65 protein-coding genes (1 of these 65 cut by a window edge) are annotated in these 55,270 nt (G+C 58.2%); 35 read left to right on the top strand and 30 right to left on the bottom strand.

What is annotated here, in order from left to right:
- Positions 1-917 precede the first annotated feature (917 nt).
- The 5 genes from Q1A71_RS22600 to ubiG all read left to right on the top strand — a co-directional run bounded on the left by Q1A71_RS22600 (position 918) and on the right by ubiG (position 3,885).
- The gene (locus Q1A71_RS22600; protein WP_299682287.1) at positions 918-1,142 is read left to right on the top strand and encodes a hypothetical protein; all 225 of its coding nucleotides are present in this window, start codon (positions 918-920) and stop codon (positions 1,140-1,142) included.
- 228 nt (positions 1,143-1,370) lie between these two features.
- Positions 1,371-2,009, top strand: a complete 639-nt coding sequence (locus Q1A71_RS22605) for an NAD(P)-binding oxidoreductase (protein ID WP_299682290.1) — start codon at positions 1,371-1,373, stop codon at positions 2,007-2,009.
- 76 nt (positions 2,010-2,085) lie between these two features.
- On the top strand, positions 2,086-2,352 hold the full coding sequence (locus tag Q1A71_RS22610) for a hypothetical protein (protein WP_366140336.1): 267 nt from the start codon (positions 2,086-2,088) through the stop codon (positions 2,350-2,352).
- 26 nt (positions 2,353-2,378) lie between these two features.
- Complete coding sequence (locus Q1A71_RS22615; RefSeq protein ID WP_299682477.1) at positions 2,379-3,176, top strand: isoprenylcysteine carboxylmethyltransferase family protein; 798 nt, start codon at positions 2,379-2,381, stop codon at positions 3,174-3,176.
- Entirely contained in the window at positions 3,154-3,885 is a 732-nt protein-coding gene (gene ubiG / locus Q1A71_RS22620; protein WP_299682293.1) for a bifunctional 2-polyprenyl-6-hydroxyphenol methylase/3-demethylubiquinol 3-O-methyltransferase UbiG, read from the top strand. Before Q1A71_RS22615 ends, ubiG begins: the two co-directional genes overlap by 23 nt.
- 430 nt (positions 3,886-4,315) lie before the next feature.
- Here ubiG and Q1A71_RS22625 read toward each other — a convergent pair whose 3' ends face one another.
- The 9 genes from Q1A71_RS22625 to Q1A71_RS22665 all read right to left on the bottom strand — a co-directional run bounded on the left by Q1A71_RS22625 (position 4,316) and on the right by Q1A71_RS22665 (position 11,067).
- Positions 4,316-4,927 (bottom strand): DnaJ domain-containing protein, encoded by a 612-nt coding sequence (locus Q1A71_RS22625; protein ID WP_299682296.1) that lies wholly within the window; start codon positions 4,925-4,927, stop codon positions 4,316-4,318.
- A 77-nt stretch (positions 4,928-5,004) separates the two neighbouring features.
- Complete coding sequence (locus tag Q1A71_RS22630; RefSeq protein WP_299682299.1) at positions 5,005-5,724, bottom strand: VWA domain-containing protein; 720 nt, start codon at positions 5,722-5,724, stop codon at positions 5,005-5,007.
- Between the two features lie 817 nt (positions 5,725-6,541).
- Positions 6,542-6,733, bottom strand: coding sequence for a hypothetical protein (locus tag Q1A71_RS22635; protein ID WP_299682302.1), 192 nt, complete (start codon positions 6,731-6,733; stop codon positions 6,542-6,544).
- Positions 6,734-6,876: 143 nt separating this feature from the next.
- Positions 6,877-7,110, bottom strand: coding sequence for a hypothetical protein (locus Q1A71_RS22640; RefSeq protein ID WP_299682305.1), 234 nt, complete (start codon positions 7,108-7,110; stop codon positions 6,877-6,879).
- Between the two features lie 49 nt (positions 7,111-7,159).
- Entirely contained in the window at positions 7,160-8,281 is a 1,122-nt protein-coding gene (locus Q1A71_RS22645) for an alanine/ornithine racemase family PLP-dependent enzyme (protein WP_299682308.1), read from the bottom strand.
- The gene (locus Q1A71_RS22650) at positions 8,278-9,477 is read right to left on the bottom strand and encodes a DUF1611 domain-containing protein (protein ID WP_299682311.1); all 1,200 of its coding nucleotides are present in this window, start codon (positions 9,475-9,477) and stop codon (positions 8,278-8,280) included. Before Q1A71_RS22650 ends, Q1A71_RS22645 begins: the two co-directional genes overlap by 4 nt.
- A 95-nt stretch (positions 9,478-9,572) precedes the next feature.
- Positions 9,573-10,355, bottom strand: a complete 783-nt coding sequence (locus tag Q1A71_RS22655) for a hypothetical protein (protein ID WP_299682313.1) — start codon at positions 10,353-10,355, stop codon at positions 9,573-9,575.
- Between the two features lie 46 nt (positions 10,356-10,401).
- Entirely contained in the window at positions 10,402-10,755 is a 354-nt protein-coding gene (locus tag Q1A71_RS22660) for a hypothetical protein (RefSeq protein WP_299682316.1), read from the bottom strand.
- 30 nt (positions 10,756-10,785) lie between these two features.
- On the bottom strand, positions 10,786-11,067 hold the full coding sequence (locus Q1A71_RS22665) for a hypothetical protein (protein WP_299682319.1): 282 nt from the start codon (positions 11,065-11,067) through the stop codon (positions 10,786-10,788).
- A gap of 417 nt (positions 11,068-11,484) precedes the next feature.
- Here Q1A71_RS22665 and Q1A71_RS22670 point away from each other — a divergent pair, with 417 nt between their 5' ends.
- Positions 11,485-12,117 (top strand): tyrosine-type recombinase/integrase, encoded by a 633-nt coding sequence (locus Q1A71_RS22670; RefSeq protein ID WP_299682322.1) that lies wholly within the window; start codon positions 11,485-11,487, stop codon positions 12,115-12,117.
- Between the two features lie 160 nt (positions 12,118-12,277).
- Here the strand turns inward: Q1A71_RS22670 and Q1A71_RS22675 are convergent, their stop codons facing one another.
- Both Q1A71_RS22675 and Q1A71_RS22680 read right to left on the bottom strand, forming a co-directional pair.
- Positions 12,278-13,102 carry a prephenate dehydrogenase gene (locus tag Q1A71_RS22675; protein ID WP_299682325.1) on the bottom strand — a complete coding sequence of 275 codons (825 nt, stop codon included), beginning with the start codon at positions 13,100-13,102 and terminating at the stop codon, positions 12,278-12,280.
- A gap of 417 nt (positions 13,103-13,519) precedes the next feature.
- Entirely contained in the window at positions 13,520-14,665 is a 1,146-nt protein-coding gene (locus Q1A71_RS22680) for an FAD-dependent monooxygenase (RefSeq protein WP_299682328.1), read from the bottom strand.
- Positions 14,666-14,757: 92 nt separating this feature from the next.
- Between Q1A71_RS22680 and Q1A71_RS22685 the strand changes: the two genes are divergently transcribed.
- Complete coding sequence (locus Q1A71_RS22685; protein WP_299682331.1) at positions 14,758-15,165, top strand: helix-turn-helix domain-containing protein; 408 nt, start codon at positions 14,758-14,760, stop codon at positions 15,163-15,165.
- A 519-nt stretch (positions 15,166-15,684) separates the two neighbouring features.
- Here Q1A71_RS22685 and Q1A71_RS22690 read toward each other — a convergent pair.
- From Q1A71_RS22690 to Q1A71_RS22720, 7 genes are read right to left on the bottom strand one after another with little or no spacing between them, the layout of a single operon-like run.
- On the bottom strand, positions 15,685-17,160 hold the full coding sequence (locus tag Q1A71_RS22690; RefSeq protein ID WP_299682334.1) for a M81 family metallopeptidase: 1,476 nt from the start codon (positions 17,158-17,160) through the stop codon (positions 15,685-15,687).
- A 7-nt stretch (positions 17,161-17,167) separates the two neighbouring features.
- Positions 17,168-18,151, bottom strand: a complete 984-nt coding sequence (locus Q1A71_RS22695; RefSeq protein ID WP_366140337.1) for an oligopeptide/dipeptide ABC transporter ATP-binding protein — start codon at positions 18,149-18,151, stop codon at positions 17,168-17,170.
- 2 nt (positions 18,152-18,153) lie between these two features.
- Complete coding sequence (locus tag Q1A71_RS22700; protein WP_299682336.1) at positions 18,154-19,104, bottom strand: ABC transporter ATP-binding protein; 951 nt, start codon at positions 19,102-19,104, stop codon at positions 18,154-18,156.
- A 1-nt stretch (position 19,105) separates the two neighbouring features.
- Positions 19,106-19,951, bottom strand: coding sequence for an ABC transporter permease (locus Q1A71_RS22705; RefSeq protein ID WP_299682339.1), 846 nt, complete (start codon positions 19,949-19,951; stop codon positions 19,106-19,108).
- Positions 19,951-20,877, bottom strand: coding sequence for an ABC transporter permease (locus Q1A71_RS22710; protein WP_299682342.1), 927 nt, complete (start codon positions 20,875-20,877; stop codon positions 19,951-19,953). Before Q1A71_RS22710 ends, Q1A71_RS22705 begins: the two co-directional genes overlap by 1 nt.
- 39 nt (positions 20,878-20,916) lie before the next feature.
- Positions 20,917-22,500, bottom strand: coding sequence for an ABC transporter substrate-binding protein (locus Q1A71_RS22715; protein WP_299682346.1), 1,584 nt, complete (start codon positions 22,498-22,500; stop codon positions 20,917-20,919).
- Positions 22,501-22,542: 42 nt separating this feature from the next.
- Complete coding sequence (locus Q1A71_RS22720; RefSeq protein ID WP_299682349.1) at positions 22,543-23,442, bottom strand: MurR/RpiR family transcriptional regulator; 900 nt, start codon at positions 23,440-23,442, stop codon at positions 22,543-22,545.
- A 216-nt stretch (positions 23,443-23,658) separates the two neighbouring features.
- Between Q1A71_RS22720 and Q1A71_RS22725 the strand changes: the two genes are divergently transcribed.
- Both Q1A71_RS22725 and Q1A71_RS22730 read left to right on the top strand, forming a co-directional pair.
- Positions 23,659-24,813 carry an FAD-binding oxidoreductase gene (locus Q1A71_RS22725; RefSeq protein ID WP_299682352.1) on the top strand — a complete coding sequence of 385 codons (1,155 nt, stop codon included), beginning with the start codon at positions 23,659-23,661 and terminating at the stop codon, positions 24,811-24,813.
- A complete protein-coding gene (locus Q1A71_RS22730; RefSeq protein ID WP_299682355.1) occupies positions 24,806-25,105 on the top strand; it encodes a hypothetical protein in 300 nt (99 codons plus the stop codon). Before Q1A71_RS22725 ends, Q1A71_RS22730 begins: the two co-directional genes overlap by 8 nt.
- Positions 25,106-25,277: 172 nt before the next feature.
- Here the strand turns inward: Q1A71_RS22730 and Q1A71_RS22735 are convergent, their stop codons facing one another.
- Positions 25,278-26,126, bottom strand: coding sequence for a LysR family transcriptional regulator (locus tag Q1A71_RS22735; RefSeq protein WP_299682358.1), 849 nt, complete (start codon positions 26,124-26,126; stop codon positions 25,278-25,280).
- Between the two features lie 122 nt (positions 26,127-26,248).
- Between Q1A71_RS22735 and Q1A71_RS22740 the strand changes: the two genes are divergently transcribed.
- The 7 genes from Q1A71_RS22740 (at position 26,249) to Q1A71_RS22770 (ending at position 30,765) form a co-directional block, all read left to right on the top strand.
- A complete protein-coding gene (locus tag Q1A71_RS22740) occupies positions 26,249-27,583 on the top strand; it encodes a hypothetical protein (RefSeq protein ID WP_299682361.1) in 1,335 nt (444 codons plus the stop codon).
- A 56-nt stretch (positions 27,584-27,639) separates the two neighbouring features.
- A complete protein-coding gene (locus tag Q1A71_RS22745) occupies positions 27,640-28,119 on the top strand; it encodes a hypothetical protein (protein ID WP_299682364.1) in 480 nt (159 codons plus the stop codon).
- Positions 28,107-28,541 carry a hypothetical protein gene (locus tag Q1A71_RS22750; RefSeq protein WP_299682367.1) on the top strand — a complete coding sequence of 145 codons (435 nt, stop codon included), beginning with the start codon at positions 28,107-28,109 and terminating at the stop codon, positions 28,539-28,541. Before Q1A71_RS22745 ends, Q1A71_RS22750 begins: the two co-directional genes overlap by 13 nt.
- A 464-nt stretch (positions 28,542-29,005) precedes the next feature.
- Positions 29,006-29,140: a helix-turn-helix transcriptional regulator gene (locus tag Q1A71_RS22755; protein ID WP_299682370.1), complete on the top strand. Its 135-nt coding sequence runs from the start codon at positions 29,006-29,008 to the stop codon at positions 29,138-29,140.
- 24 nt (positions 29,141-29,164) lie between these two features.
- Complete coding sequence (locus tag Q1A71_RS22760; RefSeq protein ID WP_299682373.1) at positions 29,165-29,545, top strand: hypothetical protein; 381 nt, start codon at positions 29,165-29,167, stop codon at positions 29,543-29,545.
- Between the two features lie 57 nt (positions 29,546-29,602).
- Entirely contained in the window at positions 29,603-29,788 is a 186-nt protein-coding gene (locus Q1A71_RS22765; protein WP_299682375.1) for a hypothetical protein, read from the top strand.
- Positions 29,785-30,765 (top strand): MFS transporter, encoded by a 981-nt coding sequence (locus tag Q1A71_RS22770; protein ID WP_299682378.1) that lies wholly within the window; start codon positions 29,785-29,787, stop codon positions 30,763-30,765. The genes Q1A71_RS22765 and Q1A71_RS22770 overlap by 4 nt, the downstream gene beginning before the upstream one ends.
- 336 nt (positions 30,766-31,101) lie before the next feature.
- Here Q1A71_RS22770 and Q1A71_RS22775 read toward each other — a convergent pair whose 3' ends face one another.
- A complete protein-coding gene (locus tag Q1A71_RS22775) occupies positions 31,102-31,731 on the bottom strand; it encodes a LysE family transporter (protein WP_299682381.1) in 630 nt (209 codons plus the stop codon).
- Positions 31,728-32,633, bottom strand: a complete 906-nt coding sequence (locus Q1A71_RS22780) for a DMT family transporter (protein ID WP_299682384.1) — start codon at positions 32,631-32,633, stop codon at positions 31,728-31,730. Before Q1A71_RS22780 ends, Q1A71_RS22775 begins: the two co-directional genes overlap by 4 nt.
- A gap of 112 nt (positions 32,634-32,745) precedes the next feature.
- Between Q1A71_RS22780 and gcvA the strand changes: the two genes are divergently transcribed.
- Positions 32,746-33,687 (top strand): transcriptional regulator GcvA, encoded by a 942-nt coding sequence (gene gcvA, locus Q1A71_RS22785; protein ID WP_299682387.1) that lies wholly within the window; start codon positions 32,746-32,748, stop codon positions 33,685-33,687.
- A gap of 314 nt (positions 33,688-34,001) precedes the next feature.
- On the opposite strand, the gene Q1A71_RS22790 is transcribed toward gcvA, so the two are convergent.
- Positions 34,002-34,925, bottom strand: coding sequence for a helix-turn-helix domain-containing protein (locus Q1A71_RS22790; protein ID WP_299682390.1), 924 nt, complete (start codon positions 34,923-34,925; stop codon positions 34,002-34,004).
- Here Q1A71_RS22790 and Q1A71_RS22795 point away from each other — a divergent pair.
- Both Q1A71_RS22795 and Q1A71_RS22800 read left to right on the top strand, forming a co-directional pair.
- Complete coding sequence (locus Q1A71_RS22795; protein WP_299682393.1) at positions 34,902-35,450, top strand: RidA family protein; 549 nt, start codon at positions 34,902-34,904, stop codon at positions 35,448-35,450. The genes Q1A71_RS22790 and Q1A71_RS22795 overlap by 24 nt on opposite strands.
- A complete protein-coding gene (locus Q1A71_RS22800; RefSeq protein ID WP_299682396.1) occupies positions 35,447-36,049 on the top strand; it encodes a TIGR00730 family Rossman fold protein in 603 nt (200 codons plus the stop codon). Before Q1A71_RS22795 ends, Q1A71_RS22800 begins: the two co-directional genes overlap by 4 nt.
- A 173-nt stretch (positions 36,050-36,222) precedes the next feature.
- On the opposite strand, the gene Q1A71_RS22805 is transcribed toward Q1A71_RS22800, so the two are convergent.
- Positions 36,223-36,720: a DUF2938 domain-containing protein gene (locus Q1A71_RS22805; RefSeq protein ID WP_299682399.1), complete on the bottom strand. Its 498-nt coding sequence runs from the start codon at positions 36,718-36,720 to the stop codon at positions 36,223-36,225.
- Positions 36,721-36,793: 73 nt separating this feature from the next.
- Here Q1A71_RS22805 and Q1A71_RS22810 point away from each other — a divergent pair, with 73 nt between their 5' ends.
- Both Q1A71_RS22810 and Q1A71_RS22815 read left to right on the top strand, forming a co-directional pair.
- Entirely contained in the window at positions 36,794-37,207 is a 414-nt protein-coding gene (locus tag Q1A71_RS22810; protein ID WP_299682402.1) for a helix-turn-helix domain-containing protein, read from the top strand.
- A 151-nt stretch (positions 37,208-37,358) separates the two neighbouring features.
- Positions 37,359-38,255: an NAD-dependent epimerase/dehydratase family protein gene (locus tag Q1A71_RS22815; protein WP_299682405.1), complete on the top strand. Its 897-nt coding sequence runs from the start codon at positions 37,359-37,361 to the stop codon at positions 38,253-38,255.
- A 104-nt stretch (positions 38,256-38,359) separates the two neighbouring features.
- Here Q1A71_RS22815 and Q1A71_RS22820 read toward each other — a convergent pair whose 3' ends face one another.
- Entirely contained in the window at positions 38,360-39,247 is an 888-nt protein-coding gene (locus Q1A71_RS22820; protein WP_299682408.1) for a LysR family transcriptional regulator, read from the bottom strand.
- Between the two features lie 84 nt (positions 39,248-39,331).
- Between Q1A71_RS22820 and Q1A71_RS22825 the strand changes: the two genes are divergently transcribed.
- Positions 39,332-40,372, top strand: coding sequence for a four-carbon acid sugar kinase family protein (locus Q1A71_RS22825; RefSeq protein ID WP_299682411.1), 1,041 nt, complete (start codon positions 39,332-39,334; stop codon positions 40,370-40,372).
- 26 nt (positions 40,373-40,398) lie between these two features.
- Positions 40,399-40,902, top strand: coding sequence for a 4-hydroxythreonine-4-phosphate dehydrogenase PdxA (locus Q1A71_RS22830; RefSeq protein WP_299682414.1), 504 nt, complete (start codon positions 40,399-40,401; stop codon positions 40,900-40,902).
- On the opposite strand, the gene Q1A71_RS22835 is transcribed toward Q1A71_RS22830, so the two are convergent.
- The 4 genes from Q1A71_RS22835 to Q1A71_RS22850 form a co-directional block, all read right to left on the bottom strand.
- Positions 40,894-41,739, bottom strand: a complete 846-nt coding sequence (locus Q1A71_RS22835) for a TniQ family protein (RefSeq protein WP_299682417.1) — start codon at positions 41,737-41,739, stop codon at positions 40,894-40,896. The genes Q1A71_RS22830 and Q1A71_RS22835 overlap by 9 nt on opposite strands.
- Before the next feature lie 140 nt (positions 41,740-41,879).
- Positions 41,880-42,449, bottom strand: a complete 570-nt coding sequence (locus tag Q1A71_RS22840; RefSeq protein WP_366140339.1) for a TniB family NTP-binding protein — start codon at positions 42,447-42,449, stop codon at positions 41,880-41,882.
- 379 nt (positions 42,450-42,828) lie between these two features.
- The gene (locus Q1A71_RS22845) at positions 42,829-43,323 is read right to left on the bottom strand and encodes a Mu transposase C-terminal domain-containing protein (RefSeq protein WP_299682422.1); all 495 of its coding nucleotides are present in this window, start codon (positions 43,321-43,323) and stop codon (positions 42,829-42,831) included.
- Positions 43,324-43,413: 90 nt separating this feature from the next.
- Complete coding sequence (locus Q1A71_RS22850) at positions 43,414-44,238, bottom strand: helix-turn-helix domain-containing protein (protein ID WP_299682426.1); 825 nt, start codon at positions 44,236-44,238, stop codon at positions 43,414-43,416.
- Between the two features lie 178 nt (positions 44,239-44,416).
- Between Q1A71_RS22850 and Q1A71_RS22855 the strand changes: the two genes are divergently transcribed.
- A complete protein-coding gene (locus Q1A71_RS22855; RefSeq protein WP_299682482.1) occupies positions 44,417-45,145 on the top strand; it encodes an SDR family oxidoreductase in 729 nt (242 codons plus the stop codon).
- A 249-nt stretch (positions 45,146-45,394) separates the two neighbouring features.
- On the opposite strand, the gene Q1A71_RS22860 is transcribed toward Q1A71_RS22855, so the two are convergent.
- The gene (locus tag Q1A71_RS22860; RefSeq protein ID WP_299682429.1) at positions 45,395-46,267 is read right to left on the bottom strand and encodes a LysR family transcriptional regulator; all 873 of its coding nucleotides are present in this window, start codon (positions 46,265-46,267) and stop codon (positions 45,395-45,397) included.
- 119 nt (positions 46,268-46,386) lie between these two features.
- Between Q1A71_RS22860 and Q1A71_RS22865 the strand changes: the two genes are divergently transcribed.
- From Q1A71_RS22865 to Q1A71_RS22915, 11 genes are all read left to right on the top strand, one after another.
- A complete protein-coding gene (locus Q1A71_RS22865) occupies positions 46,387-47,520 on the top strand; it encodes an ABC transporter ATP-binding protein (protein WP_299682432.1) in 1,134 nt (377 codons plus the stop codon).
- The gene (locus tag Q1A71_RS22870; RefSeq protein WP_299682435.1) at positions 47,520-48,440 is read left to right on the top strand and encodes a sugar ABC transporter permease; all 921 of its coding nucleotides are present in this window, start codon (positions 47,520-47,522) and stop codon (positions 48,438-48,440) included. Before Q1A71_RS22865 ends, Q1A71_RS22870 begins: the two co-directional genes overlap by 1 nt.
- 98 nt (positions 48,441-48,538) lie before the next feature.
- Positions 48,539-49,444 (top strand): carbohydrate ABC transporter permease, encoded by a 906-nt coding sequence (locus Q1A71_RS22875; protein WP_299682486.1) that lies wholly within the window; start codon positions 48,539-48,541, stop codon positions 49,442-49,444.
- 99 nt (positions 49,445-49,543) lie between these two features.
- A complete protein-coding gene (locus tag Q1A71_RS22880) occupies positions 49,544-50,803 on the top strand; it encodes an extracellular solute-binding protein (protein WP_299682438.1) in 1,260 nt (419 codons plus the stop codon).
- 68 nt (positions 50,804-50,871) lie between these two features.
- Positions 50,872-51,696, top strand: coding sequence for a phosphodiesterase (locus Q1A71_RS22885; protein ID WP_299682441.1), 825 nt, complete (start codon positions 50,872-50,874; stop codon positions 51,694-51,696).
- A gap of 482 nt (positions 51,697-52,178) precedes the next feature.
- A complete protein-coding gene (locus Q1A71_RS22890) occupies positions 52,179-52,790 on the top strand; it encodes a cyclase family protein (RefSeq protein WP_299682444.1) in 612 nt (203 codons plus the stop codon).
- An 11-nt stretch (positions 52,791-52,801) separates the two neighbouring features.
- Complete coding sequence (locus Q1A71_RS22895; protein WP_299682447.1) at positions 52,802-53,362, top strand: antibiotic biosynthesis monooxygenase; 561 nt, start codon at positions 52,802-52,804, stop codon at positions 53,360-53,362.
- A gap of 15 nt (positions 53,363-53,377) precedes the next feature.
- Positions 53,378-53,857 (top strand): alcohol dehydrogenase catalytic domain-containing protein, encoded by a 480-nt coding sequence (locus Q1A71_RS22900; protein ID WP_299682450.1) that lies wholly within the window; start codon positions 53,378-53,380, stop codon positions 53,855-53,857.
- 9 nt (positions 53,858-53,866) lie between these two features.
- A complete protein-coding gene (locus Q1A71_RS22905) occupies positions 53,867-54,130 on the top strand; it encodes a zinc-binding dehydrogenase (protein WP_299682489.1) in 264 nt (87 codons plus the stop codon).
- Positions 54,131-54,253: 123 nt separating this feature from the next.
- Positions 54,254-54,484: a hypothetical protein gene (locus tag Q1A71_RS22910; RefSeq protein ID WP_299682453.1), complete on the top strand. Its 231-nt coding sequence runs from the start codon at positions 54,254-54,256 to the stop codon at positions 54,482-54,484.
- Positions 54,485-54,513: 29 nt separating this feature from the next.
- Positions 54,514-54,951, top strand: coding sequence for a nuclear transport factor 2 family protein (locus Q1A71_RS22915; RefSeq protein ID WP_299682456.1), 438 nt, complete (start codon positions 54,514-54,516; stop codon positions 54,949-54,951).
- Between the two features lie 105 nt (positions 54,952-55,056).
- On the opposite strand, the gene Q1A71_RS22920 is transcribed toward Q1A71_RS22915, so the two are convergent.
- Positions 55,057-55,270, bottom strand: partial view of a hypothetical protein gene (locus Q1A71_RS22920; RefSeq protein WP_299682459.1) — the end only. It continues 257 nt past the right edge of the window; only the last 214 of its 471 coding nucleotides appear in the window; the start codon falls outside the window, past its right edge; it ends in the stop codon at positions 55,057-55,059.

Consider the following 55,270-nt stretch of genomic DNA (forward strand, 5'->3'; position numbering starts at 1 on the left):
TGATCGTCCATTGCAGATAGAATGGATCTTGCGAGGTCGTTCCCTCAGATACCGTCGACCCAGACACCGAAACCGTGCTAGCCATCTCAAATCACCTCAACAAAATTCAAAAAAGTGTGAATCGGACGTTAACTTGTGTTTTTGATGATTCAATATGAATTAAAAAAAATCTGGACGACGAAACGTTGAAAAGTGGTTTGCCTGAAATTTGAGCCCAATAGCGGCTCTCAGTGCCGTGGCTAGACTTAAGCTTGCTCAGCGGAAAAACCTTAAATCTATACATGGTCGCCAATCGTGAAACGTCCGAGGCGCTCAGTTCAATGCGAAAGGAGTTCATTCGCGAGAAGCGAACAGAAAGTCGGAAGAAAACGTCCTCGCAAACGTCGCGCGCGATCTTCAACCAACCGGAGACGCTCAAACTACCAAACGGCTGCTTTGGTGAAAATGGAAAATGAACCCCAGAACTGATGTCGCACGTGCGAGCTGATGCTGCGTAAGCGAAACGCTAAAATCCAATGTCGGCCGGGTCTGCGCCTCAAAGGTCCGTGCCATAAGCAGTGAAAGCACAATTTGGGTTCGGGGGTTGATCGGCGCTGGTAAACGGCTGCTTCGGCGAAGTGCGCTGAATCGCGACTGAAAGTGCGCTGCGGCTGCGTGGCCATGCTGCGTCAGCGAAGGTCGAAAACCTAAAGTCGGGTTTGTCCCGCCGATTGTGAGTTTGGTCACCTACGGATTTCGCATCCGCAGCGAACGGCAGGTATGCGGGCTGCGACCGCAGGATCGTAAAGGTAGAATGAAGGGCAGCTCTGGGCCGTTGATCAGAATGCTGAGGTATTTATGGCTTCGATTTAGCCCTCATAGACATCCGACACACTCAATAATCAAATTACGCTTCTGCCCTGGCTTCCGGATCATCCATGCGACGAACCGCCGCCACCGGTTTCTTTGCGGTGCAACGCGCTACCTTTCTCGCCAAGGAGTATTTCATGCTTTGTAACGTTGGAAGGAAAATCAACCCGCTGACAGCCGTCTGTGCCGCGCTTTTGCTGCTGCTCGGATATGGACAGCGGCTGAAAGCGACGCAGCCAGTATTCGGGCAGGAGGTACGCAACGGCGCCTCGCGCGTTTCCTCCAAGCTGTGACTGTCCGCAGCAATCAATCAAAAATTGAACAATGGATAGTGACGCAATGACCGGAAAAACCGATAACAGCCAGCCCGAATTGTATCGGGCGGGCCGCCCCAGCGTATCTGTCCCGAGCTTTGATCGCCCGAGGGAAGACCCGTCCGAACGGAAGTCTCGGCACGCCGTCACGAAGCGCGACCAGTCTCCGCATCGACTGTACCGTAGTCTCTATGAGGATATGCTCAATTGACCGCACCGATCCTCATTCTCGGCGCTACCTCCGGTATCGGTGCGTCCGCAGCGAAAGAAGCCACGTCACGCAGTTTGCCGGTACGCGCCTTCGCTCGTGGAGCGCACAAGCTCGACGCAGCCGATCTGGTCGAACCGTTTCCGGGCGACGCGCTTGACCACGGCAGTGTCGAAGCCGCCCTTTCCGGCGTGCGCGCTGTTATCTATGCCCTCGGCATCAAGGAACGCCTTTCGATGCTGTGGGAGGAAGAGACTCTCTTCTCCGAGACCACCCGCGTCCTCATTCCGGCAATGAACAATGCCAACGTCAAGCGGCTCGTTGTTGTGACGGGTTTTGGTGCCGGCCGTTCCAAATCTGCGATGAGCCGCATCGAACGCTTGGGTCATCGCGCCATTCTGGGTCGCCCCTACGCGGACAAGGACCGTCAGGAGGCCTTGGTCATGGAAAGCGATCTCGACTGGACAATCGCACGACCTGTCATCCTCACCAACGGCTCGGCAGCCGCACCAAAAGTGTTGCGCGAGCCGCATGAATGGCGAAACGGTCTGATCTCGCGGGCGGCGGTCGCGACATACCTGCTTGATGCGATCGAAAATGATCTCGACATCCGGTCCGACGTTGTCCTCGCCCGCTGATATCGACGAGATGTCGCGCCTCGCACACTCACCAAAGCCGCAAGATCATCACGCGGTAGTGCAGGAATACCTGCACTTGACCCGCGTCGTGTTGCCGGAGCTCGCGTGCCGCCCCGAAACCAACTGGCCGGTGGTGAACGATCATTGCTTCCAGCGTATCGTTCTCGACGCGATCAGCGGCGGCGTTTGGTATGATCACATCGCGCGCCCAGCCTACAAACATCTCACGACCGCGCAGGCGGCAGAGGCCGTCGCTATCTGCAAAGCCATCATCGCAGGTGATGCGGATCTGCACGCACTCAATCGCCGATCCCTGAAATGGCGCGGCAAGGGGGGCCGGTGACTACAGAAACCCACATCCAACGGATCATGACGCTTTTGCGCGGCGTATTCGATCCCGAGCCGGGTCCAGGCCGGATCGCGCTTGCCCTCGCATTCGGGCTGACGGTTCATCTGGTCTTCGCGGCGGGCGTTCTGGCGATGGTGCTGGCGATGTATTTCGGCATGAGCGAAAGTCTCGGGACAGTCCCCTGGCCATCTGCGGCCGGTGTCAATGCCCTGCTCATTCTGCAATTCCCTATTGCCCATTCATTCTTCCTGACTGGACCCGGCATGAAGATCCTTGCATATCTCGTCCGCGGCCCGCACGGCGGTACCCTTGGCACAACAACTTACGCAATTATCGCGTCCCTCCAGCTTTTTATCCTGTTCGCATTCTGGACGCCGAGCGGCATTATCTGGTGGCAGGCTGAGGGCTGGGCGCTCTATGTCATCACGACGCTCTACGCCATGTCCTGGCTGCTTCTTCTGAAAGCCAGTTGGGACGCCGGAGCCGAGGTTCAGGCCGGTGCGCTTGGCTGGATGTCGTTGATGAAGAACGCCAAGCCGCGCTTTCCGGACATGCCGACGACCGGCCTCTTCCGGATCATACGGCAACCGATCTACGTGGCCTTCGCCTTTACCCTCTGGACAGTACCTGTCTGGACCCCTGACCAGTTGGCCTTAGCAATGGTCTTCACCGCCTACTGCCTGTTGGCGCCCAAGCTGAAAGAGCGGCGGTTCGAGAAGCGATACGGAGATAGGTTTCGGGACTACCGGAAGGACGTGCCCTATGTCTTGCCCGACCTCAAAAGGATAACCACCAATGTCGAACACAGCCCGAAATAATCTCGACATCTATGACGATGTGGCGGCGAACTGGTGGTCGGACGACATTCGTTGGCTGCGCACGCTGAAGAACCTCGTGCCCGGACGGCTGAAATGGTTCGATCGGCATATCGACTGGAAGGGGAAATCGGTGCTCGACCTTGGGTGTGCCGGTGGCTTCATGGCCGAGGCACTGGCAGAGAAGGGCGCCAGCGTCACGGGCATCGACCCGGCGGCGCGGGCGATTGAAGCGGCCAAGGTGCATGCAACACAATCCGGCCTGCAAATCAGATACGATGTTGGTGTCGGCGAGGCCTTGCCCTACGACGACGCTGCCTTCGACGCGGTCGTCTGTGTTGACGTGCTGGAGCACGTCAGCGATCTGCCCAAGGTCATCTCTGAAATAGCCCGGGTCCTGAGACCAGAAGGCACATTCCTCTACGACACGATCAACCGGAACCTTGTGGCCCGCTTCGCCGCGATCACCGTCGCCGAAGATATCCTGAGGCTCCTGCCGAAAGGCACCCACGATCCAGAGATGTTCATCCGACCGGCAGAACTGGCCAGCGTCATGAAGCAAGCTGGGCTCGTCGTCGGACCCACCACAGGTCTCGGCCCACGCGGCATCAACCGCCGAGGAGACTTTGTCTTCGGTCCGCTACCATCCCGCGCTATCATCTACATGGGCATGGCCACAAAGCCGAGATCAGATGAAAGGTCCAATCGGTAAAAGATACCTTTGTTACCCAACAGACATCATCTCTTGGGCCAAAGACACTATCTTTCAAGGATCGGCACTCGCGATGCGGACGAATTGCGAGTGAAATAATGAAACGCTGGCATCCGTCATTCTTTCGGATATCCGAAGGACCAGCGCGCGACATATTAGGTGACATCCACGTTCCAGAAGCTGATGCAGACACTGGCGCACCCTAAACACGCGCCTTCTTGTCCTCGATGTTTGAATTAGGCACTCAGGAGTTTGCGTGCGCAGCGAAAGTCCGGTCTGACGTGCCGCACCGCAGCAAGTGAGGTGGTCGATAGATGGCCTCTGTGGGTGATTACAGCGCTGCGCGCAACCAAAGACTACTAACGCGATACTAATCTGGTTGGCCCAGGCACCCTTCGATCCCGACCTGTCATGCATGCCGCCGCGGGACCTACTTGTCTTCAATGAGGCGGTTTCTTGCTGCGGTGATCTGGGCTGTCAAAACGGCCGAGCCACCGCTGTCTGGATGCAGCCTCTTGATAAGACGGCGGTAGGCCTCGCGGATCTCGCCCTCGGTTGATCCTGGTTCGAGTCCCAATATGCGGTAGGCGTCTTCCCGGCTCATTTCGTTCAAGTCAGGCGGCCGGGTCTCATGTGCGTCAGCACTCTGATCCGCATGATCGCGCCACTCGGGATGGGCCTGATTGAGATAGGTTTCTAACAGCTTCAACGATTGCTCATCGGTCTGGATTTCGGCAAGGAGACGAAGTAGTTCGGACAACGATAGATCGGAAAGAAGCTGCCCGTGACGTGGTCCGCAGAGAATTCGTCCATCGATATAGCCGCTTTCATGATCGAGTGTCATTTCCAGATTTGTAGAGCGCACCCGCGATTTTGGAGGGGGCGCTTTCCGGGGATTGGCTGGATTTCCCGGCACCAGTGCGACCGCCCCAAGGACAAAAAGGAAAAGGGACAGGCCGAAAAGGCGAAAGAGCAACAGCCAGATCGCGACCGAGATCAGCCCCGCACCAAGCAGATTAGACGAAGCTGCCGGAAAGACCAAGCGCACGACCCGTGCAACGATCCAGACGGTCGTGGCAAAAGCAGCGGCGCCCGAGAAAATCGCCAGAAGAGGTTGCATCAACGCATATCGGCCAGAAGCTTTCTCGCCGTGTCGCTGTCCATGGCTTCGAGGGCCTTGCGGCCGCCGGTCGCATAGGCGGCAACGGCCGCGAGCAACGCCTTGAGTTGCGCCGCCGAATTCCTGTCGAACGGCAGATAGGCGCCACCTGTCAGTTGTGCAATCTGGCGAAATGCGGACTCGGCCACCGGGTCGCGGCCATCGTGGAAGACAAACGCCTTGACGCCAAGCAAGCCCAATTCGCCGGCCAGTCCGAGCACTTCGTCGATGTTCTCTTCCATTGAGTCGCCCACGTAGACCAAAGCCGCCAAGTCTTTTTTCTCGGCTTCCTTCTTGGCATGTGAAAGAACCCGCACGATTTGCGTCAGACCCCCTCGGCAATCAATACCTTCCATCACCGCGCGCAAGCTTTCGGCGCTGTCGACCCATCGGGAGGCACGGGATTCGCGCTGCCCGCGAAAATACACCAGTTGGACCGAAAGATTGCCAGTGGCCGCCGCGGACGAGAACATTTCGCCCTGCAATGCACATGCCATGTCCCAGGTGGGCTGTCGGCTCATCGTGGCATCAAGAGCGAACATTAGCCGTCCTGATGCCGCACCGGTCGGGCGTGCTAGATGTTTGGCGGTCTGCAAGAATGCGTCGATCTCTCCCCGGCTTGATTGCGCCCGGGCCCTAAGGCCGGACTTGCCGTGTCGCGAAACTTCGTTCTTCTTCATAGCGTTGCAATTCTGTCTGGCTTCGGATCCGCTGACTTGATGAGGAGCGGCCCGCTCGCATCCCTCTCTGTTCTTGTATCATTTATAGTTCAAAGCGCGTGCGACCAGCAATCGGAGACGAAGTCCGTGTCATGCCAGTTCAGCCAGGTTCTGCTGGTGTGCTTGCAGCGAACGATCATTGCACCAGGTCGCGCCACGCCACGGCAGCGATGCACGGCAAGTCTGCGAAGGACAGACGTCGACGGCGCCACCCACCCCGTGATCCGTTCAACAGTCGCACCGTCGCAGGACTGGTCCGTCCGCTTCGCGCGCGTTCATTATACACTGGTTTCACGCAATTGCAGCGAATGACCGGATCCACAATCGCGTTATTGCGGAGTTCGTCCAGGTCGAATGTCCGGACTGGGCCGGTCAGGAAAGATCGTTAGCGGCCCATTGCGGACTTTGACCACGTATCGCGTTGCCGCAATGCAGCTTCCCCGAAGCAGACATTGACCCATGAGCGCAGCATTTTTGCATGCTGAATGACTGCATCGCGGGACAAAAAGCTGCCTTTCGCTGTGTCGGCTCCAATGGCCGCTTTTTACAGTGCAAAAGGTCCAACTATGTAGACGATACCTTATCGAAGAAGTCTTTTCGACTGCTAGCAAAGAGGTGTGTTTAGTGCGACGCTGTGTTGCGTTCGAGGTGCGGTGTTATGGGTCGAGACTAGTCCAGTTAAAAGGCCTTAGAATTCATCAAATTCTGGAACATTGCCAAGCCTTACAAGGAAACTTGGTGATCTAACTTCGCCGCTGTTCGGGTCTTCGCTGACTGTTTAGGCATCGACACCCGCGCACTTTTCGGATCGGACTTCTCTTTCCGCTCTGTTTTGCGCTTCCGATGCTGTCGAATGCTCAAATTGCTTGTCAATTTTCAGGGTTACTTGACCATCGCGCCCTACTGCCTTCTCAACATATGTCTGGCAGATGTAGTGAACCTTTACTGCGCTCTTGTCTGAATCTGTCATAGATGCTTCCTCGGAAAGAGTGGGAACGGTTGCGAAGGTCGGGAGAGACGTGAGGCGGAAACGTATTTGTCTGCTTCTCGTATAACCAGATTATGAATTGCCAGGTTTGGCGGCAAACAGAAAATAGGGAATCAGTGGTGGTATCATCCCTTTTTGACGGCTTTGGATGCGTGTTTTTTCTTCGTTGCAGAGGCGGAGTCGGTAGGGGTGTTCGCTTCTCTCTCGAGCCGGGCAGTGCGAAGCCGGGCGATCTTAACTTGTCGTTGCTGTGCTTCTTCGTCGATTATTTCCCTGACGACACGCGTTGTCTTGTCCATCGCCGTTTCCGGTTGGGGATCAAGTGCTTTAAACAGGGTTGTTTTCGTCGGCTTGGGCAATGGTCAATCTCCTTAGGGGCTTCGTATTCACATGTTTGAGCCAGGTACTTCAGACCAACGCCAGGCCTTTGCTTGTACCTTGGATGTTTCGCGACCGCTTTGGGGACCGGTCCGAGAGCCGCTTTGTTTCCACGTCGGGTGCGGCCATGGCATGCATCAACGCACTATAGTTTATCTGAAATCTCATCTCGGTTCCGACCGGTAGCGGTGAGCGGTTCGTGCAAATGACAAGATGATCGCTTGTTGCGCCGACAAATGAGTGTCCGGAAGGCATCGAAAGCCCCGAAACATCCGTGTCCTGATGCCCAATGGCGAGGAGCAGACGTGTGGTGTACCCTCTCTCCGGGACAAGGCGAAGTCTTACCAAAACCGGATCGACAAAGTTGGCGCGTGGAAATACCGGCTTTGTATCGGTCTCAATAACTTCAGCGACAAGTGTGAATGCATCCTTATAGAGGCCGCCTATCTGATCTCCTGAAACCGGATCAACGCCTAGAAGTATAGCTTCCCCCAGCCTCAGATCGTTGATGCGACCGGTCGACCGCCCCCCGAGCGCCCAGGGCAAACTAGCGGAACCGCCACCAGATACCGTTTTAAGGAAAGGGCCACATACCCCTTCGGTTTCCGTCGCCAGCCCGCAGAGAGCCGCCATATTGCTAGCATTGGGGGCTATTCCCCTGAGGCAGCCAAAGTTTGATCCGATACCTTTCAACGCAACACCGGGCATATTCATGACGTGCCGTGCAATTGTGGCCAAATTCTCTGGCAGTATCCCTTCGCGCAGATCGCCCATCTCGACCATCAGGATAATCCCATGGGTCGTGTTTTCCCGGATCGCAGCAGCTGCCAAAGCTGCGATCACGGCTGGCTCTGTATTATAGCTTGCCTCGCAGAGTTGGACGACCTCATTGGTTTGGCTCAGCAGCGGTGTTCGGATCAAAGTAATCGGGATTGTCAGACCGGCTGTGCGCAACCTCTGGACGTTGCTGAGACGCGCATCTGCAAGACCCAAAGCGCCACCGTCCAGCATCGCCTGAGCGACGGCAGGATGTCCACAAACGGCTTTGGTCACGCCAGTGACACTGATGCCACGCCTCTCCAGCCGCCCGACAACTGTCTTAGTATTGTGGCGTATCTTGCTCAGATCCACTTCTATGCGAGGAGTGCTCACACCGCAGCCACAGGTATTCCTCGATGCAAACCAGGATAGGCGGCGACGACCATGGCGAGCAAATGCGCTGCCGGTCGGCTTAACGCGTCGGTCACAGGTAGTCCAAGTTTTTGAGACTGTGCTGCAATGGTGTCGGTAATTTCGGCGTCAGTCATCCCTTCATGATTGAGTGTGACGCCGATAACCTTCGTATCGGCAAACGCTTCGATAAGGGAAATCTCACTTGCAGGGGTGGGCATCGGCATATTCGGAAAATCGCAGCGATGGGCGCGTTTGGGCGCGTGCTGAAGGATGACCGCATCGGGTTGGCTGCCCCGCAATATAAAAGCGGAGGTGCAAAAGGCCGGGTGGCTTAGCGCGCCCTGACCCTCGATCAGGATCACGTCTGGCCGTTCGCCATCCGAGGCGGCAACAATCGCGCCCTCAAGCTCGCCACAGCAGAACTGCGGCGGCACGGCGTCCATTGCCAAACCATATTTTGCGCCCTGCATCAAACCGGTCTGGCCCGTGCCGACAAGCACCGTTTTGATGCCCTTTGCGTTCAGCGCACATGCCAGCACTGTCGCTGTCGTCCGCTTGCCAATGGCGCAATCGGTCCCTAGAACCGCAATACGCAGAGCTTCCACCCCTGCTACGCTGCCATCAAACAGTCGCATGTCTTTGCTTTGCTTGGGTTTTCGTATGTCGCGAATGGTGACATCTCGTTGGGAAGCGGCGGTAGCGATTTCAGGGTCATCGCTCAAGTATTCATGTAAACCACTGACGATGTTCATCCCGAGTGCTATGGCGTCCAGAACGACGCTTCGATCCGTCGGTGAGAGCCTCCCCGTCGAGGGTGCCATCCCGTAGATGAGCGTATCAGGAACCAATGCCTCATGGACGAGAGCCGCATTCAGATCATTGAAGACCGGTATGTTGTTCATCGCATTGTCAAGAACCAGCCCGCTATCCTGCCCACCGTGGCCACTGTCGATGACCGATAGGATCCGGTAGGCTTCTGAATGACGCACGAGGCCGTTTGCGGTTTTGCCATCAATTCGTGCGAAATTGCCCTCGCAATAGACAATGGCACTGGGGGGGATGATCGGCTGCGTTACGGCATTGGATTGGGTGTTATCGTTTTGACCTGATGGCGACGCTTGCGCGTCACTGACAGTCCGTTGGGTGCTATCCAACGTCTTAAGGTCGGGTTCCATGTTTTGGTCCTTTAGCATGATCGGCAAAAATGACATCGCTGCCATCGGTGTCGCGATTTGAAGTAGGAGCGGTCGCGTTCCGGCGCGGTGCGCGCTCAGTTTTCGAGCACGCACAAGCCTTTTGATTTTCGGAAGTTCTTGTTGCATGCCCAACGGTTTCCGGACCTGTCGAGATGGGCGTTCGCAGGAACCTCTATAGCTATGCACCTATCATCAGACGCGGCGTATCCCCGTTCGCATTTCCACCCCTGACCGTACGTCGCATCGTCAAAGTAGGCATGCTCGGGGACCACAACGGCTGCGCACAGATCATCCTGTTCAAAATAACCCCGTTCACATGTCCAGGGCTGGCCATAGCTTGATGTATTCAGGTAGGCGTTCGGCGGAACCGCAATGGCGGTACATGCGTCTCCGTCGGCCCGAAACCCACGCTCGCAGACCCATTCGGACCCGTAGGACGTATCCTCCAGATAGGCGTTCGCGGGCAGGACAATCTCCTGACAGGTATCGTCGAGTTTGAGAAATCCGCGCAGGCAATGCCAACGTTCGCCTGAGGGGTCGAGAAACCCGCCCTCGGGGACAATCACTTCAGCACATGCGCCTTCATCGCTCCTTCTAAAGCCGTGGAAACACTCCCACCCGGGACCATAGCTGAGGTTGGTTGCATAGGCATTTTCCGGCACACTCACTGCCGCACAGGCACCGCCATTCAATCTATACCCCTTATTGCATTGCCACCCATCCCCGTAGCTTTTTGCGCTGGCGTTCTCGGGCATCGGCTGCCCGTTGGATTGGGCCAGTGCAGGCATTGCAAAGAGAAGCGAAGCAAAGATCGAGACGACAAATAACGCCAAGGTGGTTTGAGCGGCTGTCGACATACGTGTCCCGCAAGCTGCCTGCGGCCGTCGCAGCATTAGGTCAGACCTATGATCCATCCAGCTCAAGCCCCGCGAGACAAGCTGCTGCGAGGTCCCGGTTTGGCGTGTCCGAGCCCGGTGGTGTCGCCCAGCCCGTATCCATCATAGCCGTGCGGCGGTTGAACCCAGAGGCCTCCTGAAGGACGGCCAGTTTTTCTGCGCTTTCCGGATCAGTCGCTGACATATCCAGGCAGACTGGCACCATTGCCAGCGTCACCTCTTCGCCCGCGAGTTTCTGCGCCATGTCCTGAGCGTTGCCGCTGGTTGTCCAGCCACCCCAGGTAAAGCCGAGGATAGAGACCGCAATCGCACCGGTTAAAGCACCGTAAATACCTGGTTTCGTCCATTCTGGAAAAGTCATTTCACATCCCTTGACGGAGAAAGCGCCGCCTCACTGTTTTGTTTGTTTTTGTCCAGCCCTGCTTCGCGTCAGTGCCATTTCTAAGTCTCGATGATCGTTAAAGCGCAATCGGCATCCGCCGGTGACCCGACGGATCAGCAGCTTCGTTAAGGTCTTTCGCTCCGCCAGCATCCTTAGACTTTGCGTAAATTCATCTTCCTCAAAGAACTCACAACTGCTTGGCGGCAAGTCATCGGAAGAACCGGTCACCACAAACGGAAGGACAAATGCCACAAGTGATGTGGTTTTGCTCGACAACATCGGCAAACTCATCAAGTATCAGATCCCTTTCAGAGGACGTGACAGCTGAATTATAATGATGGGCGATTGTAGTCCGCTCTGGCAGAGCGATGGGACTAGGCCACAGAAAACCACATCTCTTACAAGTGCTATGTAGTCTCTCGGCGTCGCAATTACAATGTTATCTGACCTGTCTTTGTTTCCAAGTCCACCGATACCTTTGAAAGGAATGAGAGGCCGTAAGTCTACACCCTTTGTATCGGCAAAACCTTCGCCAGTGACGTCACTCTTCTTGGTATGCTACCCAGAAACCGAGTTCCGCTGCATGCCAGAAAATCTACAAGATGGGCTCTCTCCAGACTTCGGAGGCAGCGCGCCGATCCCGTGATATGGTGCCTCGTCAACGTCGGGTTGTCGTTGTGGAGGGCATGGCGGATCGGAGGATCAGTCATGGAAACACCAAACTTACCAGCCATTCGCGCACTTCGCCCTGCATGGAACAAAGGCCGCATCGTCGGTCAGAAACGGCCGCTGAAGCCAAAGCATGTTTGGGCAATCCGTGTTCGACTTGAATTGGCAGAAAACCATCGCGACCTCGCACTGTTCAACATGGCGATCGACAGCAAGCTGCGCGGCTGTGACCTGGTGAAGATGAAAGTCGTCGACGTTATGGCATCTGGCCAAATCAAAGAACGGGCTTCCGTGTTGCAGAGCAAAACACAAAAACCCGTGCGCTTTGAGATATCCGAAGGCACCAGAGCCTCGGTCGAGAAGTGGATGGAGGATGAACTCATGGTCGGCTCTGAGTATCTTTGGCCGGGACGCTTCCATGAGCGTCTTCATATCTCGACGCGCCAGTATTCGCGGATCGTCCGCGATTGGGTCACATCGATCGGTCTAGAGGCGAGCGCATATGGCACGCATTCGATGAGGAGAACAAAGGTGACGCAGATCTATAAAAAGACCGGCAACTTGCGGGCGGTTCAACTTCTGCTTGGACACACCAAGATGGACAGCACAGTCCGGTACCTGGGCGTCGAGCTTGAGGACGCGCTGGCAATCGCCGAGGCCATTGAAATTTAGCAACTTCGGGTCGCCTTCAAGGGCGGCCCATTGCGGACTCTCAGCACCTTATCCGAATGCTGCGGTCGCGGCCGCTTTGCTGCCATTCGCTGCAAGCGCAAAAATAGGAGCTGCTAAAACGCGCTGTTCGCAGACGAAGCTCACCCTAGATTCTACTCCATCATTGTCCAGTTTTGTTGTGGGACGATGTTCTAAATGCTGTTTCCAGTTCAACACTCATACTTGTAGCCAAGTCAAAGAATCGTCGTCGCACGGCCCCGGCATAGGGATTAGCTTTCTCGATCGCTTCAAATACCTCCGGCGCATCATGCTGAACCATGGAAATCGCCTCAGACAACAAGTCAAAGCTCTTCGTTGTCATGCGCGTTGGCAACGGTCCCATTCTCAGTAGCACTTTGGCAATGAGGTGCGTGAGGCCCTGGACAACTGCTGCCTCGCGGTCGTGATCCTCCGGTGTCGTCATTATGACTGTCAGACCGAGCGCATTGCGTAAGAACGCAGCCAGCCTCACATGTTGTTTTCCATGGATGGGGCAGATCGCAATTTTCAGACCCTCAATACCCATCGTGGCACTCTGAGGGCCGAACAACGGATGAGTTGCAACGATGTCCACGTGGTTTGGTAGTAGCCGCCGCATGATTTCAGCGGGACCTACTTTGACTGAGCCAACATCGACAATCAGTGCGCCAGGTTTGCAAGCAACCGCGATCTCGCTGACAATTTGCTCAAATGAAGAAACCGGTGCGGCAATGAGGATCACATCAGTCTGCGAGACCGAGCGCAACGATGCGAGAGGCACTCCGAGTTGCTTTGCTACACTGGCAAGACCCGGGGACGGGTCATAAGCCGATACTTCGAAATGCTGGCCTAGATGACGTGCTGCAAGTTGTCCGAACGCACCGAACCCCACGATGCCAAGCGACGTGTTTTGACTTCTGCTGTTGTTATTCATTTTTCGACCTTTGAGTGTGCCGCCCCGGCACAAGGTCGATTGTATGTTGACCGCTGTCAGGGGCAGCGGAAAATAAATGAAGAATTACCCGCAGCTATCGAAGCTCAGGATAATAGTCCTGCGATGCGAAGAACGATTTCACCATGACGTCATCGATAAGGCACCCAAGAGAGCAGAGTCAACGATACTGCCATTGCTGCTGCTCCCCTGGTCAAGCTGATGCTGCGGTGCGGCCCGTCAAACCTGCTGTTAGCAGCGGGCGCAAAAAGTGCAATCTCCTGAGATTAGGATTTCGGATAAAACCGTACTTTCGGATTGGTCCTGCGAATGTCTGCTCAAGCTTCGAGTGCTTCGGATCGACACATTGGCGGAGTATCAAGCATCGGACCGGTAACGCAGTAGATCGATTATGGCGCGGCCCCCATTCGGGCAGAACATTGGTGCTCCTTGTTAGGCCCGTCCCAGACCGGAGCGTGCGGCGAGGGCGTAGCCTCGTTGTGCTGTCACCTGCAGGTCCCGGTCGCGGATCACGGCCCAACGGTCAAGGACGTCTGTCGGAAGTGCGTCCTCCGAACGCCAGTCCTTCAACGCCTCGGCCAGCAAAGTGGCATCCCCGAATGCCTTTGAGGTCCCGGCAGCCGTGTGTGGGCGGACAGTGCCCGCCGCGTCGCCAATCAGAACGGCCCGTCCATGTATGCGCGCTTGGGGCACCACATCCTGTACGGGTTGCATAAACAGACGCGATGCTTCGACAAGGTTCCGGAAAAGTGGGGGCAAGGTGCGCGCCGCCGTCTTGGCCATCTCTCGGGACACATTCATGTCCATGTCGTCCGCAGGTAGAAACGAGCGATAACGCGTTCCCGAAGCGCCGGTCAGGTACCGATCCAACGCGACCTCGGGTGTATTCACATACCAGACCCAGTTGACCCGCCGCTGTCCGGGTTCGGTTGCGCCATCCGCACCGGGTACGAGATAGCACAGCATCTGCATGCCCGGATGCATGAAGGATGTGAACCGCCCGGCCAGTGCGTTCACCAAGACGGGTGGTAAAGCTGCCTCATCCTCCAACCCGCGCCAAGCGACATAGCCGGTATATCTTGCATCTGCCTTTGCACCCAAGAGGAGATGCCGTGCGGCTGAATTCACTCCATCTGCCGCGATCAGGATGTCTGCTGACACGGAGTGCCCGTCGGCGAAGGTCGCCGTGATCCGGTGCTGGTCCTGCGATAGCGCCGTCAAACGGCTGTTCTGGTGATAGCAATCGCCACCCAGATGAGTTTTCAAGGTTCGGTAAAGCGTGTCCCACGCTGTCATTAGCTGCGGTGCCGGGCTTGCCTGCGCGCGGCCGTCCCGCGCCAATCCAACCCGCTCGCGCAATTCGACGCATACCGAACGCGTGCTCACCCCGATCCGGCTTAGCAACGCATCAACCTCGGGCTGCATCACCACACCAGCGCCGCGCGCCTGCATCTGACCCGTTGATCGCTCGTAGACGGCGACGTCGGCCTGTAGCCGATCACGCAGTTCGATGGCGGCCGCCAGGCCACCAACCGAACCGCCGACCACGGCCGCGGAGAAAGGTGCGTTCGGCCCCATGTTCAATTGCCTCGAAGCGATCCCGGTCGGGCCTATCATCAAAGTAACAAGAGCGGTAGTAGTCACTCAGAGGTAACCTGAAAGAGACAGCCATGGCCGACCATTCACACGCATCCGATCCTCAAGAAGCATTGGTAGACGAGGCTGTCTTCCATGAGCGCTATCCATCACGGCGTCTTCTGGATCTGATTGCAAATCGATGGACTCCGATTGTACTGTTCTGCCTTGCGTCGGGCACACATCACTATGGGCAAATGCAAAGGCGCATTCCCGGCATTTCGAAAAAGATGTTGTCCCAGACCCTGAGGAGGCTGGAAACGGATGGTCTGGTTCACAGAGAGGTCTATCGCGTTGTTCCTCCAAAAACCGAATACGAACTGACAGAACTGGGGTGGCGGCTTCACGAACCCGTCCGCTTCCTCTGCAGGTGGGCTACGGAGAACGCCGAGGTTTTCGACCGCATAGAGCGCAATCGAACGGCAGCCGCAGTTTCAGAGTAGAGGCGCATCGATATGCGGAAATCGCGGCGCCCGGCGCTGATGAGAAACCGGCCTTTGCCTAAATGGTCAAGCGCTGCAGCGCCGCTTCGTCAGACCGGATTCTTGTTGCGTCTGCATGATGGCGGTGATCTGTAAATCACAGTTTGGGGAACGTCCGAAACGTCGCAGCATCCTTGCAGCGAGCCTATTCTATTCGGTCATCGACGGCCCTTAGCCGACCTTGGCTGGGCTTCTCAAATGCGGAATCCGCGTTCGATTTGCTGCCATTCGCTGCAAGCGCAAAATCGGTTGATGGGCGAATTCACAGATCGCAGGGCAAAGCACCAGCTTGGTGCGCGTTTTCCAGCGGCTACTTTCTGCAATTCGCAATGTCAGAAACAAAAACAGAGGGGAAACGGACCTCGCAAGCGCGTGCAAGCCGATGCCCGCGCGACACGGGTGCGCGCACAATCAAGGCACCCAATAACTTGGGCTTGTTCCGCGCCGCTACATGGTGGTCGTGGCGTTGCGAATGCGTTACTATCGGTCGAGTGGGAAGATCGGACGCGGCACATTGCGGTAGGGCAGCCTGGCGAGGTCCGGTGTGCAGAGCGCGCCGCTATCGCAAACGATAATGCGAGATGCGATCGGCTCGAAGGCGGCGCGAAAATGCTGCATGGACTTCAGGGCGACGATAGTCTTCTCGGCGGGATCGATGCCAAACGTCCGGAATTGCGCAAGGTCAAGCATCTGGGTCGCGTTGGTGACAATCAAGATGTCGATGCCTGCCGCGCCGAGGACGGCAGTGCGTCCCCAACTTCGGTGAAGACCACCGAGGATCGGGCCTGTCCCCGTAAAGTTGCCATCGCTGAGCATCTTGAGTGTGCCCGTCACCGTGATTGGCCCGCCGCCACGGTCAGGATCCGTCTTGCCTCCAAGTTCAAGGGTGACGGCCCGCCCCACGGTTTGCGTTTCCAAGTACTCGATTGCTTCTGGATCGACCAACGGTCCAAAGCATGCATTGTCGGCGCTTGCGGCAAGTAGCGCGGCAAGCAGCGATGTGGCATCGCCATACGCTCCTCCACCGGGATTGTCGGCATAATCGGCAACGACGATCGGGCCGTTTTCGGCTTCGTGGCCCGCGCATTGTGCGGCGGCGGCTTCGACACTGAGATAGTCGTTGAGACCCTCGAACCGCCTGTCCCAGATGTCATCTGCAAGTTCGTTGGCAAGCAGTTCATGTGGCGTAGGGTCGCCCTGATAGGTAACAAGGACTGTCGGCCCGACCTCCGCAATATCGGCATTGCCAAAGCCTGCATTGATACTGACGGCAAAGGCATCTGGGTGCTGCTGGTGTTCAAGAGCCCGCGCGTTGCGTTCGATCATCGGGCCGGCATCGGTGCGTCCACCATTGACCTCCTCAAGCATCGGGCGATGAACCCGCAGCGTCTTCGGTGCGATTTCATCCGACATGGTCCGATGAAGTATCTCTCCTGCCAGCACGGCACAGTCGCGCATGTCGACATGTGGATAGGTCTTGTAGGAGACGATGATGTCGGCGAGGTCGGCCATCTCTTGGCTTACATTGGCGTGGGGGTCGAGCGTGATTGCGATAGGAACGTCGCGGCCTGTCACCTCCCTGAGCCGCGCGAGGAAAGTCCCCTCACCGTCCTCGGCGCCGTCAATCACCATGGCGCCATGCAGCGACAGCAAGATGCCGTCAAAACTCTGAGCGAGAGCAAGCGCGATAACCGGCGCGGCCAGCGCCATGAATGTGCCCGGTGTGACAAGACCTCCGGGTGGCGCAGACGTGCTGACCGCATGGGTCAGAACCCATCCCTTATCGCGTGCGACATCGAGGAACCCGGCAAGATCGGTGTTTGCCTGCCCTCGTTCGCGGATCGCGTCCTCTCCCAGCAGGAAGTACCGGTTCTTGAACGCTGCAAGATTTGTCGGGCGGATCGAGAAGGTATTTGTCTCGTGACTGATCTCGGCAGTCAGAACGCGGAAGCTCATCGGATGTTTAATCCATCGGGTTGTGGCAGGCAACCATCTGGCCGTCGCCCAGGTTTGAAAGGGGCGGGCGTTCGCGTTTGCACATATCGCTGGCCGCAGGACAGCGCGCCGCAAAGGCACACCCGGGAATCTTCGCAAATGGGCTTGGAATTTCACCGCCCAGCATCGTGACGATTTTGCGCCGGGTCGGGTCGGGCTCGAAGTTGCTTTCGAGAAGCGCATGGGCATAGTGATGACGCGGCTGCGTCTCGGCGCCCGACAAAATCTCCACGACGCGCCCCAGATACATCACAACAACACGGTCGCAGAAGTAACGAACCAGGCTGAGATCATGGCTGATGAACAGATAGGTCAGCCCAAGCTCTTCCTTCAGGGCTTCCAGCAGGTCGATGATTTGCGCCTGGATGGAGACATCCAAAGACGCGGTCGGCTCGTCGAGCACGAGAAACGACGGGCGCAGTGCCAGTGCTCGCGCGATCCCCACCCGCTGCTTTTGACCGCCAGACAGCTGATGGGGGAAACTATCCATCATGCGCGTGCTGAGGCCGACCATGGAGATCAACTCCTCCACCGTCGTTTTCGCCTCGGCCGCCGTCTTGGCTTCGCCTTGCACCTGAAAGGGTTCGAGCAAGGCGCGGCGGATCGTGTAACGCGGGTCGATGGCAGAATACGGGTCCTGGAACACCATCTGCATCTGGCGGCGTAGTTTGCGCATCTCGGCCTGCGACTGGGTCGCGAGATTCTTGCCGTCGAAAAACACAGTCCCTTCAGTGGCCTCTAGCAGGCGCAGAACGAGCCGCGCCAAGGTGGACTTGCCGCATCCGCTTTCTCCCACGACACCGGTTACATTGCCGCGCGGCACATCAAGCGAGACGTTATTGACCGCGCGCATGGTGCGGCGCGGCTTCATTAAACTGCCTCCGGATGAAAACTCGCGGGTCAGATCCGTCATCGTCACAAGACTGTCGTCGCGTGGGACAGAAGCATCCATTATCAAACCTCGCTGAAATGACAGGCCGCCAGACCCGAAGATTTGGGCTCAAGCGCGGGCGCCTCGTCGCGACATAGCGCCTGTGCGTTGCTGCAGCGCGGGTTGAAGCGGCAGCCATCGGGATAATCGACGATGCTTGGCACGACGCCGGGAATACCCTTCAGGCTTCCCGGCTCCTGACCCAGCCTCGGAATGCAGCGGATCAGTTCGCGCGTGTATGGGTGCTTCGGTTCCGCAAAGATCTCGCCAATCCCGTTCATTTCTGCGACCCGACCGGCATACAAAACAACGACGCGGTCGCAGGCCTGCGCCACCACGCCCATGTCATGAGTAATCAGCATGAGGGCGAGGCCGCGGTCGCGGACCAGTTCGACCATGATCTGTATGATCTGGGCCTGGATGGTGACATCGAGCGCCGTCGTGGGTTCGTCGGCGACAATCAGGTCAGGGTCTGCGGCAAGCGCCATGGCGATGATGATCCGTTGTTTCATGCCGCCCGAGAGCTGATGTGGATAGGCGCGATGAATCGCTTCAGGTTCCGGAATGCGCAACTGAGCGATCAGGTCGAGGCTGCGCGCCTTCGCCGTCGTGGCGCTCAACCCCAGATGCAGGATCGAGACCTGGTCGATCTGCGCACCGATGCGAATGATAGGGTCGAGCGATGTCATCGGGTTCTGGCTGATCAGCGCAATCCGCTTGCCGCGCAGCCGACGCAATTCGATCTCGGGAAGTCCGATCAACTCGCGCCCGTCGAACGCGATGGAGCCTTTGGTGATGGTGCCGCCGATGCGCGGCAGCAACCCCATGACGCACATCGCGGTCAGCGACTTGCCTGAGCCGGACTCACCCACAAGACCAAGGATTTCGCCCTTGTCGATGTCGAAGGTGACACCCTCCAGCGGGCACAGTGCCCCAATCGCGACCGAGATGCCCTGAACCGAAAGAAGCGCCATATCACACACTCCGCAAGCGGTTGCGAATATCCAGGGCCTCGATCAACGCGTCACCAAAGAGATTTATCGAGATGACCGTTATCGCGATGGCCAGCCCCGGAAAGATGATGATCCAGGGTGCAATAAAGATTTGTGCCGTCCCGCTCGACATCATCGCCCCCCAGCTTGGTGTTGGCGGCTGAGCGCCAAGGCCGAAAAAGCCGAGCGTGGCTTCCAGGATGATCGCGTCCCCGGTCGCCAGCATGCCGGCCACGATCACCGGAGTAAGCGCATTCGGCAGAAGATGGCGGAAAATGATGTGAAAATGTCCTGCGCCGAGATTGGTCGTCGCCTCGACGTAGGTCTCGTTCTTCAAGGCCATGATCTGCGCGCGTGTCAGCCGCGTGAATTGCGCGAGGTAGGCGATCGAGATGGCGACCATCGTGCTTTCCAGTCCGGGGCCGATAATAGCGATCAGGATCAGTGCGATCAGAATCTCGGGAAAAGACCAGGTCAGATCGACGACCGCGGTGACGGCACGGTCGAACCAGCCGCCGAAATAGCCCGCCATCGCGCCCAGCGTCAGTCCGGCCGCCACCGAGATCGAGATAGCGGTGACCGCCACGGACAGTGACGTTCGCGCGCCGTAGATTATGCGGGACATAAGGTCTCGCCCGAATTCATCGGTGCCCATCCAGTGGGCCGCGCCGGGCTCGGTGTTTGCGCCCGGCAGGTTCTGGATGTCGTAGGCATAGGGCGCGATCAGCGGGGCAAACAGCGCGCAGACCACAACAAGAAGCAGGACGGCGGCAGAGACGCCGCCGCGTGGCGACCGGATGGCCGTCTTGATGGGTGCGAACGCCGTCATCATTTTATCCTTTCGCGCACACGTGGGTCCATCGCGGCCTGAACGATGTCGCCCAGCAAGGTGCCAAGCATCACTGCGACAGCGAGCATCAGAAGGGCGCCCTGAACGACCGGGTAATCGCGCTGGTTCAGCGATGTGATCAGCAGGGACCCAAGACCGGGGCGGGCAAAAACGAACTCGACAGTGACCGCACCGCCAAGGATCCAGCCGATGCGAAGCGACAGGATCGTGACCACGGGCAGCAACGCATGACGCAGCACATGACGCAATTCAATTCGCCAGGGCGGCACGCCCTTGGCGTGCAGCATCATGACAAAGTCCTTGCGTGCCGTTTCCATCATGGCGACGCGAGTTACGCGCGCGACAAGCGCCACTCCTCCAAGTCCTATGGTCAGGACCGGAAGGACCAGCGCATCCCAGCTTCGGGCACCCGACACCGGAAACCAGCCAAGCTGCACCGCAAAAAGCATGATGAGAAGCAGGCCAAGCCAGAAACCCGGTACGGTCGACCCCAGCAGGATCAGCGTCATCGTCAACCGGTCGGTCCAGCTGTCCTTGTAGATCGCCGCCAGCGCGCCAGCGGTGATGCCGACCACCGTCGAAAACAGAAGCGCCAAGGCACCAAGCGACAGCGAATGCGGAAGGTTTTGGGCAATCAGATCCGCGACTGGGCGGCGCAGGATTATGGCGTCACCCAGATCGCCGGTCAGGGCGTTGCCGAGCCAAATTGCGTATTGCTGATAAAGCGGCTTATCGAGGCCGTACTTGGCCGCAAGCGCCGCCTTTTGCTCGGGGGAGGAATTGTTCTGGACGAGATTGTCGATCGGATCGCCCGGAACCAGGTGGACGATCATGAAGATGAGCAGTGACACGGCAAGGAAGACCGGAATGAGCAGCAAGAGCCGCTTGATAAAAAAGCTGATCATTCCGGGGCCTCGCTGGTTTGCGTTGGGTTACGACGCGGTTCAGTTGACGGTGATGTCGACCACGGTCTGGCTTTGCAGACGCGTTCCCCGAATTGCCTCAGGCACGGAAATGGCCTCCTTGTCATAAGCGTAGATCTGGACGGGCTGATAGATCGGTGCGAAGACGAATTGGCTCAGCACGTATTCATGGTAGGTCTTGAAGTTGGCGACGCGTTCCTCCCACGTGCGCGATCCGGTCATGGCGGCCACGTTCATCTTCTGCGCAGTGGGATCGTTCCACATGGACACGTTCGGATAGCCTAGCCGTTCGCCAGAGAAGAACCAGTCGATGATATCCGAATTGGCCCAGGAGTAGGACCTGACAGCCAATTGGTGTTCATCACCCTTTCGGTATTGGTCATTGATGGTGGCACTGTCAAAGACCGTGATGTCGGCACCAATGCCAACCGCCTTCAACTGGGCCTGAACCACTTCGGTCACACGTTTGAATTCGGTTCCGTTCTGGGTCCACAGCGCGACCTGCAGTTTGGTTCCGTCCTTTTCCCGAACACCATCAGAGCCCATGATCCAGCCGGCTTCGTCCAGCACGGCATTGGAGCGGTCCGGATCGTAGGAAATTTTGAGCGCCGGATCGACGTTTGCCGCCAACAGCGAGTCGATCAGAAAGGTATTGGCGACCGAACCGACGCCGCCGTAGAGATTATCCAGAATTTCCTTCTGGTTGATGGCAAAGGCCGTGGCCTCGCGCACCTTGATATCGGTGAACGGTGCGACCGTCGTATTGATCGGGATGTAGAACAATCCAGTGCCCGGCATCGTGCCGACCTGAACCGAGTCCTCGCCTTCGAGGCGCGGCAGGAAGTCGGTCGGAACACTGTACAACATATCCACGCCGCCGGTGCTCAGTTCAAGAAAGGCCGTGGAATCCTCCGAGATTTCGCGGAACGTGAGCGTCTTGATATGCGGCGCACCCTGGTTTTCCGAGAGATCCGACGCCCAGGCGTAATCCTCGTTAGCAGTCAGTACCGTTTCCTGCCCCACCGTGAAGCTTTCCAGCTTGTAGGGACCGGATCCGACCGCGGCGGTGACACCGAAATCATCACCCAGCGCATCGAACGCTTTGGGCGAGGGAATGCTCATGAAGCCCGATGACATGTTCGACAAGAGGTTTGGATCGGGGTTCGCCATCACGAACCTGACGGTCAAATCGTCGATCACCTCGACGCTTTCGATTGCGGCCGTCATGAACGCGTTTTCGGTTTCGGCGAATTGCGGGATCCACCAGACTATGGTCTCGGCATTGAACGGCTCACCGTCGTGGAAGGTTACGCCCGGCCGAAGCTTGAAAGTCCAGGACATGCCATCGGGCGTCGATTCCCATTCAGTGGCGAGTTGACCGTGAAAAGTCTGATCCGCATCCTGAATGACCATTCGGTCGAAGATCAGGGTTATGGCATCGTTCAACTGCGTGGCGTTGATGGGATTGTAGCTGGGAGTGCCGACATTCTGGGCGGAGACGACGAAGGTCGCGTCTTGGGCGTTGGCGGCGATGGCAAGCCCGAACATGCTGGCGGACACCAGCATCGAGCTTGCGAGAAGTCGTGTCTTGGAGATGAAGCGCATTGCAGAATTCCTTGTTGTTATCGTTATCAATGGTGGTCTGCGTCAGGCCGGTTTGCTCCCTGACTGAGATGTGCGATTGCTTGGTTTTCCGACGTAACCAGTGAACTGGCTATACAACTGCGCGACGGCTTCCATTCTCGCTTCGACCTTCGGGCCAAGCTCCAGAAAAACGCCGTTCACCAACAGATTGGCCAAACTTGCCATCTGGGCTGTCGACTCCCAGAATTGGTTGAATTCGGTGGGGACAACGAACATCTCGTCGACAAGATCGCGCCCCCAGTCGCAGAACGGATCGGTCACCAGTGTCACTGGAATTCCGGCCCTCTTGGCTTCGATCGCAAGGTCACGCGACAACCTCGAGTAACGACGGGCCTCGAAGATCACGATGCACGACTGGGCGGGGTCCGAAACCAGCACCTCGGCAAAACTGCCCCCGGCAAGGTCCAGCATCCGCACGCCATCGCGCAGATATTGCAACTGATTGACCAGTATCTGCGCCATACCCCGTTCGGTCTGGAACCCGACCGCATAGACATTGGGAGTGGTCGCCAATCGCTTCACGACGCGGGTCCATTCCGGCGTCCGCGCAAGTTCGTAAATCGCGACCAAGGCCGAGATTTCAAGTTCGAGCCCGGCTGCAAGCTGATCTTCACCCGCAGCGGCCCCCTTTCGCAGATACCTAAGCCTGTCGCTGACAAGCCAAGGTTGCTGGCCTATGTCCTGCTTCAGATGCTCCTTCAGGTCCTTGAAACTCTTGTAACCAACGGCCCTGCAAAATCGACCAACCGTCGGCTCGCTGACTTCGACTTTCGCCGCGAGGCTTGCCGCCGTTTCAAACGGAAGGTTGGACAATTCCGAGAGCATGAAGTTTGCCAGAATCCGGTCGGCTTTCGAGGCGGTGGCCAGACTGGTCGTCAATCGCTCGCGAACAGATGCTGTCATACCCGAGTATCTCCCTTGGCAGTATACATGAAAGTTTTCTGACATTTTGTCAAAATTTTTAATTTTTATTGCAGCCTAACTGATCTGTATCTGTTACCGGTTGACGATCGGATGGTGAGTGACGGCAAGAAGCAGCGACGTGCCCTTTCCCTTGGACATCTCTCGAACTGACCAAGGGCCGCTTGACCGGCTGAAATGGAAAGGCGGGTCAACACAATGTACGATTATGCCGTCATCGGCGCCGGGATTGCAGGTGCCTCAGTGGCCTTCGAACTGGCCCAGGTCGGAACCGTCGCAGTGATCGAAGCGGAGTCCCAGGCCGGTTATCACAGCACGGGACGGTCGGCTGCGCTCTATACACCCAACTACGGGAACGACGTTGTACGCGCGATCAGTGCCGGCAGCGGTCCGTTCTTTGTCGATCCGCCAACCGGCTTCGCTAATCATCCCCTGCTCACACCACGTGGGTTACTGACGATTGCCGGGCCGGGGCAAGAGGCTCGCCTTGACACGATGGTCGCAACTGCCGCGGATGAGGCGCCGGTTCACCACATGTCGGCGACAAAGGCTCTGGCGCTCGTGCCGCTTCTCCGTCCGGAAGTCGTCGCTGCGGCGGCTTATGAGCCGGGCGTGATGGACATCGATGTGGACGCGCTCCATCAAGCTTACTTGCGCGCCTTCAAGGCGTTGAATGGGCCACTGATATGCAATGCGCGTGTGCGAAGGATTTCTCGCCACGGGGGAAAATGGGGTATCGAAGTCGCCGACAGCACAATTCAGGCCGCCATCGTCATCAACGCCGCTGGCGCATGGGCGGATGAAATCGGGGCGATGGCCGGCGCCCGGACGCTCGGGCTGGTCCCGAAGCGTCGAAGCGCAATTGTTGTCGATGCACCTATAGGCATAAATATACAATCGCTACCCGCCGTCGACATGGCCGGCTCGGAGGCATATCTCAAACCCGAAGCAGGGCGCATAATGGCGTCGTTCGGCGACGAAACACCGACCGAACCACAAGACGCGCAGCCCGAAGAGCTCGACATTGCCCTAGCCGCCGATTGGCTCCAGCGTCACACCATCATAGACGTCCGCCGCATAGCACACAGCTGGGCAGGACTTCGGACTTTCGTGCCCGACGGCGCCCCGGTCGTGGGATTCGATGGTGCGCTAGACGACTTCTTCTGGCTCGCCGCGCAGGGTGGCTACGGAATCATGATGGGACCAGCACTGGCGAAGGCATCCAAGTCTCTTATCCAACACAACCGCTTGCCGGACGATTTCGACCAGCGCGGCGTGTCCCAAAGCGCGATCTCGCCCGCACGTCTGTCAGAGGTGCGATCTCGATCAGTTATCGAGTCATCTAATGACTGATCAACTCGAAGCCGCCGCTCCCAGCCTATTTGAAATGTCACTGCAAAATTGCAGGCTGCTTGCGAACAATCGCAGTACGGCCATCCGCCATATTGCGAAGCTTCGCCGTCGATCAGCGCCCTCCTTCGACAAGCTGCGTCGTGACGGTCGCTATCCTGGCAAGAGCCCGCAATGGGCTGCTTCCGGGCTTATCAATGACAGCTATCTGCGGATTTCAGCTGCCGGTGTGGTCCGCTTCATCGGTCAAAGTGGGCTCCTGTCGGACCATCGATGCGGTGCGGAACCAGTATGATCGATAGCACCGGTCGCGCTGAGGACGGCCCATAAAAGGCATTCGCTAGCTAATCCCTATGCTGCAATCGCAACTCGCATTGCCGACGTTCGCTGCAAACGCAAAGTCCGGTTCTTCCAAATCCACCTGTCCAATTCCGTCCGTGTCGACCGTTGGTCGGCAAAATAGCCCGCTACTCAACCGCGTTTGCGGCGGACTTAACGAGGGTTTCTATCATTGGTCGCCTATCGAGCAAGCGACGGGCGATGGAAGTATCCAGGGTCAGGCCCGTGTCAGTTGCGCTTAGGCAATGCTCTGTTTTCTCAAAGGGCGTCGGGTAGTCGGCTGTTGCCGCAAAAGGCCCGAAGCCCGCGCGTGACAGTATGATCGCGCCGAGCATGGTATCTGCTTCGGCGGCGGGATACTCTCCGTTTCCTTCGTTCGATCGCCGCGCAAGTGCACCCATAAGAACCGGGGCTTCCGCGCGCGGATATGCCACCATGGGTTTGCGCGACATGGGGTCAGGATCACCGTCGAACAGCGCCATAGGCGTAGAAAGAAGATACGTCTCGGACAAGTCTGGCGCGTGCAAAGGTGGGTGCAGGAACGCCACATCGATCATGCCCTGCTCCAAACGCTTTTCCAGACCCGCAGTCGTGCCCTCATAGAGTTTGACCCGCGCATGGGGATGGTGTTTTCGGAAGTTGACCAGAGTTGGGATAACAATCTGGTAGGCAGCGATTTGCGTCATGCCGATGCGGAGCGTTTGCCCCAGGCCTGCCTGGGCATTCCGTGCGGATTGCGCGGTTTCTTCTGCAGCGGTGATGACCCGCTCGGCACCTTCGACAAACTGCTCACCCGCCGGTGTCACGCTCACCCCGCCGCGATCACGGTCAAAAAGGCGAACGCCAAGCTCCTCTTCGATCCGCCGAAGACGTGAGGAAAGCGCTGGCTGCGTCACATTCAACCGACGCGCCGCCCGGCCGAAATGCGCCTCCTCCGCGATGGCGATCACGCTTTCGTAGTCGGTCAGGCCAAACACTTTCGATAACTCCAGTTTATCAAACTTATCGAATAGTAACATCGTAAGTTGCGATGATTGACCAATCTTATGTCGTGATCAGCGCAGATCAAGCACATGCAACACCGACAAAGGAGATCAAGGTGAAGACCCTGCTTACGACACTCACTGTATCCACGGCCCTGGTGGCCCCCGCCTTCGCGCAAGAGGCCGGATCGCGGGATGCCCGTGGCCAGCTTGACTTCGAAGGCCGCTATCTCGTTTCGGTTCAGGATGCAGACATGCTTTCGTCGGCCTATGTCAACGGCATGCTTGGTCCCCGGGAGGGCAGTGACACCCTCGCGGTCATCCCGCTAGACGGTGACCCCCGTGACTGGGTGGCGGCACAGGTTTTCGCGTCGAACTCCGTCGCTGGCCCGCCAAATGCAGTCGAGATCACACCCGACGGCCGCTTTGCTTTCGTGGTAGAGACGTTCACTCCGCGCCCGGACAACGACGATGCCCATGGTTTTGGCGATATGTCGATTGGTACGACATTGACGGTGATAAGCCTGGCAGACCCGGCGTCGCCCGAGATCCTGCAAACCGTTGAGATTGGTGCCCGGCCCCTTTCGGCAAGTGTCAACACAGCGGGCGATACCCTCGCGGTCAGCTACTCCATCGAGGGTGGGTCTGGCGCAGAGATTCCTATGCAGCTGTTTCGCATCGCTGAAGATGGTAGCTTGAGCGATCCGGTTTCGCCGACCATCGAAGGGTATGCCCTCGGCGAAGACAACATCATGGATATCGACTGGCATCCGGACGACGACGTGATCGTCTGGATCAACCAGTTCGACAATACGATGCAGTTTGCCAGTGTCGGCGATGACCTGAGTGTCACGCCTTTCGGCAACACGGTGGACATTGACCGCGCGCTGTTCACGCCCGATGGCAACCACGCCGTGAGCAACGCGCTTTATTGGGGGCCAGACATCGCGGGCATCTGGATCGAAGCACCGCGCGGTCAGCTTGTGACGGTGCGTATGAACGCAGAAGTTAGCGAGGATGGAACAGCACGCCACGCACTGATTGACCGGGTGATGACAGGTGTCTCCCCCGAAGGCCTTGCCGTTTCGCCCGATGGCCGCTGGGTGGCCACAACCAATCTGGAGCGCAGCTACCTGCCATATGACGACGAGCGCATCACATGGTATTCCTCGGTGACGCTGGCAGCGCTCGACCAGGAAACCGGCGATCTGACAGAAGTCGGGACGTTCAACTACGACGGCATCCTGCCCGAAGCGGCGGTGTTCGACAACTCCGGCAATTACCTCGCGGTGGCGAACTTTGACCATTTCAATGATCGGGTCGACGGCTCAAGCATCGACTTCTGGCGCATCCAGACCGATCCGCTTGACCCCGGCAACACGCAACTGATCAAGACGGAACACTCTGTGCCGGTCGCCCGTGGCGCACATTCGATGGTAATTGCGCGCTAAACGTCGCAGCACGCGCCTCCCATCAGGGCGCGCACCTATTTTGAGGAGTTCCATTCATGCAATCCCGACGCCAAGCCCTTGCCCTCCTGACCGGCTGCGCAGCGTTCACACTGTTCGCGCAGCGATCAGCGCTCGCTCATCACGGGTTCACGGGACGCTATGATGACGCCCGTCCGATCTACGTCGAAGGTGTCGTGCGATCTGCCAGCTTCCGTCGTCCGCACCCGCTGATAGAGATGCAAGTTGATGACGATTTGCGCACACCAACCGAACTTCCCCAGGGCGAAGAATTTGCTGACGTCGTCGAGGTGCGCGAAGAAGACCGGGGCCGGGTCATCGACGTGGAATACCCCCCGGTCGGTTTATTCTTCGGGCTCGAGGGACGTATCGCGGCGGATGACCGCATCGCGACAATCGTGTTCCAGAACTGCCGCCCACCTTACCAACTGCGCGGTCAATGGATCAGGTTGCCAGACGGCGAGGCCGTCGTGCGCCGAGGCCGCATGCAAACTGAAGAAGCCGCATGTTCGAGCTGACGTCTTTATTGGCAGCCTTGGAGACCTCCACGCTAGCGGATTGGGTGGGCGGGCCAATCTATCCCGTGATCTCAGCGCTGCACATTTTGACCTTCGCTTTCGTTGTCGTCCCAGTTCTTATGGCAGACGTTCGCGTTCTTAAAATCGGTGTTGCTGACGATCAGGTTGCGCGCCTGTCTCGCACCGTTGTGCTCGCCTTCACCGGTGCGGCATTCACAGGCTTCTTGCTTCTGTCGGTCCAGGCCACGCGTTACGCAGAAAACCCTGCGATCTTTTGGAAGTTCGGGTTTCTGGCGTTGGCGGGCGCAAACGCCGTTCTCTTTTACTTGCTTGAGAAGGTCCAGAGGATCATTGCAGTTGTCTCAGTTTTGGTATGGTGCGGTGTGCTACTCGCTGGCCGATGGATTGCTTTTTCAGCCTAGCCCGGATCAAGCATCCCGTCGCAAAATGGCCGTCGATGCACTGCGCAGCAATGGTTTCTTTGAGCTCAATCCAGTCATAGGGGAGCTTCTAGAAGCAGCATGAACTGCCGCCCTTAAGCCGAGGACGGCCCAAAACCGCCATTGCCGATGTCGTAGAGCGCTGCAGTGCAGCTTCACCAGGCCGGACTTTCGCGGTATTGTCGAAGTGCTGTCCTTATCGAACTCACAGATCGCGGACGAAGTGAGCTTTCGCGACGGCTGCGTCAATGGCGACTATGGATAAGTGGGCGTGGTCACAGACGGTCGTTTTGCCCCACCTTTACTAAATGCGGTTATCGATGACAGACACTGCAAATAACGGGTGCGTTTCGGTAGGGACAGGATGCACGACGGGCAGCTCGTTTAACGCAGTTGCGTCTGCGAAGAGAAAACCGCACCCTGGCCCAAGTATGCCAGAACACCCGATGAAACCCTTACCCTCATTTGGCCGTCGGTTGCGGCAGCAGCGACGGGTGCTGGGGTTAAAGCAGTTGGTCATCGCACACGAGGTGGGCGTTGATCAAGCGACTGTATCTCGGTGGGAAAGTGGCAAACAATAACCGCCAATCAAAGTCCAGCATGCTGTGTTCGATCTGCTTGCCCAACCCAGAACAGATGATCAGGCGTTGCGCCGGCTGGTCGAAAACTCCAGCGATTGCGTGCACTTGGTCGACGAAACCAATCATGTTTGTTTGGCTTACTCACTTAGCCGAGCACAAGACTGGTTGGTGTCGCAAAGAGCCATGCTTGGCGTATCACTTTGGCGGTTCTCGACGGACGAAATCCGCCAAGCAGAGACTGAACTCGCGGAGTCCGACTGGTGGTCTGTAAAAGAACCAAAAGCAAAGTTGTTTAGCACGTCCCAAGCTACCCATAACGCAATCCGGATCAGTGCAGGTGCTATCCTTTGGGAAAGGCTTTATCTGGCTGATGGCACGCGGGTTCGACTGGTTTCGGGCGTCTGATCCTCGCATTTTTTATGCGTGGATCAAAGATCGCGCGCCCAGTATCCGGATAGTATGTTGCGGACTTCATTTGGCAGTATTCTTCTTGTGCTGGTCTTATGGCTGGCGGGCCTTGGCGCTGCGGCGCAATTTGCCAAGTTTGCCGTTCCGTTCGGCACCGTTCGCTTGCTCTATCCTGAGGCCGGAACCGAAATCGGCTGGCTCCTGACCCTTATCAGCGCTTGGGTGCATTTTTTGGAATGACCGCTGGCGTCTTGATCGCGCGCATCGGGCTCGGGCGTATTGTCATCACGGCCCTTTTACTCGGTGGCTTTGTTTCCTTTTGGCAAGCGACACTGCCAGGGTTTGCGATCATGTTGGTAAGCCGTGTGATCGAAGGTGTGTCCCATCTGATGATTGTCGTCGCCGCGCCGACGCTCATTGAGCAAATCACGTCAGGGCGTTTTCGCGGGATCGGTATGACTATGTGGAGCACGTTCTTTGGTGTCTCTTTTGCGTTGATGGCCTGGATTGGATTGCCAGTTGTCGAAAATCGCGGGCTCGACGGGTTACTGGTGGCGCATCGGGCTTACATGCTATCGGTGGCGCTCTTTCTGGGCACTTTTCTCGCCAATGTGAGACGTCCTGAAACCGCTGCCGCTGTTCAACGCGACAAAACCCCGATGATCCAGAAGCACATTGATGCCTACCGATCACCCTATGTGGCTGCGCCGGCTATTGGCTGGCTGTTCTATACCATGACTTTCGTTGCTTTGCTGGCCGTGCTCCCAGAGCTGTTGCCATCATCTAGCCGCACCTTGATTGTTGGCTTCATGCCGGTTGTCAGTATCGCGGTATCCCTCATCATCGTATCGGCATTGCTCGCAAAAGCGACTGCGGTGACAATTGTAATCGTGGGGTTTTTAGTGTCTGGAAGCGTCGTGATGCTTGTCTTCGTAGGCCTTCCTCTACCGCATCTTTTCATCGGCTTGTTCGCAGCTTTGGGACTTGTCCAAGGCGCGAGTTTTGCCGCTGTGCCAGAGCTAAATGCCACTGACGAAAGCCGTGCTTTGGCCAACGGTGCTATGGCGCAGATGGGTAATCTCGGAAACCTTATCGGAACGCCAATTTTGCTTTCAATTCTTGGGTACGCGGGCCATGGTCCGATGTTACTGACAGTTTTGCTTCTTTACCTGTTCGGCATGATAGCGCATGTTCTTATGGCCCGCGCCCGGGCTTGAATGTTAGTTTCTTGCAATGACGATTGATGGCCAATGACCCAGCCCCCTACGCGGGCTGTTTGTTTGGCCCGCAGGATTGGGTCATTGGGTCTCAGCGCGGTCATATGAGGCCACGCGGCCTTTTCTCTTGCCCAAACTCAAAAAGATCTTGCGGCCGGCCCGTTGCCGACCTTGAGCAAGGTCTCCGGATGCTGCGGTCGCAGTCCGGATTGCCGTCATTCGCTGCAAGCGCGAACTTAGGGCCCCATCGAACTCAAACATCCCGGGACAAAGCGAGCATAAAAAAAGGATGCTGCAGACGTCCGCTGTTATCGCTCGGATGAGCGATGTCTGTGGCTATGCCGTGTTCCGCAAAGTTTTGAGACCAAGCATCAGAGCGGCACCGATCAGGAACGCGCTGCCGATCCGGTGGACCATCGCCGAAGCATTTTCCTTTAGTTTCGAAGCGATCCAACTAGCTCCAATTCCATAGCTCGACAAAAACGTACAATCGACAATCAGATATGTGACCGAAAGGATCACAAACTGCGGCCAGAAAGGCTGGCCTGGCTCAATGAATTGGGGAAAGAGTGCAGCAAAGAAAACGACGGCCTTCGGATTTGCAGCAGAGGTTAGAAACCCCTGACCCCAAAGTGTTTTCAGGGATGCATAAGGCGCGACGCTAGCCTTAGAACTGGCGTGGTTTGTCTGCCGCCACATGCGAAGACCCATCCAAAGCAAATAGGCGACACCAAGCCACTTCACGATTTTAAGGGCATGTTGCGAAGCCACCAGGACCGCCGCAAGCCCTAGTCCGGCTGCCGCCATTTGCAACGCATTTGCGGTTAGGTCACCAGCTGCTGTTGCAAGTGATCGATTGAAGCCATGTGTCATGCTGTTGGAGAGCATCAGCAAATGGCTCGGCCCGGGCGTCACCATAAAGGCAAGAACTGTTGCAAGATAGGTTAGCCATATTTCGATAGTCATGGGCGCGTTCCTTGGTCGCTCAGTTCCACAACTGGTGTGGCCTTACTCTTGATGGAGAGCAGGACCGCAACCAACACAATCGCACCCCCAATAAGCGTCGCAGTCGGGGGAATTTCTGACAGCATAAGGAATGCGAGGATCGGTGCGAGCGGCGTTTCCAATGCGCCCAGAAGGGCTGTCTGCCCGGATGGCACGCGTTTTGCCCCCTCGGCCAGCGTGACGGACGCGATTGCGTGCATGACACCAAAGACAGCGAGGATTGCGATTTCGACTGGATCAATCTGCAACGGTGAACCGAAGATGAGGGCCAATGGCACCAGAAACAAGGATTGCAGGACCGAGGGCCCTGCGCTCGGTGTGTCTGGCCTTGCGCGGTAGATGACCATGATGGTCGCCATAACCACGGTCATGAGCAGCGCCAATCCATCCCCTGTCAGGTTCACATCTCCCAATGAGCCCGCGACGATGATGACGACGCCTGCAAGCGACCCCGCCGCACCGAGCGCGGTACGCCGCGACACACGCTCTTTCAATATAACCCACGCCATCAAGGCCGCGATGAACGGGGCGGACGCATAGATCAGTGCAACATTCGCAACGGTTGTAAGCTTGAAAGCCGGGATCAGCGCGGCAGTACCAACCGCCCCGATGACGCCGACAGCAAAACCTGCCCGACCCATGGCAAGGAACTCTTGCCGCAGCGTACCTCGCCTCGCGACCCACGCCGTCGTGACAGTGGCCGCAAAGACGCCCCGCCAAAAGATCACGGCCCATGCTGCCGCTTCAACGCCTTTGGTGAAGATCCCTGTTGTGCTGAAAGTGATGGCCGACACGATGAGTAACGTGACCCCGACCGCATAGCCGGACCGCACCTTAGATCGTCTGTCAGTTTCAAGTTCCACCGAGAGTATTTTTCACTCATTCAAAACATGTTTCATGTGATACCTGATCAAATACTGAAGGATCTCCACGTCGACAAAGGAATTGATTTCACTAGATGCATTAGGTTTATTGATGCGTATGCCAAAACGCTCCCTCCCCCCACTGCGGGCATTGCAGGCCTTCGAGGCGACCGCACGTCATCTGAGCATCTCTCAAGCTGCGGCAGAGCTTGGCGTGACGCCCGGGGCGGTAAGCCATCAGATCAAGGCGCTGGAAGACTGGCTTGGTGCAGCGCTGTTTCATCGGCTGACCCGCGCTCTGCGCCTGACAGAGGCAGGCGAAGCCGCCCTTCCACTAATGACGGAAGGCTTTGACCGGTTGGCTGCTGCGACCGCCTGCATGCAGACGCGCACCGACGATCACTTGCTGACGATCAGTGTCAGCCCCGGCTTTGGCTCCCTTTGGCTTGTGCCGCGGTTGGATCGCTTTCGGCGCAAACATCCAGAGATCGAGCTGCGCCTTGATGGAACGGATCGGTTGGTCGACATCGCGAAGGGGGAGGCAGATGTCGCGATCCGCTACGGAATGGGCGGCTATGCGAACGTGCTTTGTGATCGATTGTTTGCGATGCGGGCCACACCTGTGTGCAGCCCAGATGTTTTGAAACGGGGAACAGGGCTGCGGTCACCTGCTGATCTTGCGGGCCACACGCTGCTGCACGTTGAATGGAAAGAGGCAGAAGGCAGTTGGCGCACCTGGCTTCTTGCGGCTGGCGCGCGTGACGTAGACCCTTACAAAGGGCCGCGCTTTACCAAAGAAGACATGGCCGTCCGCGCCGCCTTGGACGGCGAAGGCGTCGCCCTTATCGGCGATCGCATGGCAGCCGATCATCTCGCATCGGGTCGCCTGGTACGCCCTTTCGATGCTGACCTGAGCACCCCACTCGTATTCGCGTATTTTTTCCTTCGCCCCAAGGACCGCGAAGACGATCCGAAGATCCGCGCGTTCCGAAAGTGGATGCTCCTCGAAGCGGAAAGTGTTCAGGACGCAGCTACTTTGTCATCGCTGCCATAGAGAATGACTGCTCAAAAGCGGTCCGTAGCGCAAGTCGCAGCATTGGGAAAAATGGAGTTCACTGCCGACCTTAGCCGCATCTGGTGCAAGTGTCGGCTGTTGAGTGTGGAACGACTCTTCTCGGTCATCGTTACCACGTATAGATGGACGTGGGTTAAGTGCGGGATGTTCGCTTTCGGAAAGCTGCATCACTGGATTTGCCCTCAGCGTTGGCCGGCTGCAGGCTGTCCTCGTCAATGTGAAGCAGCACCTTCCGCAATTATGCTGAGATCGACCCAACGTCTGGCGGCAGGTCAAAAGTAGCCGGTTCCGCGCTATGCGCGAATGTTGGATTTGCCAAAGCGGTCTCGATACTCGGTCGGCAGCACTCCGAGCCTTCTGACAAAGCTTCTTCGCATCTTCTGCTCAGTTGTGAACCCTGACAGATAGGCGATCTCTTTGACCGGCTTCATGCTTCCCTCCAGATATGAACGCGCGAGCGCAAGGCGCCGTTCTTCGACGAATTGGGAGGGCGTCTTGCCAAATTCATGCATGAAATCACGATGCAGTGTGCGTTCTGTTGTTCCGGCAAGGTCTGCCATCCTTTTCACGCCCCATGGCGCAGACGGGTCTTGTTCGATGTGACTGTATAGCTCGCCCAAGCGCTTGCTGGATGCCGCCTGCGCTTTGAGGGGTGCGGAGTATTGCGATTGCCCGCCTTGCCGCTTCATGAAGACGACCATTTCACGGGCGACACTGAGAGCGACACGCCGTCCATGGTCTGCCTCTACAAGCGAAAGGGCGAGATCAATGCCTGCCGTCACCCCCGCCGAACAGTGAAACTTGCCGTCCTGAGTGAATATCTCATCAAGATGCCACGCCACTTTCGGAAACTGCTGAAGAGCGAGGTCAACACGCTCCCAGTGCGTCGTGGCCTTTCTGTTCTCCAAGAGCCCTGCGGACGCGGTAAGTAGACTGCCCGAGCAGATCGAAACGAAGCGCTCCACGTTCGGTTCGATCTCGGTCAGGAATTCCCGCAATGATGCATCGAATAGTCGTCGATCAACGCCGGGGCCGCCGGGAACAACGAAGATATCCGCCCGATGACGTCCAGCAAACGAAGCCTGCGCGGTGAGCGACAGTCCGGTATCCGTCCGAATGTCATTCCCGTCTTCTGTCACGATGGAAATGGCATATGCCGTTCGACCCAAGATCTTGTTCGTGGAGGCGAACACTTGAGCCGGGCCTGCAACATCCATGAGGAGAACATCTTCGAAGCCCAGGATCAGGACGGATTGAAGGCGCTTTGTCTGATTTTGAAGGTTTGCGATCATTTCCGACATGAGCCATGGCGCGTAGGGTTGTGTCAATACAGAGCCACAATGCGAGAAAGCCACATGTCGCGAGCCTTTATCACGGACGTTCCAGGCGTCCCTGCATCGCCGTCCCCCATCTCCAACGCGGTGGTCGTGGGCAACACATGCCATATCTCGGGCCAGTTGGCCGTATATGATGATGGCTATCAAGAGGGTAGCGCTCAAGAAGAGGCGGATCGCGCCTTTGATCTGGTGTTCAAGGTTGCGGAAGCTGCGGGCTTCAATTCCGACCAGATTGTCTATGTCGATATTGCGTTTGCCGATCTTGAACGCGATCTGCCTGAAGTGAATGAAGTCTGCCGGGCGCGGTTTTCGCAGTTCCCGGCAAGGACAATCTATCAGGCAGCAAAACTGCCCTTTGGCGCAAAGATCAAGATACAGGCAATCGCAATGAAAGACGCTTCATGATGGTAGGTGGGCCTCTGTTTCAGAACAAGAGTATCGCTGTGTTCTGTGGTTCAGCGTCCGGGAACCATTACGATTATCAATCCGACGCTTTCGACACCGGTCGCGCGCTGGCAAGCGCCGGTCACAGGATCGTGTACGGTGGCGGACATGTGGGGCTAATGGGGGCATTGGCGGACGGGTGCATTGACGCTCGCGGACACATCACCGGTGTTATGCCACGCGCGCTTGTCGATCGCGAAATCGCTCACAAGGGTCTGAGCGAGTTGCGCATCGTCGCGGACATGCATGAACGCAAGGCGGACATGGCAGATCGCGCGGATGCATTCGTTGTCCTGCCCGGCGGTAGCGGCACATTGGAGGAGTTCTTCGAGCAATGGACATGGGGCCAGATCGGGTATCATGAGAAGCCTATCGGGTTGCTGAATCTGAGCGGCTACTTTGATCCGCTCCTAACCATGCTCGACCAAATGGTTCATTGCGGGTTCCTTTCAAAGCCGCACCGGGAAATGCTTCTCGATGGTTCAAATGTCAGCGCGCTTCTGGAGGGTTTTGCTTGTTACAATCACCCTCCCGTCAAAGGTTACAACAGCAATAGGTAAGGGAGGTTATCAGCCACACTGGGGAAATGGTCGAGGCCGCCGTCAGGAGGCGGGGGCTTGTGCGCTGTGGCGTAGTCCAGTTGGTTGGCTGTTTCAGGATGACCTGTCTGCGGGCAGTCTGAAGGCCACCCGCCGATAAGCCCTGTGTTTGCTAAATGGAGCTTCTCGCAGTGTTACGGCATCAGTTGAGACCACACTACTCCCGCACAATAGATTCCAATGCCAAAGGACAGATGTGCAAGCAGGCTCCGTTGCCTTGCAACCCATGGCGATGGGACCTTCGAGGCAGCAACCCCAAATCCAAAAGCAGGCTGCATGATAAAGAACGGAGCGGAGAGGCTCAGCAGACCGATCACAAGTGGATTCAGCAAGTCCGGGGCGATGAACCAGTCAGCTCCCATCAGGGCGAGCATCAGGAAGACAAAGAAAATACCGATACCGTAGTGAGCCAGCCAACCAATGGCCCGTTCATGGCGTCGGGGCGGCGATTGCAAAATCGTGTTGTGAAAGAATTGACCCCTCGAAAGGCCAATAATCCACCTTCCAACAAGGGCGTAGTTCAAGCTCGGTATCTTGAACAAACGCCATTGAAGCCACGCAACGGCATCCATGAACGCTGTTGCCCCGATGCCGATGACAAACACAGCAACTGCCGCTTCGATCGAATTCATAACACATCCCTTTTTCTTGCCCCAAACGGCGACGGGGCATAGGTTGCCATTTCAAGCCGACTTGAGGTCAAGTATGAAAACCATCGATATTGCTGAACTCTCGCATCGAACCGGGCTGCCTGCATCAACCCTGCGGTACTACGAGGAGCGGTCCTTGATCAGCTCGATAGGGCGCAAAGGTCTTCGGCGGTTGTTCGACGCGACTGTCTTCCAGCGCCTTGCTCTCATAGCTCTTGGGCGGTCTGCGAGTTTTTCCCTGTCAGAGATTGAAGCATTTTTCTCATCTGATGGTTCAGCCTCCATCGACCGCAAATTGCTGCATAAGAAAGCTGCGGAGATTGATCACCAAATACAGATGCTGCAACAAGTCCGAGATGGGCTGCTGCATGTTGCAGAATGCCCAGAACCAAGCCACTTGGAGTGTCCCAGATTTCAAAAAATGATGCGTATCGCCGCAAAGAAACAAGCGCGCGCGGCACGGCGTTGACCATTTTACACGTGTTCCCATAGCCGTTGCCGTTCAATTTTGATTGATGCTGCGGTGGGTACAAAAGTCCCCTTTTGCGACATCGGTGCTTGACCTCAACCTTGGTTGAAGTTGTAGGCATTCGTTTTGCAGGCAGCGGGGAGGATGAGCAGTGCAGGTATTTGTCTTGGGTGGCACAGGAACGATTGGAACGGCTGTTGTGGCGGAACTGGTGCGCCGAAACCACAAGGTCTTGGCTTTGAGCCGTTCGGAAAAGTCTGACGATCTGCTTACCTCTGCCGGGGTGAAACCATTCAGAGGCGATCTTTCCGACCCGGATCATTGGGCAGATGTGGCTGTTTCATCCGACGCGATCATTCAGGCTGCAGCAACGTTTGATGAAGATATGGGAGATGTGGACGCCGAGGCCATGAAAGCCGTGATTCATGCATCTGAAACCCGGAACGAACCGACGCGGCTGATCTATACTGGGGGATGCTGGCTCTACGGTGAAACCGGTGACGAAATAGCAGTTGAAGACCGACCATTTGATCCGCTGCCTTTATTCTCTTGGATGGTGACGCACGCGCAATTATTGCTCGCCGCGCCTGGGCTGCGCACGGCGGTCGTCCATCCGGCAATGGTCTATGATATGCGTGATGGTGGGGTTTTCGATCGCTTTTTATCAGCAGCAAAGGCTGGGCAATCCATTGAAATCTGGGGGAGTGCGGCTACGCGCTGGCCCCTGATCGAAAGCCGTGACTTGGCCCGAGCCTATTGCGACCTTGTCGAACGCTCTGACCTTGTAGGGTATTTCAATGCGGCTGCCGAAGAAGGTGTCGCCGTAGGCAGGATCGCTTCCGTGATCTCCAAAGCCTATGGGTCTCCAACAAAAAATATCACTCGTTCGGTGGCAGAGGCCGTGAGGGAGCACGGTGGGTGGGCGAAAGGCCCGACCCTTGATCAACACATGTCGGCGCGGAAGTTGCAGTCAGCTGTCGGCTGGCAACCGCAGGTCACTGACTTCGCCGAAGCAACCTCCCGGTGGATAGCGGACCGTCAGCCCTGATCTGTGTAAGGCAGTGTTAATCCAGCTTTGTGGCTGCTGTCAGCGCAAGAGCGCGTGCCTGTCACCGTCTTCCAGAATATGCGCCTTTGACGAGAATGCCGGATCTAATCATCCCCCGAAAGGCCTTCCGAAGTCTTCCGCAGCCAGTCGGAGAGCAATACCGCACCATCGCTCTTGCTCCCCGTTGATGGCGTCAACAGACCGTAGACTGTGCCATCAGCGTGGAACCCGTGCGGTGCGTGCAGCCGCCCACTTGTCACATCGTCAATGGAAACGACCCGCGGCGACAGCCCAACTCCCAAACCGCCACAGGCCGCTTCTATCATCAGAAAGTGATGGTCCAGCATGCGCGTCTCCCTTGGGCGCGGGATATGAGGATGTTCCGCCAACCATCGCGACCATGCGTCTGGGCGTGTCCTGCTGGCCAGGGCAATGTAGCGGCCTGCCGCAAAGTCTTCCGTCAGAGGAGGAGCATGCACGGGGCCCACCCGCTCCTCCCACAGTGTCTGTGCTGACCAGCCTTGGGGAATGGGGAAATCAAGCCGTCTGATGGCAAGCATGTTGTGCTTTGTCCGTCCGCTGAGTGCGCCGCCACCAACGGACAGATGAACAGCAATCGACGGGTTTGCGTCCTGAAACTGGCTGAGCCGGGGGATCAGCCAGCGCATCGCGACCGATCGCTCACAGGATAAAAGGATGTCACTCTCAGGCGCTGCTTCACTTTCGCGGATAAAGCCGATTGTCCTGAGAAGATCGTCAAAGCTGCGCCTGCAGGCGTCGCGCAGATGATTCCCGGCTTGGGTCATCTCCAACCCGCGTCCTGCCCGACGGAACAATGGCGCGCCGACGTAGTCCGCCAGACGGGCGTTGCGTCTGCTGATCGCAGCATGGGTCAGCGCCAGTTCGTCCGCAGCCGCACGAACGGATCCAAGTCGCGCTGTCGCTTCGAAAGCACGCAAGTCATCGAGATTGGGAAGGTCAGACTGTTTCATTGGTGATCTAGTATCACCGATAAATGTGCGAAACCATTGCTTGTGAGAATGGATTTCCAGCTTCATCGTAAGAGCATGTCACGAATGAACACAATCTCCGTCGCAATTATCGCAGACGATTTGAGCAGCGCCGCAGATGCCGCCGCGCCATTTCTCCCAAAGGGTCTCACCGCACGAGTGGGCCGGAAGCTGGTGCCGTTGGAGCCGTCTGATGTTGTCGCCGTCGACGTCGGATCAAGGTCTATGCCTGAGCCCGACGCCGCAAGCGCCGTTCGGGTTGCAACGGCGGCGCTGAACAGAGCGCAGATCGTGTTCAAGACCGTGGATTCGACATTGCGCGGTCATGCAAAGGCGGAGATTTCCGCCGCATTTGAAGCATCGGGGCGGTCCCGTTTGATATTCGCCCCGGCCTTTCCGGCGGCGGGTCGCGTTACGGTCAATGGTATCCAGTATGTAGACAGCACGCCCGTTCACCTGTCTCACTATCGCAAGGATCCAGTAAACCCGGTCTCTACCTCGCGTCTATCAGACCTGCTGCCTGCCAACGCGACGCAAGCCATCGTTTTTGATGCGCAGTCCCAAGAAGACTTGAACAGGCAGGTGCGCGAATTCTCAGAACCGGAAACGGCCCTTTGGGTCGGCTCTCCCGGTTTGGCGCTGGCCCTTGCGGCCCGAATTGGGCGACCGGGTAGACGCGTTTCTATGTCGAGAGCATCGGGGCAGTGTCTTGTCGTTGTGGGCAGTGCCAATCCGGTCAGCCACCGACAAGCGGCAAAGCTTAATAGTAACGCGACCGTCGTTCTAAAAGCACCAGAGAAGCGCCTCGCTAATCATGACCGTGTCTTATCCGATCTAGCTGACAAGGCTGTTGTAGCTCTTCGAAGCGGGCGTTTTGGTGCGCTTTTGGCCACCGGTGGCGATACGATGGACGCGATCCTGGACCGCATTGGCGCACCCTCGTTCAAACTCTGTGGAGAGTTCGCACCCGGCTGTCCGGTTGGGCAGGCTGAAATTGACGGGCGTACTCTTTTGATCGGCATGAAGGCGGGAGGGTTCGGCGACGAAGACACGCTGCGACAGGCCGTCGATACTCTGACACCGCGAAAACAGGACCAAGCGTCATGAACAATTCCTCCCCCCTTGTGATCACCATGGGCGATCCCTCAGGCATTGGCCCGGAAATCGTGGTCAAAGCCTTGGTGGCCGACCGGCCTCGTAGGTGTGTTGTGATCGGGTGCGCTGACGTCATCCGGGCGAGCACAGAGCGGTTTGCGCCCAACCTGAAGGTATCTGTTCTGTCTGCAATTGAAGACGCGACAGGACAGCCTGATCGCGTCGAGGTGCTGGATATCGGCGACATGGGGTCTTTCCGCTGCGGTGAGGTCAGCGCGGCAAGTGGACGCGCAGCGTTCGAAGCGATCCGCGACGGAATCGCCTACGCGAGAAGCGGTCAGGCAGCGGGTCTGGTAACGGCACCGATCCACAAAGAGGCGCTCGCAGCAGCGGGGATAGCCTATCCCGGTCACACCGAAATCCTGGCGGATCTGGTCGATGCACACCGTGTTGTCACTTGGCACTTAATTGTGAGATTGCGGCGGTTCTCGATGGGTTGGGCACTCAATTTGAGATCACACGTGTCTCCAGTCTCAAATTAACTGCATCTGGCGGGGACCTGGTAGCCCGAACGCCGGGTTGATCAAATGGTCGGTTTCTTCGATGAACCGGTTTCTGTTGTGTCCGAAGGTATGCGCTTGAAGCATTTGCAGCATCTCCGGGCCGGCGCGCTCCACAATGGCGACACCTGCCAAAAGCGCCGGTCGGATATGGAGCGGCAAGATGGGATGCTTGGGCGAGAACGATCCCTCCTTGGCGATGACGTCATCGAGGTCCGGGATTACGACACCAAGAACTCGATAGCGCCAGAGTTCGGCGTTGCGTGGGAATGGACAGGGCACCCGGCGCATCAGCAGAAGGCGGGCAAGTTCCAGCGGACGTGTCCAGGTCTGAATGCCGCGTTCTGCATCATCGTCGAGCAGCTTCTCTCCACGAAGTGCGGCGGCATGATATTGGTCGAACGGATGGCTGTGGTCGCCTTGAGCTATGTCTTGGAATGGGCGGCAGCAATGCGGACAAGTGATCCGCCATCCCTGCATGTCACTACGCAGGATTGGTCCTGGATCGGAGGGGCCCGATTTGCAGTTGGAGCATCGCTGTAGCGGTTCTTTCGAGATAAACCGATGCACGGAGCTCTGGACGTTGGCAAACGTCATCCGGAGCACGGTCTTGGCATCTGTCGAGAACATCTCTGCCAGACGGTTGGCCTGGTCCCGGCTCAGTGTTCGGTCGGCTACATGAAGCGAGACGGCTTCAGGCAGGCAATGGCGCAGCATCGTCAGGGACGGAACGCCGTAGAAAGCTGCGTGGCGGACGATCGAGGACGAGAAGAGTTCACCCGCAACCGGCGGCAGGACGACAGGAATACGCCCGTTCATGCATAGACCGCTTCCACATCGAAGTTCGGCGCCCAGGTCTCGACAGCGCTGTCCGTGATGCGTTCGCTGCCCTCCACGACGGCTTCGATCGCGAGGCTGCCCAACATGTGGAAGATGTTGGCTGTGATGCCGTCCGTGATCTACAGAATGCGGCGCAGCGACTTCGGGGTCAGTACCGAGGGGCGATGAAGCGGCGTGTTGCGCAGGATCGATGTCACGAGGGTTTCAAAGTCCTCGTTTGCCGCCCATCGGCTCAAGGTGAACTGCTCGAACCGACGCGCGAGTTGGACATCGCCGCCAATGGCCTCCCGTGCGTCGTTGACGCCAAAACAGACCAGCGAGATCTGAAGGCGATTGCTGAGAAAGCGCAGGGTGTTCAGGACGATGCGCTGCTCCCGGTAGGTTCCGGCAAGGATGTTGTGGACCTCATCGATCACCAGCACCTGCACACCGATCGCCTCCATGATCCGCAGGGCTGCCTGTTCCATTTGCGTGATATCGGCGCGGGGCGACTGTGGCGCGCCGAGAAGGGTGAGAAGTTCACCGTAGAAACTGCGCTCACCGGGGCGGCTCACCATTTCCATGGCAAGGACCGGTGTCGTCAGCGCCCCTGTCGATGGATCGAACTTCGGCGGATGCTGATCCCGGAACCGCTTCATAATCATTGTCTTGCCCATACCACTATCGCCGTAGATCGCGATCGAGGGCATGCGGGTCCCTCGTGGGTGATCGAGCAGCGCGTCCAGTTGCGTTGAGCGCTTGCTTGGCGCGTGGGTAGAGGACCCATCGGCATGATCGCATGGCACGAATGCGTGCCGCCTGTGGTTCAGCAAGCAGTGCCGCTGCGCCGGCGGTCAGGTGAGGGGTCGTGTCGGTCATGGTCGCTCCAGCTTAGGTTCAATCCTCAACAAACGGGACCGGCTTGCTGGTGTCGATACCGCGGAGCATTCCCTGTTCGCGCTCATCCGATCGCTTTCGTGACAGACCGCGTTTTGCCGCCGTCTTCTTCTTGGTCGCTGCTGCGACAAGCTCTCGCTGCTCTAGAACGGTCCTGACGATGGCGCGCGTCCCGACCTCCCGGCGACCCTTTTACTTTAGGGCACGGCGAGCAGTCACCGCCTCGTGCAGCGTGACCTGCGGCAATGTCAGGTCGGCATATCGCGCCTCGACGAAGTTCCCCGAGGGCCGACGCACAAATACCCGCGACATGTCGCGGAGATCGTATTTGACGAGCAGGCGCCGTTTGGTCCGTCCCACATCTGCGCTCAGCGCAGCCGACCAGTAGCGCAGGCCGAAGAGATGAATGCCAGTCGGTCGCAACGTCCGCTCCTGTTCCGGAAGGAAGGTGAGCCAGAACCGCAGCCGATCCTCCGGCAGTCGGAGAGGAATCTCACCTTCGTGTTCCTGCCAGACTGCGAGTGGCGGACGGCTCAGGGTGCTGTGGATCGACTGATGATAGGCGCCGACGATGTCGAGCGCGATGTACTGTTCAAGCTCTCGCAACGTCAGGGCGGCGTGGCGTTTCGGGTCGTAGTCACCCAGATCCTGTTCGTTGCTGAACGTCGTCCCAGGTAAGAGATGCAACCGTCCCATCTGTGTGCCGATCAGCCGTTCGATATGACCGCCGAACCGCGGCGTGCCCGGCGGCCGCCAGTCAATGGCGATGCCCGCATCTTAACATCCGCGCTTGAAAGCCCGGCTGCGGAAATCCGCGCCATTGTCGACGTGAACCCTGTCAGGAAGACCGGCGACGGGCCACGGCTCCACAATATCGCGTTCTTTCAGCCAGGCGGACTTGTCGAAGACGAAATGCAGCAGGCAGAGGCTGGTCGACAGTCGGGACGGGGCGTCCATGGCGAGATAGAACCCTGTCACCATGCGGCTGTGGACATCCATCGCCAGCGTCAACCACGGTCGTCCCAACGGCTCCCGCGTTTCCTCGTCGACGACAAAGACGTCGGCTCTCGTATGGTCGATCTGCACCACTTCCAAGGGGCGGGCAGGCCGGAAGGTACCGGGAACGGCCGTGACCGCCTTCTCGATCTTGTGCTCGCCCCGTCGTCGGGCGCGCTTGCGAAGTTCGACATCCTCGAGCCGCGCCACGATCGTGCGCCGATGTGGCGGCTTCAGGCCGGCGGACAGGCAGTCAGCGTGCACATCCCGCACCAGTTGCGAAGTCGATGGCCGAGTTTTTTTGAGGTAGTGCTTGTTGATCGCCGCGTGGATGATCTCCTCGCGTGCCGGGTCCAGCGTCCGATGGCCGACGGGTCGTCCGCGCTTTCTCTCCACCAACGACGCGACAGTCCCGCCCTCGCGAAACAGCTTGATCAGCCGAAAGACGGATGCCCGACTGAGATCAAGCTCGTCAGCGAGGCGTGCAATGTTGGCGGCGGAATTCCGACCGGAGTTGTCCTTCAGAAATCTTCGGATCGCATCGGCGCGACCTGACGCCTCGTTCCAGAGGTCTTCGTCGATGTCGTCGGACAAGGGATCGGTCATGGCGGTTCGGCACCGAATGGGGTTCGGAGCGACAGTCTCAGTTAAAGTGCCAAGCGATAAGTAAAAATCTCAGTTTAACTGCCCAGTCTCAAATTAGGTGCCAGCACAACCTGCTGAAAAGACTAAATGTGCAGTCGCATGATTAAGTGCCAAGTGACAGAAGGGGCTGAATGTTCTGATCACCGGCGGCAGCAAGGGCATCGGCCAGCGCTGCGCCGATTTGATGGTGCGGGAAGGGGCGAATGTGTCGATCTGCGCGCGCAATGCAGCCGAGGTCGAGACGGTGGTCGAGGACCTGAAGACCCATGGCACGATGTGCTTCGGTGCGCCGGTGGATGTGTCTGACAAGAGCGCACTGGAGGGCTGGGTTGCTGAGAGTGCCGCAGCGCTCGGCGGCATCGACATCGTGATCGCCAATGTCTCCGCTCTGGCGGTCGCCGATGACGAAGCCGCTTGGCAAGCCGGTTTCGACACCGACATGATGCACTCCGTCCGGCTGGTCAACGCCGCAATGCCGTGGCTGGAGAAGTCCGATCACGCCGCAATTACACTGATCTCTTCGGTGTCGGGGCGCGAGATTGACTTTACCGGGCCAGCCTACGGGGCATTCAAGGGGGCGTTGGTACACTACGCTCAAGGTCTGGCTTACAAACTGGCAGCGCAAGGGATTCGCGCCAACACGGTCTCGCCGGGCAACACCTATTTTCCCGGTGGCATCTGGCAGCAGATCGAAGAAGGCAACCCTGAGCTTTTTGCCGAGGCCATGTCGCTCAACCCGACGGGTCGCATGGGCACGCCCGAAGAGGTTGCCGCCGGAGTTGTTTTCCTATCTGCGCCCTGTTCCAGTTTCACCACAGGAACAAACCTTGTGATTGACGGGGCCTTGACCAAAGGTGTGCAGCTTTGACGGACACTGCATCGCAAATGACCTGTCAGCGCCCGCAAGCCAGCTAGAAAAGTTAGATTTGGTTCGGGCTCGTTGACCGCGGTTTGAATGACTGCTGCGTCGGCATTTACCGCACTTCACCGGGCACGAAGACCTAACGTACAACATAATCGGCGACTCTTCCGCAAACCGCAATTGCGTTCGTATGGGTCTCGGACATCGGCGCCATCTTTTCCGTTTCGATCCCATGCGAGAAAACTCCTTGCCCGGTCAGGCACGCGAATCCGCCAGCACATCGAGAAAACTCTTGATCACCCTCAGACCCAGCTTGTGCTTTGGAACCACGGCGCAGGTGGTGAAAACCTGGTCCAGTTCCGGCACGGCAACCTCGCACAGAGACCGCTCGGAGACCGAGCTCGCCGACAGAAATAGGCCGACGCCAACGCCTTCGAGGATCGCTTCCTTCATCACCGGAAACGACGTCATGGTGACCAAGCGCCGGGGCACCACTCCGTGATCGGCAAGCGCCTTGGACACCACCCGCTGGGTCAGGGAACCCGGTTCCGGCAGGATCAATGTACGATCCGCCACGTCTCGCAAGTGAACAACGGGCCTTTGGGCGAAATCATCGTCACGACGGGCGTAACACACGTATCGGCTTTGCGTGATCGGACGGATGTAGAGCTCGCGCGAGGCCGCAGGTTCGGTGATCACGGCAATGTCCACGCGCCGTTCCTGCAGCCGCTGCATGGCAGAGGACCAGTCGAAGAGCGTGAAATCGATCGACACATTGGGATAGCCATCGGCATAGCGTGCGATCAGCGACAGCGCCGGTTGCGGCGCATTGGCAATGATTGTCAGATGACCGCGATCAAGGGCCGCGTGACCGCGCAACCGCTCCTCGATCCGTTGGTCGAGCGATGCGTATTCGTCGGCCAGTTGAAACAGGTCCTGCCCCACCGGGGTAAGCGCCACGCCGTCGCGCCCCCGGATCAGAACTTGCGCCCCCATCGTCGCCTCGAGGTTCGAGATGTGTTGGCTGACTGCGGATTGTGACACACCGAGGCGGCGCGCCGCGCCCGAGATGGATCCTTCCCGGACGACGAAGGCAAAGGATTTGACCTGATATGTGCTGATCGGCATCTCGGGGCGCTTTCCTGCTGTTCAGACTTTAGGGGTCATAAGTTGCACTAATATGACGTCACAGAATCGAGACTGTCACAGATCATGATGGCTCTTGCGCAGAGTGCCGGGGGCCAGTCATGTCGCAGATTTCGTTGCGGACAATTACCAAATCGTTCGGGGAGACGCCCGTGTTGAACAACGTCTCGCTCGATATCGAAGAGGGGGAATTTGTCACGCTTGTGGGGCCGTCCGGCTGCGGCAAGTCGACCTTTCTGCGCATCCTTGCCGGGCTTGAGGCAGCCGATGCAGGGCAGGTCGAGATTCAGGGCAGGGACGTCACCGCCATCCGGCCCGCCGACCGCAACCTCGCCATGGTGTTCCAGAGCTACGCGCTCTATCCGCACCTGAGTGTCGCGCAGAATATCATGACCCCGTTGCGGATGCGCGATCTGAACCGCCTCGGGCGCCTGCCCGTGATTGGTCCGCTTCTGTCGCGCGCCGCGCATCGCAAGATGCGTGATCAGGTGGGCGAGGTGGCCGAGACGTTGCAGATCACGCCGCTTTTGGATCGCAAGCCTGGGCAATTGTCCGGTGGGCAACGCCAGCGCGTCGCACTGGGTCGCGCCATGGTGCGGCAGCCTGTGGCGTTTCTGATGGACGAGCCACTGTCGAACCTTGACGCGGCGCTTCGGGTCCATATGCGGGCGGAGCTGAGCGAGCTGCACCGCCGCCTGCAGGCCACATTCGTTTATGTCACCCATGACCAGGCCGAGGCGCTGACCATGTCGGACCGCATGGCCGTGATGATGCATGGCGACATTCTGCAGGTCGGGCCGCCCAATGATATCTACCGCAACCCGGCCTCGTTGGACGTGGCACGGTTCATCGGCTCGCCGCGGATCAACACGCTGCCGGGGGAAGTGAACGGCACCGGTGGTCTCGAATTGCTTGGTGTGACGACCGAGACCCGCGTGCGGGGCCTGCGCCAGGCGGTCACCATGGGTGTCCGGCCGGAGCATCTGCACATGCGCGTCACGGGGCGGTTTTCCGGCACCGTCCGTCACAGGGAAAATCTCGGTTCAGACATCTTTGTGCATCTCGAAGTGGCGGGGGCCCCTGCCAAGGTCGTGCTGCGCCTGGCGCCCGCCGAAGCGGTGGAGCTTGGCCTCGGCACCAGGGTCGCCTTTGATTTCAATCCGACCGACATCCTGCTTTTTGATGCCACCGGTGCGCGGCTGGCCTTCACCCATCCGGCGCGCGAGGTCGCCTGATGCCGCAAAGCCGCGTTTATCTTTGGTTCATCGGACCCGCGCTCTTGCTCATGTGCGTGATCCTGTTGATCCCGATCCTGATTGCGGGCGGCCTCAGCCTCACGGATTACTCGCTTGGCAACACAGGGGCGTCGTTTGTCGGTCTTGAAAACTACGAACGCATCTTCACGCGCTCCACGTACGAAAAGATGTTCGGTGCCACCTTCCGTTATGTCTTTGTCGTCGTGCCACTGACCGTTGGTCTGGGTCTGGGGGCTGCGCTCTTGATCGACTCGCTGGGCCGGTTCGGGGATCTTTACAAGACGATCTACTTCCTGCCGGTCATGGCGGCGCTCATCGCCATGGCCATCGTCTGGGAGTTTGCCTTTCACCCGACCATCGGCATCGTCAACGCCACGCTCGAACGCGGCTGCGGCACAGTGCTCGAACGCTGGGACTGGTACGCGCAGGGGTGCGAACGCACCTTCCCGCTCTGGCTCAACGACCGCGACTACGCCATCTGGACGGTCAGCTTCATTGGCGTCTGGCAGGGTTTCGGCTTCAATATGGTGCTCTACCTCGCCGGCCTGACCTCAATCCCGCCATCGCTTTACGACGCGGCCGAGATGGACGGGGCCAAGAGCGGCTGGGACCGGTTTCGCCTCGTCACCTGGCCGCTGCTGGGCCCGACAACCGTGTTTGTCGTCACGATCAGCTTCATTCGGTCCTTCCAGGTCTTCGACATGGTCGAAGCGTTTTATCCGCAAGGCGGCGGGCCGTCCAAGTCCGTCTACGTGATGATGTTCGCGATTTACGAAAAGGGGATTCAGCAGAACCTGATGGGCATCGGCGCTGCTATCACGGTCGTCTTCCTTGCCTTCGTGATGATCCTGACCCTGATCCAGCGCTGGCTCGTGGAGCGGAGGACGCATTATGTCTGATAAACCAGACCGGTGTACGACCTGTGCACAGGCTGTGCACACATGGTGCACACCCGTTTTCGGGGGATGCCATGGCTGACACGACCCTCGACCAGAGCATGGCAGAGGCCACGCCCTTGCGCTTTTCGACCCGTGCCGCGATCACCCATGCGGTGCTGATCCTGGGCGCGCTGATCGTGCTTTTGCCCTTTTACACGATGCTCAGCCTGTCGCTTAAGGCGCCGCACGAAATCATGCAGCAGACGGGTGGTTTTCTCGGCAGCCAGGAGCTGTTCCGCGATGATTTCTGCATCAAGCTGGGCAACGCAGTGCAGGACTGCATGGTCAATCCGATCATCTATAACTACGCAACCGCCTTCGAGAAAGCGCCGCTGTTGCGCTACTTGCTGAATGGTCTGATCGTCACTGTTTCGATCTTTGTCATTCAGGTGATTGTGGCGCTGCCTTGCGCCTATGCCCTTGCAAAACTTCGATTTTGGGGGCGTGAGGCTGTGTTTGCCCTGGTTCTCTTCTGTCTCTTGATCCCGGTCCATGCCATCGCGCTCCCGCTGTATATCATGCTGGCAAAGGTGGGGCTGACGAACACCTACGCCGCGCTGATCATCCCCTGGACCATCAGCGTTTTCGGCATTTTCCTCATGCGCCAATTCTTCATGACCGTGCCGGATGATCTGATTGACGCGGCCCGCATGGACGGGATGAGCGAATACGCCATCATCTGGCAGGTCATGCTGCCTACCGCGATCCCCGCGCTCATGGCATTCGGAATATTTAGTGTCGTGGCCCACTGGAACGACTATTTCTGGCCCCGCATCGTCATCACCGGCAACCGCGACCTCTTCACCCCGCCCCTCGGCCTACGCGAGTTCAAAGGGGACGCCGACGGCGACAATTTCGGCCCCATGATGGCCACCGCCTGCATCATCGTCACACCGCTGATCGTGTGTTTCCTGCTGGCCCAACGCCGCTTTATCGAGGGGATCACACTGTCTGGAATGAAGTGAGGGGCGTGCCGCCCCTCACCCCATCTATCCCGGTCCGGGATTTATCACTGGGGTCTGCCAATCGCCAAACCGCCAGGCCCCGCAACAGGAGAGAACCTAATGTATCGTACTGCAACCGCAATGGCCTTGGCGCTCAGCGCAACCGCCGCCATCGCCGAGGACAAGATCGTCGTCGAGTTTGCCTACCCCTACAGCCACCTCTTTGACCTGACCTATAAGGCGATCCTGCCCAAGTTCTACGAGGCGCACCCGAATATCGAGATCAAGATGCGCGCCACCTACGAAAGCTACGAGGACGGCACCAACACCATCCTGCGCGAAGCGGTGGCCGGCACGCTGCCCGACGTCACCATGCAGGGCCTGAACCGTCAGGCGATTCTCGTCGAAAAGGGCATCGCCAAGTCGCTGGAGCCCTTTATCGCCGCCGAAGAAGATTTCGCCAAAGACGGGTATCACAAGGCGATGCTCGACCTCGGCACCTTTGACGACGAAGTGCACGGGCTGCCCTTCTCGATCTCGCTGCCCGTCGGCTACTACAACATGGAAGTGATGGCCAAGGCCGGCTACGACGAGACCAACCTGCCCACAACATGGGAAGAGGTTGTGCAGGCCTGCGTCAACCTGCGTGAGGCCGGCGTCGACAACCCGATGTTCTGGGGCTGGAACATCACGGGCAACTGGTTCCTGCAGGCTCTGATGTGGAGCCAGGACAAGCCGACCGTTCAAGACGCCGATTTCCAGCTGGACACGGACGAGGGTCTGACGGCGCTCACCACGATGCAGACCATCTTCCGCGGCTGCGAGATGCAGAACCTGGAATGGAAGACCGCGCTTGCGTCATTCTCGGCCGGCGATCTGGGCATGATGTATTGGTCGACCTCTGCCGTGGGTGCGGTGGAGCGCGCCATGGGCGACTTCACTCTGGTGACAAGCGAGTTCCCGGGCATTGAGGCCTCCGGGCCCATGGGCCTGCCAGCGGGCGGCAACTCGGCCATGCTGGTGTCAACCTCGGAAGACCCTGCGGAGCTCGAAGCGGCCTGGGCCTGGCTCAAGTTCATCACATCGGGCGAGGGGGCTGCGGATGTGGCGCGTACCACGGGCTACATGCCGCCCAACCAAGCCGCAAACGAGATCATCCTCGCGGATTTCTATGCCGAGAACCCGGCCAAAGCGACCGCCGTGCGTCAGCTGCCGCTCTTGCGCGAATGGCAAGCCTATCCCGGCGACAACGGTCTGGCTGCAACGCAGGTGATCTATGACGGGCTCGAAGGCATCGTGACCGGCGAGTTCGACGACATGGAAGAGCTGCAGGAAGAACTGGCCGAAGAGGTGCAGGACCTGCTGCCCTCCGGGTCCTGATCCCGCAAATATGGCATGGGGGGCATGTCGTGCCCCCCGGTACCCCTCGCGAGACTGAGGCGACACCTATGAAACTGCTGCACTTCACCGACATTCACCTCACCAAAAAGGGCGACACCATTGGTGGGCGTGACCCGAACTCCAACTTTGCCAAGGGTCTGAAACATGCGCTCGACTTACACGCGGATGCGAAGGCCATCTTTGTCACCGGCGATCTGTCCGATTGGGGCGATGCAGAGGATTATGTCCGGCTCAAAGCCCAAGTGGCAGACCTGCCGTTGCCCGTTCACTTGATGATCGGCAACCACGACGACCGCCCAACTTTTGCGCGAACATTTCCCGACCTCTTCAACGACGACGGCTTTGTCCAATATGCAGTACCTTTGTCGATCGGCACTGCGCTGTGCCTCGACACGTGGGGGCCGGACACCCACGCCGGGCATTATTGCGAACGGCGCGCGGCCTGGCTGTCGGCCCAATTGGAGCAGGCGCCGGGGCCCATCTGGATTTTCATGCACCACAACCCGGTGCCCATTGGCATCGCGCCGATGGACAAGATCATGCTGCTCGATGCCGACCGGTTTACCGCGGTGGTTGCCCCGCATCGCGACAAGATCCGGCACATTTTCCATGGCCATTGCCATTTGCCGCTGACGGGATCGCTGCACGGCATTCCTCTGTCCGCACCACGCGGTACAAACCATGCCGGATGGCCCGATTTCAACGCGACCCGCCTGTTGTCGGGGGCCGCCCTGCCCGAAGCCTACGGCGTCATCCTGGCCACAGAAACCACCACGCTCGCCCATATGGTCGAGTTCGGCTACACAGGTGACGTCGTGCACGAAGGCTCGCCAGAATATGCGAACTGGGATCGGATGACGATGGTCCGGTAGGCAGAAAGACCTTCTGTCGACGAAACTACAAAAGGCCATCTAAAGCCGTATTGCGAATTCTACACTTCATCGGCGATACAGCGTTCATTTTGCCTGGATGCGGTCAAAGTGGCTGACCAGTTTAACTTAGCCAACTGGGTCCGTGGACATTCTACGAATTGTCTGCATTCACGAAGGTGCACCGCTGGTAGCGAAGGCCAAAGAGGGCTAGAGTAGCGCGTGCAGAAGTATTTTGATGCGCTTACTGAAACATGACACTATGCACGTAGTAGTCCAGGCTCGTGTCAAGGGCCTCTGGATTAATAGCAGTGATGCGCAGTCCAAGGAGTTGGGTTTCTGGGTGGAGTTACTCCGCAAATCGCCCGTTCCGGTCCTCGCTAAACCTGAGTAGCACCCACCAACCGCCAATGTCCGCTATCCGGCTGCTATCGCAGCATCGATAACCACACTATCATATTGAAGGGGTCAGCTTTCCGTTCAGGATGGAGCCGCTGACACGCCTTGAAGAGGTTGGCGTCTATACGACGAAGTGGACGATGTATGACCATCACGGAACGAACATCAATTCGCCCAATCATTTCATCGAAGGCGGTGCAGCCGCGCACGAGCTTGATGTTCAGACGTTCTTTGCGCCGCTCGCCGTTATCAACCTCGTTAATCTTGCGGCAGATGACCCCGACACGGCGCTGACCGTCGACGACATCCTTGCTTGGGAAGAGGCGCATGGCCGCCTTCCTGCCGGAGCCGCAGTCTTTCTTCGGGCGGATTGGGATCGCTTTGCAGGCGACCTCGAGAAGCACCTCAACCGGGATGCGGACGGCGTGCGCCACAATCCCGGCTTCTCGGCCGAGGCGGCCAGGTTTCTGGTCCAGGAGCGTGACATCGTCGGCATCGGCGTGGAAACCGTCGCGGTCGACTGGGGGCCGGATGCCGACTTCCAAACCCACAAGATCATTCATGCCGCGGGCAAATGGGCGCTTGAGAACCTGACCGGCCTCGACGCGGTGCCGGAGGCGGGCGCGACACTGATCCTCGGTCCATCCAAGGTCAAGGACGCCTCGGGCGGCATGACGCGTGTGCTGGCGGTCTGGTGAGGGAGGCGGACATGTCCACGCCTGATACCGCTGTTACTGCACTGATCATTAGCCATGTGAGGCCCGGTCACGAAGACGCGCCGGATGCCAAGATCGCTGACATTCTTGCGCTTGCGTCCAAGGCCGATGGATATCTAGGCTCCAGTGTTCTTCGCGGGACTCAGGGCGGTCAGCCGCAGCTCTACGTGGTGCTGCACTTCGCGACCCGCGCGGCATGGGCGGCCTGGCGTGAGACGCCGCAAGCCCAACCGTTGCTGGAAGACGCGCTGCAACACGTCAGCGAGGCTCCAGAAGTGAAGCTCGCCGATGGGTTTGCCGGTTGGTTCGATCTACCCGCAGCCCCAATGCCGGTCGTGCCCGCGAAATGGAAGATGGCGGTCGTCACCTGGCTTGCGATCTTCCCGATCCTGTCGGTGTTCCTGACGGGCACCGCGCCACTGATGGGCGACTTGCACCCCATCGGGCGACTGTTCCTCAATACCCCGATCATTGTGCCGCTGATGACCTGGCTCATCATGCCGGGAATGACACACCTTTTCCGCCGTTGGCTGTTCCAGTCGCACGCGACTTAATAGAAAGGACTCGTCATGAAAGCCGCCATCTACACTGAGACGGGCACGCCCGACGTCCTCAAGATCGTCGATCTGCCAAAACCTTCCCCTGGCGACGGCGAAGTGCTTGTGCGCATCCATGCCTCTGGCATCAATCCGTCCGACACCAAGACTCGCGCCGGTCTGTTCCCTTTGCCGGAAGGCTGGGAACGGATCGTGCCGCACAATGACGGCGCGGGTATCATCGAGGCTGTTGGCGCTGACGTTCCGGACGCCCGTATCGGTGAGCGGGTTTGGCTGCACACGACGCAATGGGGTGGGTTTGACGGCACCGCGGCCGAGTACACGGTGGCACGTGCAGATCGTGCGGTCCGCCTGCCGGACAATGTCAGCTTCGACGCGGGAGCGACCTTTGGTGTTCCGCTCCTGACAGCCGGGAACGCCGTGTCCATGAATGGCCCGGTCGATGGCAAAACCCTCCTCATCCAGGGCGGTGCAGGCGCGGTCGGCAACTAAGCCATCCAGATTGCAAAGGCGAAGGGCGCGCGCGTGATCGCCACGGTCAGCTCGAAAGACAAGGCCAACGCGGCAAGCGAGGCTGGAGCCGAAGCCGTGGTCAACTATCGCGATGAGGACGTGGCGGCTCGGATTGCGGATCTGACGAACGGGTCAGGTGTGGATCACCTCATCGAGGTCAATCTCGGCATCAACGGTCCCGCACTTGGTGATCTGATGGCTCCAAATGGCTTCGTCGCTGTTTACGGGTCGGACTGGTCTTCCCCCACTTGAGTGGTCCTCCGCTTTCCTAAACATAGCGGAGGACCACTCAAGTGGGGGAAGACCAGTTCCGTTCCCGGATCTCGAAACCACGCAGTCGCTTATCAGCGACGATGGTCAATGAGGAGCAAGGCCATGACGACGCCAATCCTGATCAACAAATCAGCGCTCCGGCGTGCTGCCCTTCTCTGGGCAGCCGTCTTTCCCCTCATCACTCTGGTGCTGGCCCTCACCGGGCCGGTCATCGGGAACTGGCCGCTGATTGCAAGAACGCTGGTTCTGACGTTGATCGTCGTCCCGCTTCTGAACTTTCTGATCATGCCGCATCTGATGGCGCGCTTCGGCCACTGGGTCGAAGCGGGCTGAGACAATCCACGACCGAAAGGACTGAAACCATGACACCGCACGCACAAATTACCGAAGGCATGAACTCATGGTTCGCGGCTTGGAACATCGGCACAAACGCATTCGATGTCGAGAAGCTGCGCCCGCTGTTCTCGACCGGCGAGATCCATGTCGTTGACAACTTCGACGATAAGGTCGTGGTGCTAAAAAGCTTTGACGCCTACGCCCGCACCTGGACCTTGTCGGGGTTCCGCAGCTGGTCCATCGCGCCCATCGGAAAGCCCCAGATCCGCATATCGGGCGACCTGGCCGTCGTGACATTTGTTTTTGTTGGTCATGGACCCTCAACCGACGGTGCCAAAGTGTCGGCAGCGCAGCACGGCACACATGTCTGGGTGCGCGAAGGCGACGGATGGCGGATTGTGCACGAACACCTCACGACCGATACAGTCGAGAGCGCTACGAAGTCATTGGCTTATGCCACCTAAGTGGCAGAAAAGCGAGTGAGTGCGAAGGCTCAGGAGCGGGCTTTGGCCAGGCGGCAATGGTCAGTATATTGGGGCTCGAAGCCCCTCCTAGTGGCAGAGAGGTGTTCAGCCGTCGTTTGCGGCCGGGCTTGGCGGTGTGATCTGCGCGCGCTGTCCGTCGTCCTCTCCCGGGGGACCAGCGAGGCTTGCGATGCGCACCCAGGCGGTTCCGGCGACTATGATGCCGCCGATGATCGCAAAAGCGAGTGTCCAGCTTTCGCTCGCCCCGCCGATTTCGGAGAGACCTCTGATCGCGGAGAATCCTGCAATGCCGGCCGGC

Source organism: uncultured Roseobacter sp., from assembly GCF_947493125.1.
Taxonomy (GTDB): domain Bacteria; phylum Pseudomonadota; class Alphaproteobacteria; order Rhodobacterales; family Rhodobacteraceae; genus Roseobacter.

Coding starts and splice junctions, on each gene's coding strand:
- Q1A71_RS22600 (WP_299682287.1), top strand. CDS start 918: ATGCGACGAACCGCCGCCACCGGTTTCTTTGCGGTGCAACGCGCTACC.
- Q1A71_RS22615 (WP_299682477.1), top strand. CDS start 2,379: ATGACGCTTTTGCGCGGCGTATTCGATCCCGAGCCGGGTCCAGGCCGG.
- ubiG (WP_299682293.1), top strand. CDS start 3,154: ATGTCGAACACAGCCCGAAATAATCTCGACATCTATGACGATGTGGCG.
- Q1A71_RS22630 (WP_299682299.1), bottom strand. CDS start 5,724: ATGAAGAAGAACGAAGTTTCGCGACACGGCAAGTCCGGCCTTAGGGCC.
- Q1A71_RS22635 (WP_299682302.1), bottom strand. CDS start 6,733: ATGACAGATTCAGACAAGAGCGCAGTAAAGGTTCACTACATCTGCCAG.
- Q1A71_RS22650 (WP_299682311.1), bottom strand. CDS start 9,477: ATGGAACCCGACCTTAAGACGTTGGATAGCACCCAACGGACTGTCAGT.
- Q1A71_RS22655 (WP_299682313.1), bottom strand. CDS start 10,355: ATGTCGACAGCCGCTCAAACCACCTTGGCGTTATTTGTCGTCTCGATC.
- Q1A71_RS22660 (WP_299682316.1), bottom strand. CDS start 10,755: ATGACTTTTCCAGAATGGACGAAACCAGGTATTTACGGTGCTTTAACC.
- Q1A71_RS22665 (WP_299682319.1), bottom strand. CDS start 11,067: ATGAGTTTGCCGATGTTGTCGAGCAAAACCACATCACTTGTGGCATTT.
- Q1A71_RS22670 (WP_299682322.1), top strand. CDS start 11,485: ATGGAAACACCAAACTTACCAGCCATTCGCGCACTTCGCCCTGCATGG.
- Q1A71_RS22680 (WP_299682328.1), bottom strand. CDS start 14,665: ATGGGGCCGAACGCACCTTTCTCCGCGGCCGTGGTCGGCGGTTCGGTT.
- Q1A71_RS22685 (WP_299682331.1), top strand. CDS start 14,758: ATGGCCGACCATTCACACGCATCCGATCCTCAAGAAGCATTGGTAGAC.
- Q1A71_RS22690 (WP_299682334.1), bottom strand. CDS start 17,160: ATGAGCTTCCGCGTTCTGACTGCCGAGATCAGTCACGAGACAAATACC.
- Q1A71_RS22695 (WP_366140337.1), bottom strand. CDS start 18,151: ATGGATGCTTCTGTCCCACGCGACGACAGTCTTGTGACGATGACGGAT.
- Q1A71_RS22700 (WP_299682336.1), bottom strand. CDS start 19,104: ATGGCGCTTCTTTCGGTTCAGGGCATCTCGGTCGCGATTGGGGCACTG.
- Q1A71_RS22705 (WP_299682339.1), bottom strand. CDS start 19,951: ATGACGGCGTTCGCACCCATCAAGACGGCCATCCGGTCGCCACGCGGC.
- Q1A71_RS22710 (WP_299682342.1), bottom strand. CDS start 20,877: ATGATCAGCTTTTTTATCAAGCGGCTCTTGCTGCTCATTCCGGTCTTC.
- Q1A71_RS22715 (WP_299682346.1), bottom strand. CDS start 22,500: ATGCGCTTCATCTCCAAGACACGACTTCTCGCAAGCTCGATGCTGGTG.
- Q1A71_RS22720 (WP_299682349.1), bottom strand. CDS start 23,442: ATGACAGCATCTGTTCGCGAGCGATTGACGACCAGTCTGGCCACCGCC.
- Q1A71_RS22725 (WP_299682352.1), top strand. CDS start 23,659: ATGTACGATTATGCCGTCATCGGCGCCGGGATTGCAGGTGCCTCAGTG.
- Q1A71_RS22730 (WP_299682355.1), top strand. CDS start 24,806: ATGACTGATCAACTCGAAGCCGCCGCTCCCAGCCTATTTGAAATGTCA.
- Q1A71_RS22745 (WP_299682364.1), top strand. CDS start 27,640: ATGCAATCCCGACGCCAAGCCCTTGCCCTCCTGACCGGCTGCGCAGCG.
- Q1A71_RS22750 (WP_299682367.1), top strand. CDS start 28,107: ATGTTCGAGCTGACGTCTTTATTGGCAGCCTTGGAGACCTCCACGCTA.
- Q1A71_RS22755 (WP_299682370.1), top strand. CDS start 29,006: ATGAAACCCTTACCCTCATTTGGCCGTCGGTTGCGGCAGCAGCGACGG.
- Q1A71_RS22770 (WP_299682378.1), top strand. CDS start 29,785: ATGACCGCTGGCGTCTTGATCGCGCGCATCGGGCTCGGGCGTATTGTC.
- Q1A71_RS22775 (WP_299682381.1), bottom strand. CDS start 31,731: ATGACTATCGAAATATGGCTAACCTATCTTGCAACAGTTCTTGCCTTT.
- gcvA (WP_299682387.1), top strand. CDS start 32,746: ATGCGTATGCCAAAACGCTCCCTCCCCCCACTGCGGGCATTGCAGGCC.
- Q1A71_RS22790 (WP_299682390.1), bottom strand. CDS start 34,925: ATGGATGTTGCAGGCCCGGCTCAAGTGTTCGCCTCCACGAACAAGATC.
- Q1A71_RS22800 (WP_299682396.1), top strand. CDS start 35,447: ATGATGGTAGGTGGGCCTCTGTTTCAGAACAAGAGTATCGCTGTGTTC.
- Q1A71_RS22805 (WP_299682399.1), bottom strand. CDS start 36,720: ATGAATTCGATCGAAGCGGCAGTTGCTGTGTTTGTCATCGGCATCGGG.
- Q1A71_RS22810 (WP_299682402.1), top strand. CDS start 36,794: ATGAAAACCATCGATATTGCTGAACTCTCGCATCGAACCGGGCTGCCT.
- Q1A71_RS22820 (WP_299682408.1), bottom strand. CDS start 39,247: ATGAAACAGTCTGACCTTCCCAATCTCGATGACTTGCGTGCTTTCGAA.
- Q1A71_RS22825 (WP_299682411.1), top strand. CDS start 39,332: ATGAACACAATCTCCGTCGCAATTATCGCAGACGATTTGAGCAGCGCC.
- Q1A71_RS22830 (WP_299682414.1), top strand. CDS start 40,399: ATGGGCGATCCCTCAGGCATTGGCCCGGAAATCGTGGTCAAAGCCTTG.
- Q1A71_RS22835 (WP_299682417.1), bottom strand. CDS start 41,739: ATGAACGGGCGTATTCCTGTCGTCCTGCCGCCGGTTGCGGGTGAACTC.
- Q1A71_RS22840 (WP_366140339.1), bottom strand. CDS start 42,449: ATGCCCTCGATCGCGATCTACGGCGATAGTGGTATGGGCAAGACAATG.
- Q1A71_RS22850 (WP_299682426.1), bottom strand. CDS start 44,238: ATGACCGATCCCTTGTCCGACGACATCGACGAAGACCTCTGGAACGAG.
- Q1A71_RS22860 (WP_299682429.1), bottom strand. CDS start 46,267: ATGCCGATCAGCACATATCAGGTCAAATCCTTTGCCTTCGTCGTCCGG.
- Q1A71_RS22865 (WP_299682432.1), top strand. CDS start 46,387: ATGTCGCAGATTTCGTTGCGGACAATTACCAAATCGTTCGGGGAGACG.
- Q1A71_RS22870 (WP_299682435.1), top strand. CDS start 47,520: ATGCCGCAAAGCCGCGTTTATCTTTGGTTCATCGGACCCGCGCTCTTG.
- Q1A71_RS22875 (WP_299682486.1), top strand. CDS start 48,539: ATGGCAGAGGCCACGCCCTTGCGCTTTTCGACCCGTGCCGCGATCACC.
- Q1A71_RS22880 (WP_299682438.1), top strand. CDS start 49,544: ATGTATCGTACTGCAACCGCAATGGCCTTGGCGCTCAGCGCAACCGCC.
- Q1A71_RS22885 (WP_299682441.1), top strand. CDS start 50,872: ATGAAACTGCTGCACTTCACCGACATTCACCTCACCAAAAAGGGCGAC.
- Q1A71_RS22890 (WP_299682444.1), top strand. CDS start 52,179: ATGGAGCCGCTGACACGCCTTGAAGAGGTTGGCGTCTATACGACGAAG.
- Q1A71_RS22895 (WP_299682447.1), top strand. CDS start 52,802: ATGTCCACGCCTGATACCGCTGTTACTGCACTGATCATTAGCCATGTG.
- Q1A71_RS22900 (WP_299682450.1), top strand. CDS start 53,378: ATGAAAGCCGCCATCTACACTGAGACGGGCACGCCCGACGTCCTCAAG.
- Q1A71_RS22910 (WP_299682453.1), top strand. CDS start 54,254: ATGACGACGCCAATCCTGATCAACAAATCAGCGCTCCGGCGTGCTGCC.
- Q1A71_RS22915 (WP_299682456.1), top strand. CDS start 54,514: ATGACACCGCACGCACAAATTACCGAAGGCATGAACTCATGGTTCGCG.